Annotated in this window: 50 protein-coding genes and 2 pseudogenes (1 of these 52 running past the window's edge); 23 read left to right on the top strand and 29 right to left on the bottom strand. The window is 57.2% G+C overall.

The genetic code is table 11. The features are described 5' to 3' along the window. Positions 1 to 298 precede the first annotated feature (298 nt). Both ompC and RVY89_RS07050 read left to right on the top strand, forming a co-directional pair. Positions 299 to 1,381: a porin OmpC gene (gene ompC, locus RVY89_RS07055; RefSeq protein ID WP_484827314.1), complete on the top strand. Its 1,083-nt coding sequence runs from the start codon at positions 299 to 301 to the stop codon at positions 1,379 to 1,381. Between the two features lie 77 nt (positions 1,382 to 1,458). Further along, positions 1,459 to 1,899: a GFA family protein gene (locus RVY89_RS07050; protein WP_313148703.1), complete on the top strand. Its 441-nt coding sequence runs from the start codon at positions 1,459 to 1,461 to the stop codon at positions 1,897 to 1,899. Here RVY89_RS07050 and RVY89_RS07045 read toward each other — a convergent pair. Next, positions 1,889 to 2,833: a LysR substrate-binding domain-containing protein gene (locus RVY89_RS07045; protein WP_484827313.1), complete on the bottom strand. Its 945-nt coding sequence runs from the start codon at positions 2,831 to 2,833 to the stop codon at positions 1,889 to 1,891. The genes RVY89_RS07050 and RVY89_RS07045 overlap by 11 nt on opposite strands. A 170-nt stretch (positions 2,834 to 3,003) precedes the next feature. Between RVY89_RS07045 and RVY89_RS07040 the strand changes: the two genes are divergently transcribed. Genes RVY89_RS07040 through RVY89_RS07010 form a run of 7 tightly spaced genes read left to right on the top strand, consistent with a single transcriptional unit; the run spans position 3,004 to position 9,454 of the window. After that, the gene (locus RVY89_RS07040) at positions 3,004 to 3,954 is read left to right on the top strand and encodes a branched-chain amino acid ABC transporter permease (protein WP_484827312.1); all 951 of its coding nucleotides are present in this window, start codon (positions 3,004 to 3,006) and stop codon (positions 3,952 to 3,954) included. Between the two features lie 8 nt (positions 3,955 to 3,962). Continuing rightward, positions 3,963 to 5,069 carry a branched-chain amino acid ABC transporter permease gene (locus RVY89_RS07035; RefSeq protein ID WP_484827311.1) on the top strand — a complete coding sequence of 369 codons (1,107 nt, stop codon included), beginning with the start codon at positions 3,963 to 3,965 and terminating at the stop codon, positions 5,067 to 5,069. After that, positions 5,066 to 5,833, top strand: a complete 768-nt coding sequence (locus tag RVY89_RS07030; RefSeq protein ID WP_484827310.1) for an ABC transporter ATP-binding protein — start codon at positions 5,066 to 5,068, stop codon at positions 5,831 to 5,833. Before RVY89_RS07035 ends, RVY89_RS07030 begins: the two co-directional genes overlap by 4 nt. After that, on the top strand, positions 5,826 to 6,545 hold the full coding sequence (locus RVY89_RS07025) for an ABC transporter ATP-binding protein (RefSeq protein WP_484827309.1): 720 nt from the start codon (positions 5,826 to 5,828) through the stop codon (positions 6,543 to 6,545). The genes RVY89_RS07030 and RVY89_RS07025 overlap by 8 nt, the downstream gene beginning before the upstream one ends. 28 nt (positions 6,546 to 6,573) lie before the next feature. Next, on the top strand, positions 6,574 to 7,731 hold the full coding sequence (locus tag RVY89_RS07020; protein ID WP_484827308.1) for a branched-chain amino acid ABC transporter substrate-binding protein: 1,158 nt from the start codon (positions 6,574 to 6,576) through the stop codon (positions 7,729 to 7,731). A gap of 17 nt (positions 7,732 to 7,748) precedes the next feature. Further along, the gene (locus tag RVY89_RS07015; RefSeq protein ID WP_484827307.1) at positions 7,749 to 8,231 is read left to right on the top strand and encodes an L-2-amino-thiazoline-4-carboxylic acid hydrolase; all 483 of its coding nucleotides are present in this window, start codon (positions 7,749 to 7,751) and stop codon (positions 8,229 to 8,231) included. Then, a complete protein-coding gene (locus tag RVY89_RS07010) occupies positions 8,228 to 9,454 on the top strand; it encodes a Zn-dependent hydrolase (protein WP_484827306.1) in 1,227 nt (408 codons plus the stop codon). Before RVY89_RS07015 ends, RVY89_RS07010 begins: the two co-directional genes overlap by 4 nt. 35 nt (positions 9,455 to 9,489) lie before the next feature. Here RVY89_RS07010 and RVY89_RS07005 read toward each other — a convergent pair whose 3' ends face one another. Together RVY89_RS07005 and RVY89_RS07000 are read right to left on the bottom strand one after the other, a co-directional pair. Continuing rightward, on the bottom strand, positions 9,490 to 11,373 hold the full coding sequence (locus tag RVY89_RS07005) for a potassium transporter Kup (protein WP_484827305.1): 1,884 nt from the start codon (positions 11,371 to 11,373) through the stop codon (positions 9,490 to 9,492). 89 nt (positions 11,374 to 11,462) lie between these two features. After that, complete coding sequence (locus RVY89_RS07000) at positions 11,463 to 12,950, bottom strand: SmvA family efflux MFS transporter (protein WP_484827304.1); 1,488 nt, start codon at positions 12,948 to 12,950, stop codon at positions 11,463 to 11,465. A gap of 116 nt (positions 12,951 to 13,066) precedes the next feature. On the opposite strand from RVY89_RS07000, the gene RVY89_RS06995 reads away from it, so the two are divergent. Next, the gene (locus tag RVY89_RS06995) at positions 13,067 to 13,660 is read left to right on the top strand and encodes a TetR family transcriptional regulator (RefSeq protein ID WP_484827303.1); all 594 of its coding nucleotides are present in this window, start codon (positions 13,067 to 13,069) and stop codon (positions 13,658 to 13,660) included. A 54-nt stretch (positions 13,661 to 13,714) separates the two neighbouring features. Here the strand turns inward: RVY89_RS06995 and nhoA are convergent, their stop codons facing one another. Further along, a complete protein-coding gene (gene nhoA / locus RVY89_RS06990; RefSeq protein WP_484827302.1) occupies positions 13,715 to 14,560 on the bottom strand; it encodes an N-hydroxyarylamine O-acetyltransferase in 846 nt (281 codons plus the stop codon). A gap of 108 nt (positions 14,561 to 14,668) precedes the next feature. On the opposite strand from nhoA, the gene RVY89_RS06985 reads away from it, so the two are divergent. Next, complete coding sequence (locus tag RVY89_RS06985) at positions 14,669 to 15,241, top strand: flavin reductase family protein (protein WP_371898195.1); 573 nt, start codon at positions 14,669 to 14,671, stop codon at positions 15,239 to 15,241. Between the two features lie 35 nt (positions 15,242 to 15,276). Here the strand turns inward: RVY89_RS06985 and fusA are convergent, their stop codons facing one another. Further along, positions 15,277 to 17,379 (bottom strand): elongation factor G, encoded by a 2,103-nt coding sequence (fusA, locus tag RVY89_RS06980; RefSeq protein WP_484827301.1) that lies wholly within the window; start codon positions 17,377 to 17,379, stop codon positions 15,277 to 15,279. Between the two features lie 160 nt (positions 17,380 to 17,539). Here fusA and RVY89_RS06975 point away from each other — a divergent pair, with 160 nt between their 5' ends. Beyond that, the gene (locus RVY89_RS06975) at positions 17,540 to 17,839 is read left to right on the top strand and encodes an ArsR/SmtB family transcription factor (RefSeq protein WP_029741089.1); all 300 of its coding nucleotides are present in this window, start codon (positions 17,540 to 17,542) and stop codon (positions 17,837 to 17,839) included. On the opposite strand, the gene RVY89_RS06970 is transcribed toward RVY89_RS06975, so the two are convergent. After that, positions 17,832 to 18,473, bottom strand: a complete 642-nt coding sequence (locus RVY89_RS06970) for an ECs1377 family protein (RefSeq protein ID WP_484827300.1) — start codon at positions 18,471 to 18,473, stop codon at positions 17,832 to 17,834. The genes RVY89_RS06975 and RVY89_RS06970 overlap by 8 nt on opposite strands. Positions 18,474 to 18,594: 121 nt before the next feature. Further along, a complete protein-coding gene (locus RVY89_RS06965) occupies positions 18,595 to 19,926 on the bottom strand; it encodes a 2-hydroxycarboxylate transporter family protein (protein WP_484827299.1) in 1,332 nt (443 codons plus the stop codon). Positions 19,927 to 20,333: 407 nt separating this feature from the next. Here RVY89_RS06965 and RVY89_RS06960 point away from each other — a divergent pair, with 407 nt between their 5' ends. Next, complete coding sequence (locus RVY89_RS06960; RefSeq protein ID WP_484827298.1) at positions 20,334 to 21,281, top strand: AEC family transporter; 948 nt, start codon at positions 20,334 to 20,336, stop codon at positions 21,279 to 21,281. Between the two features lie 31 nt (positions 21,282 to 21,312). Beyond that, positions 21,313 to 22,998 (top strand): NAD-dependent malic enzyme, encoded by a 1,686-nt coding sequence (locus RVY89_RS06955; RefSeq protein WP_484827297.1) that lies wholly within the window; start codon positions 21,313 to 21,315, stop codon positions 22,996 to 22,998. 44 nt (positions 22,999 to 23,042) lie between these two features. Here the strand turns inward: RVY89_RS06955 and RVY89_RS06950 are convergent, their stop codons facing one another. The 11 genes and pseudogenes from RVY89_RS06950 to RVY89_RS06900 all read right to left on the bottom strand — a co-directional run bounded on the left by RVY89_RS06950 (position 23,043) and on the right by RVY89_RS06900 (position 33,438). Further along, a complete protein-coding gene (locus tag RVY89_RS06950) occupies positions 23,043 to 24,044 on the bottom strand; it encodes a Kdo(2)-lipid IV(A) acyltransferase (RefSeq protein ID WP_484827296.1) in 1,002 nt (333 codons plus the stop codon). A 183-nt stretch (positions 24,045 to 24,227) separates the two neighbouring features. Beyond that, a complete protein-coding gene (gene pptA / locus RVY89_RS06945) occupies positions 24,228 to 24,458 on the bottom strand; it encodes a tautomerase PptA (RefSeq protein WP_024909599.1) in 231 nt (76 codons plus the stop codon). A gap of 37 nt (positions 24,459 to 24,495) precedes the next feature. Continuing rightward, entirely contained in the window at positions 24,496 to 25,113 is a 618-nt protein-coding gene (locus RVY89_RS06940; protein ID WP_484827295.1) for a glutathione S-transferase family protein, read from the bottom strand. A gap of 166 nt (positions 25,114 to 25,279) precedes the next feature. Further along, the gene (locus RVY89_RS06935; protein ID WP_484827294.1) at positions 25,280 to 26,167 is read right to left on the bottom strand and encodes a transporter substrate-binding domain-containing protein; all 888 of its coding nucleotides are present in this window, start codon (positions 26,165 to 26,167) and stop codon (positions 25,280 to 25,282) included. A 9-nt stretch (positions 26,168 to 26,176) separates the two neighbouring features. Next, positions 26,177 to 26,950 (bottom strand): amino acid ABC transporter ATP-binding protein, encoded by a 774-nt coding sequence (locus RVY89_RS06930; protein ID WP_023311967.1) that lies wholly within the window; start codon positions 26,948 to 26,950, stop codon positions 26,177 to 26,179. Next, positions 26,934 to 27,860 carry an amino acid ABC transporter permease gene (locus RVY89_RS06925; RefSeq protein ID WP_484827293.1) on the bottom strand — a complete coding sequence of 309 codons (927 nt, stop codon included), beginning with the start codon at positions 27,858 to 27,860 and terminating at the stop codon, positions 26,934 to 26,936. Before RVY89_RS06925 ends, RVY89_RS06930 begins: the two co-directional genes overlap by 17 nt. A 9-nt stretch (positions 27,861 to 27,869) precedes the next feature. Next, positions 27,870 to 28,379 carry a GNAT family N-acetyltransferase gene (locus RVY89_RS06920; protein WP_484827292.1) on the bottom strand — a complete coding sequence of 170 codons (510 nt, stop codon included), beginning with the start codon at positions 28,377 to 28,379 and terminating at the stop codon, positions 27,870 to 27,872. Positions 28,380 to 28,388: 9 nt separating this feature from the next. Continuing rightward, positions 28,389 to 30,652: pseudogene (locus RVY89_RS06915) on the bottom strand (NtaA/DmoA family FMN-dependent monooxygenase). Positions 30,653 to 30,668: 16 nt separating this feature from the next. Continuing rightward, positions 30,669 to 31,790: a M20 peptidase aminoacylase family protein gene (locus tag RVY89_RS06910; RefSeq protein ID WP_484827291.1), complete on the bottom strand. Its 1,122-nt coding sequence runs from the start codon at positions 31,788 to 31,790 to the stop codon at positions 30,669 to 30,671. Further along, positions 31,787 to 32,788 carry an LLM class flavin-dependent oxidoreductase gene (locus RVY89_RS06905; RefSeq protein ID WP_484827290.1) on the bottom strand — a complete coding sequence of 334 codons (1,002 nt, stop codon included), beginning with the start codon at positions 32,786 to 32,788 and terminating at the stop codon, positions 31,787 to 31,789. The genes RVY89_RS06910 and RVY89_RS06905 overlap by 4 nt, the downstream gene beginning before the upstream one ends. Positions 32,789 to 32,898: 110 nt before the next feature. Next, positions 32,899 to 33,438, bottom strand: coding sequence for an AAA family ATPase (locus RVY89_RS06900; protein WP_484827289.1), 540 nt, complete (start codon positions 33,436 to 33,438; stop codon positions 32,899 to 32,901). Positions 33,439 to 33,779: 341 nt separating this feature from the next. Here RVY89_RS06900 and RVY89_RS06895 point away from each other — a divergent pair, with 341 nt between their 5' ends. Continuing rightward, entirely contained in the window at positions 33,780 to 35,315 is a 1,536-nt protein-coding gene (locus tag RVY89_RS06895; protein ID WP_484827288.1) for a methyl-accepting chemotaxis protein, read from the top strand. Here the strand turns inward: RVY89_RS06895 and RVY89_RS06890 are convergent. Beyond that, complete coding sequence (locus RVY89_RS06890; protein ID WP_484827287.1) at positions 35,312 to 35,710, bottom strand: (R)-mandelonitrile lyase; 399 nt, start codon at positions 35,708 to 35,710, stop codon at positions 35,312 to 35,314. The genes RVY89_RS06895 and RVY89_RS06890 overlap by 4 nt on opposite strands. A 108-nt stretch (positions 35,711 to 35,818) precedes the next feature. Between RVY89_RS06890 and RVY89_RS06885 the strand changes: the two genes are divergently transcribed. Both RVY89_RS06885 and ansP read left to right on the top strand, forming a co-directional pair. Then, positions 35,819 to 36,733, top strand: coding sequence for a LysR family transcriptional regulator (locus tag RVY89_RS06885; protein ID WP_484827286.1), 915 nt, complete (start codon positions 35,819 to 35,821; stop codon positions 36,731 to 36,733). Between the two features lie 304 nt (positions 36,734 to 37,037). Beyond that, a complete protein-coding gene (ansP, locus tag RVY89_RS06880; protein WP_023311978.1) occupies positions 37,038 to 38,534 on the top strand; it encodes an L-asparagine permease in 1,497 nt (498 codons plus the stop codon). Between the two features lie 91 nt (positions 38,535 to 38,625). On the opposite strand, the gene yncE is transcribed toward ansP, so the two are convergent. After that, on the bottom strand, positions 38,626 to 39,687 hold the full coding sequence (gene yncE, locus RVY89_RS06875; protein WP_484827285.1) for a 7-bladed beta-propeller protein YncE: 1,062 nt from the start codon (positions 39,685 to 39,687) through the stop codon (positions 38,626 to 38,628). Between the two features lie 242 nt (positions 39,688 to 39,929). On the opposite strand from yncE, the gene pqqU reads away from it, so the two are divergent. Next, positions 39,930 to 42,044, top strand: coding sequence for a TonB-dependent receptor PqqU (gene pqqU / locus RVY89_RS06870; protein ID WP_484827284.1), 2,115 nt, complete (start codon positions 39,930 to 39,932; stop codon positions 42,042 to 42,044). Positions 42,045 to 42,162: 118 nt separating this feature from the next. Here pqqU and RVY89_RS06865 read toward each other — a convergent pair whose 3' ends face one another. From RVY89_RS06865 to RVY89_RS06855, 3 genes and pseudogenes are all read right to left on the bottom strand, one after another. Further along, positions 42,163 to 42,831, bottom strand: a complete 669-nt coding sequence (locus RVY89_RS06865; RefSeq protein WP_484827283.1) for a GntR family transcriptional regulator — start codon at positions 42,829 to 42,831, stop codon at positions 42,163 to 42,165. A gap of 255 nt (positions 42,832 to 43,086) precedes the next feature. Next, positions 43,087 to 44,127, bottom strand: a pseudogene (locus RVY89_RS06860) (NADP-dependent oxidoreductase). Between the two features lie 65 nt (positions 44,128 to 44,192). Continuing rightward, a complete protein-coding gene (locus RVY89_RS06855) occupies positions 44,193 to 44,768 on the bottom strand; it encodes a helix-turn-helix domain-containing protein (RefSeq protein ID WP_008501301.1) in 576 nt (191 codons plus the stop codon). Positions 44,769 to 44,916: 148 nt separating this feature from the next. Here RVY89_RS06855 and RVY89_RS06850 point away from each other — a divergent pair, with 148 nt between their 5' ends. Further along, positions 44,917 to 45,435, top strand: a complete 519-nt coding sequence (locus RVY89_RS06850; protein WP_484827282.1) for a GNAT family N-acetyltransferase — start codon at positions 44,917 to 44,919, stop codon at positions 45,433 to 45,435. Next, positions 45,432 to 45,881 carry a DMT family transporter gene (locus RVY89_RS06845; protein WP_008501299.1) on the top strand — a complete coding sequence of 150 codons (450 nt, stop codon included), beginning with the start codon at positions 45,432 to 45,434 and terminating at the stop codon, positions 45,879 to 45,881. Before RVY89_RS06850 ends, RVY89_RS06845 begins: the two co-directional genes overlap by 4 nt. A gap of 3 nt (positions 45,882 to 45,884) precedes the next feature. Here RVY89_RS06845 and RVY89_RS06840 read toward each other — a convergent pair whose 3' ends face one another. Both RVY89_RS06840 and RVY89_RS06835 read right to left on the bottom strand, forming a co-directional pair. Then, positions 45,885 to 46,118, bottom strand: coding sequence for a YdcY family protein (locus tag RVY89_RS06840; protein ID WP_484827281.1), 234 nt, complete (start codon positions 46,116 to 46,118; stop codon positions 45,885 to 45,887). A gap of 96 nt (positions 46,119 to 46,214) precedes the next feature. Beyond that, positions 46,215 to 47,813, bottom strand: a complete 1,599-nt coding sequence (locus RVY89_RS06835; protein WP_024907249.1) for an ABC transporter substrate-binding protein — start codon at positions 47,811 to 47,813, stop codon at positions 46,215 to 46,217. Positions 47,814 to 48,096: 283 nt separating this feature from the next. Between RVY89_RS06835 and RVY89_RS06830 the strand changes: the two genes are divergently transcribed. From RVY89_RS06830 to RVY89_RS06820, 3 genes are read left to right on the top strand one after another with little or no spacing between them, the layout of a single operon-like run. After that, positions 48,097 to 49,437 (top strand): SrfA family protein, encoded by a 1,341-nt coding sequence (locus RVY89_RS06830; RefSeq protein WP_484827280.1) that lies wholly within the window; start codon positions 48,097 to 48,099, stop codon positions 49,435 to 49,437. A 4-nt stretch (positions 49,438 to 49,441) separates the two neighbouring features. Further along, on the top strand, positions 49,442 to 52,423 hold the full coding sequence (locus RVY89_RS06825; RefSeq protein ID WP_484827279.1) for a virulence factor SrfB: 2,982 nt from the start codon (positions 49,442 to 49,444) through the stop codon (positions 52,421 to 52,423). Beyond that, on the top strand, positions 52,420 to 54,597 hold the full coding sequence (locus RVY89_RS06820; RefSeq protein WP_484827278.1) for a virulence factor SrfC family protein: 2,178 nt from the start codon (positions 52,420 to 52,422) through the stop codon (positions 54,595 to 54,597). The genes RVY89_RS06825 and RVY89_RS06820 overlap by 4 nt, the downstream gene beginning before the upstream one ends. 121 nt (positions 54,598 to 54,718) lie before the next feature. Here RVY89_RS06820 and RVY89_RS06815 read toward each other — a convergent pair whose 3' ends face one another. The 4 genes from RVY89_RS06815 to RVY89_RS06800 form a co-directional block, all read right to left on the bottom strand. Further along, a complete protein-coding gene (locus RVY89_RS06815) occupies positions 54,719 to 55,474 on the bottom strand; it encodes an alpha/beta fold hydrolase (RefSeq protein WP_484827277.1) in 756 nt (251 codons plus the stop codon). A gap of 86 nt (positions 55,475 to 55,560) precedes the next feature. Further along, positions 55,561 to 55,734: a GhoT/OrtT family toxin gene (locus tag RVY89_RS06810; protein WP_013096478.1), complete on the bottom strand. Its 174-nt coding sequence runs from the start codon at positions 55,732 to 55,734 to the stop codon at positions 55,561 to 55,563. 182 nt (positions 55,735 to 55,916) lie between these two features. After that, a complete protein-coding gene (gene patD, locus RVY89_RS06805) occupies positions 55,917 to 57,341 on the bottom strand; it encodes an aminobutyraldehyde dehydrogenase (protein WP_484827276.1) in 1,425 nt (474 codons plus the stop codon). A gap of 24 nt (positions 57,342 to 57,365) precedes the next feature. Beyond that, a protein-coding gene (locus RVY89_RS06800) for an ABC transporter permease (protein ID WP_484827275.1) crosses the window boundary here: on the bottom strand, positions 57,366 to 57,671 show its end. The gene runs 501 nt beyond the window's last position; 306 of the gene's 807 nt are visible here — the last part of the coding sequence; the start codon falls outside the window, past its right edge; it ends in the stop codon at positions 57,366 to 57,368.

Here is a 57,671-nt window from a genome sequence, read left to right as displayed (position 1 = left end):
GCCTCAAAAGCACGGAAATACCGACAATTAACAGCTTTTATTAAACCGTAATGAAACTATATTCACGGCAATCAAATCCATTTAAAATTGATTAAATAACCACCATTTCACGCTATTCCCTCGCCATTTACCCGATCTCGATCACACTAACTGAAATTATTGCTAATATTTTGAAACTTATTATTGAAATAGGACTACAAGATTTTTAAAAATAGCATGCCATTGACGATTAGCCTCGTTTAGAAATTGTTCAAAGTGGCTCAGGAAATACCTAAGAAAATTATAAGGAATATTTAAGATGAAACTTAAATTAGTTGCAGTGGCAGTGACTTCCATGTTGGCAGCAGGCGTTGTAAACGCGGCTGAAATTTATAACAAAGACGGTAACAAGCTGGATCTGTACGGTAAAGTAACAGGTCTGCACTATTTCTCTGATGATACCAGCAACGACGGCGACAAAACTTACGTTCGTCTGGGCTTCAAAGGCGAAACTCAGATCAACGATCAGCTGACCGGTTACGGCCAGTGGGAATATGAGTTCAAAGGCAACCGTTCTGAATCCCAGGGCACTGACGGCAGCAAAACCCGTCTGGCATTCGCGGGTCTGAAATTCAACGAATTCGGTTCATTCGACTACGGTCGTAACTACGGTGTTGCTTACGACATCGGCGCGTGGACTGACGTTCTGCCAGAGTTCGGTGGTGATACCTGGACCCAGACTGATGGCTTTATGACTGGCCGTACGACTGGCGTTGCAACCTACCGTAACACCGACTTCTTCGGTCTGGTTGACGGTCTGAACGTTGCCGCTCAGTACCAGGGTAAAAATGATAACCGTGACATCACCGAAGCGAACGGTGACGGCTGGGGTCTGTCTTCTACCTATGAAATGAACGGTTTCGGCGTCGGTGCAACCTACGCGAAATCTGACCGTACTGACCGTCAGGTTGCTGCAGGTCGCGTTGCTAACACCGTTAACGCTGGCGGTGAGAACGCAGAAGTATGGGCTGCTGGCCTGAAATATGATGCGAACAACATCTATCTGGCAACTACCTACTCTGAAACCCGCAACATGACCAACTTCGGTAGCGGTTATATCGCGAACAAAGCTCAGAACTTCGAAGTTGTTGCTCAGTACCAGTTTGACTTCGGTCTGCGTCCATCCATCGCTTACCTGAAATCCAAAGGTAAAGACCTGGGTTCATACGGCGACCAGGATCTGGTTGAATACGTTGACGTTGGCGCGAGCTACTACTTCAACAAAAACATGTCTACCTATGTTGATTACAAAATCAACCTGGTTGACGACAACAGCTTCACCAAAGCAACTGGCGTTGCTACCGACAACATCGTAGCTGTAGGCCTGACCTACCAGTTCTAAGATTTGTCACGATAAAAGGCCAGCCCATGTGGCTGGCTTTTTTTATACGGATTTCTGGCGTCAAAAAGGAGTACGCCATGCACATATTCAAAGGACGCTGCCTGTGCGGAATGAGTCAGTTCAGCGTGAGCCTCAACAATTTTGACGTGTACGCATGTCATTGTACGCAATGCCAGAAGTGGTCAGGTGGCATTGCCATGTATCTTGAGCCGCAGGGCGAACCGCTTCTGGAGCAAGACTCTATTGCCCCTTCTCATTTCTGCTCGTCGACTCGAGGAGAACGCTGGTTTTGCCCCGGCTGCGGCTGCCCGTTGTGGTTCAAACTCACCTCCACGGCGCGCTATTTCATTCCCTGGACGCTGCTTGAGATGAGCGAAGATGAGCGACGTCGGCTGGTGCTCGCAGCAGAAATCTATACCGAAACCCAACCTGCGTTTTTTGGTCTGACCGGGCAATACGCACGCTACAGCGGTTCGGAAATTGAAGCGCTGGATAAACACTGCCTGCTTACGCCGTAGACGAATCAACGCCCGCCGCCCGGCGCAGCCAGTTTTGCAACAGCTTACCGTCCTCGCTCATCCCTGAGTCTGAACGCACGCAGAGGTGATAGTCGCGCCCGTCATCAATGGGTAAGTCAAATATCTTCACCAGCTCGCCGCTCTCAAGATACGGCGCAATCAGCGGCTCGCGCATTAGCGCACAGCCCAGCCCGGCCTGCACGCCCGCCAGCGTTAACAGCCCGTCTTCAAACAGAGGGCCGCTGCGCCGCAGAGGACGTTTTACCCCCTGCTGCAGAAACCACTGCGCCCACGTGGTGCGCTCCTCGTCATGCAGTAGCGGCATTTGCAGCAACTGTTCAGGCGTGTCGATATGGCCATGAATGCGTAAAAACGCGCGGCTGCACACCGGCACCATCTGACCGGAAATCAGCTTTTCGCTCTGATAGCCCGCCCACTGACCGTTACCAAAACGAATCGACATATCCGACGCATCGCTCAGATAGTTGCGATGGTTGGCATACACTACGTTGATCTCGGTCTGCGGATTGGCACGCATAAAATCAGGCAGACGCGGGATAAACCACCCCATACCAAAAAGCGGGATCAGGCTGATGGTGACCTGACGCGTTTGTGCCTGCTCTGCCAGGTGCTCCGTCGCCTGGCGCAACACGTTAAACGCCGCGCGGATCGAGCGGTAATATTCCCGCCCGTGCTGGCTCAGCACCAGCCTGCGCCCCTGACGTTCCGTGAGCGGCATTTGCAGATACCCTTCGAGCACCCTGAGCTGATGACTGACCGCCGACGGGGAGATATCCAGCTCCTGCGCGGCCAGCGTGACGCTGCCCAGCCGGGCTATAGCCTCAAAGGCACGGACAGCCCGCAGCGGCGGATCGTTTGCCAGGCGGCTTTCTGCATACGCAGCCAGACTCGCCAATTGTTCTGTTTTATTCATATATTGATTTCTTTAGGCTTTTTGGCCGGAATCGCGATCACATCATCTTCATATAAATCATTAAGATAAAGCAATACCGGTTTATCATAAGAAATAATATATGTGTATTTTACAATTTAATTCAATTATTGGATGGTAGCCGCAGAACGAGCACTTTGCGGGTACAAACGTTGGATACACTCATACAACAACTGATCAACGGTGTGATGCTGGGAAGCATCTACGCGCTGATCGCGCTGGGCTATACCATGGTGTATGGCATTTTGCGCATTATTAACTTTGCTCACGGCGATATTCTGATGGTCGGCGCGCTCACCACGCTCTCCGCGATTAACGCCCTGAATGCCACCTTTCCACACATGCCGCTGCTGTTGCAGCTTGGCGTTGCCCTGGTGATAGCCATGGCCGTCTGCGCCCTGCTGGCAATGGCCGTGGAGCGCTTTGCCTACCGTCGACTGCGCAACGCCCCGCGCCTGGCGCCGCTGATCTCGGGTATCGGCGTCTCCGTTCTGCTGCAAACCGTGGCGATGATTATCTGGACGCGCAACCCGCTGATGTTCCCGCAGATCCTCCCGATGGACCCTATCGCCGTCACGTCCGGCAGCGAAGCGCATCCTCCTGCCATTGTCACCGTCACGGGAATCGTCACCGTTGTCCTGGCGCTGGCGGTGATGACCGGGCTGTGGCTGCTGGTGGAATACACCCGTCTGGGGCGCGGCATGCGCGCCGTGGCGGAAAACCCGCGCGTGGCCACGCTGATGGGGGTTAACCCAAATGCCATTATTACCCTGACGTTTGCCATTGGCGGCGTATTTGCCGCGCTGGCAGGCGTGATGATGGCGAGCAATTACGGTAACGCCAGCTTCTCGATGGGCTTTTTGCCCGGGATCAAGGCCTTTACGGCCGCCGTTCTGGGGGGCATCGGTAACATTCGTGGCGCAATGATAGGCGGGATCCTGCTCGGCATTATCGAAGCGCTGGGCGCTGGCTATCTGGGTGAACTGACCCATGGCGTATTTGGCAGCAACTATCAGGACGTCTTTGCCTTTATGGTGCTGATCCTGGTGCTGGTCTTCCGCCCGGCTGGCCTGCTGGGCGAGCGCGTGGCGCACAGGGCGTAAGGAATACCATGACAACACTTCAACTCCAGACCCCGGCGACCACGCGCAAATTCTGGTCAGGCATGAGCCTGTTCTGCCTCGCGCTGCTGATTGCTCCCGTGGTGGCCACGCAGCTTGGCGGCAACTACTGGGTGCGCGTTATCGACTTCGCCCTGCTCTACATCATGCTGGCGCTCGGGCTTAATATTGTGGTGGGCTATACCGGCCTGCTGGACATGGGCTTTATCGCCTTTTACGCGGTCGGCGCCTATCTCGCTGCGCTGATGGCCTCCCCACACCTGCTGGAAGTGTTTCCAATCCTCAGCGTCTGGTTCCCGGACGGGCTGCACACCCCGTATCTGCTCATTATTCCGCTGGCCGCCCTCGTCGCGGCAGTTTGCGGAATTTTACTCGGTGCTCCTACGCTCAAGCTGCGCGGGGACTACCTGGCGATAGTGACCCTCGGCTTTGGCGAAATCATCCGCATCCTGATGCGCAACCTCGACCGTCCGGTGAACATCACCAACGGCGCAAAGGGCATTACCGGGGTGGATACGCTAAACCTGTTCGGCCTGAAGTTTAGCGGCGTATACCACTGGTTTGGTTTCAAAGTGCCCGCGCTGTGGCTGTGGTACTACCTGCTGATGCTGGTGATTGTGGCGATTATTTTTGCCTGCCTGCGCCTGCAGCATTCCCGTATTGGTCGCGCCTGGCACGCCATCCGTGAAGATGAGGATGTGGCACGCGCGATGGGCATCAACGTGCGTAACTATAAGCTGCTGGCCTTTGCGATGGGCGCCTCCTTTGGCGGCGTGGCGGGTGCGCTTTTCGGCGCGTTTCAGGGCTTTGTATCCCCGGAATCCTTCACGTTACAGGAATCCATTGCCGTGCTGGCGATGGTGGTGCTGGGCGGTATGGGACATCTTCCGGGCGTGATCCTGGGCGCGGTACTGCTGACCGCCCTGCCGGAACTGCTGCGCAGCCAGGCAGCGCCGGTTCAGCAGGCGCTGTTCGGTACGGTGCTGATTGACCCTGAAGTGCTGCGTCAGCTGTTTTACGGCCTGGCGCTGGTGCTGGTCATGCTGGTGCGCCCTGCCGGGATCTGGCCGGTACGCCACAAGGAGGCGAAGGTATGAGCCTGTTAACCGTTCGCAACATGACAAAACGCTTTGGCGGGCTTACCGCCGTGGATGACGTTTCGATCGCCGTGAACAAGGGTGAGATCTACGGCCTGATTGGCCCTAACGGCGCGGGAAAAACCACCTGTTTTAACCTGATCACCGGGCTTTATCCGGCGGACAGCGGCGAATTTTCCATTGCCGACAGGCCCTATTTTCCAAAGCACATTGAGAAAGTTACCGCCGCCGGGATCGCCCGCACGTTTCAGAACGTCAGGCTGTTTAACGAGATGTCGGTGCTGGAAAACGTGATGGTGGGCCGCCACGTGCGCACCCGTAACGGCCTGTGGGCCGCGCTGAGCCGTCACAAACGCGCTCGCGAAGAAGAAAAGCAAACCCGCGCACTGGCCTGGCACTGGCTGGAGTACACCGGCATTGCGCAGTTCGCCCACTATCGCGCCTGCGATCTGGCCTATGGTCATCAGCGTCGCCTTGAAATCGCCCGCGCGCTAGCAACGGATCCGCTGCTGCTGGCGCTGGACGAGCCCGCCGCCGGGATGAACGCGGCGGAAAAAGTGGCGCTCGGCGAGCTGCTCATCCGCATCCGTGATGACGGCAAAACCCTGCTGATGATTGAGCATGACGTCAAGCTGGTGATGGGCATCTGCGACCGCCTGACGGTCCTTGATTACGGCAAAACGCTTGCCAGCGGCACGCCGGAGAGCGTGCGGCGCGACCCGGCAGTGATCGCCGCCTGGCTTGGAGGCAACGCCCATGTCTGAATTACTGAAGGTGGAACGTCTTGACGTGCATTACGGCGGCATTCAGGCCGTACGCGATGTCTCCTTTACCCTCCGCGAGGGCGAACAGGCGACGCTGATCGGCGCTAACGGCGCGGGGAAGAGCTCCACCGTACGCGCCATTACCGGGCTGGAAAGCTTTAGCGGCAGTATTGAGTTCAGCGGTAAATCGGTGCGTAAACAGAGCCCGGAGACCCTGCTTCGCGACGGGCTGGTGATGGTCCCGGAAGGCCGTGGGATTTTCTCCCGCATGACGGTACTGGAAAACCTGCAGATGGGCGCCTGGCTCAGGCGTGACACTGTCACCGTTAAGCGCGAGATGAACGAGATGTTTGAGCGTTTTCCGCGTCTGGGAGAACGCCAGCATCAGCTTGCCGGGCTGCTGTCCGGCGGCGAGCAACAGCTGCTGGCCCTTAACCGCGCCCTGCTCAGCCGCCCGCGCCTGCTGATCCTCGACGAACCGTCGATGGGCCTCGCCCCGAAGATGGTCGAAAACATTTTTGCCGTCATTGCCGGCCTGCGCGAGCGCGGCGTTGCCCTGCTGCTCATCGAACAAAACGCCCGTCTCGCGCTGGAAGTGACCGACAGCGCGTGGGTGATGGACAGCGGCAGCGTTGTTCATCATGGCGAATCGAAAGCGCTGCTCAATGACGACCAGATTGCACAGATTTATTTGGGCGAAATGCCCGTTTAACAACACCAGCCAACATCAGGGAAATACAATGAAAACAGTAAAAATCAGTGCGCTCAGCGCCGCTATTCTGCTCAGTAGTGTTGTCTCTACCGGAGCCTGGGCTGCCGACGGTGAAACCGTGGTTATCGGTCTTGCGGGGCCGCTGACCGGCCCGTCCGCCCGTATCGGGAAAGACCTGGAGAACGGTGCGCAGCTGGCAATTGACGACATTAACAAGCAGCACCCGACCATCGGCGGCAAAGCGGTGACCTTCAAACTGCAGTCCGAAGACGATCAGTCCGACCCGCGCACCGCCGTGGCCGTGGCGCAGCGTCTGGTGGACAGCGGCGTGGCGGGCGTGGTCGGCCACTGGAACACCGGTACCAGCATTCCTGCGGCGCGCATTTATCACGATGCGGGCATCGCCCAGGTTGCACCGGTCGCGACCGGTCATGCCTATACGCAACAAGGTTTTGATACCAGCTTCCGCGTGATGGGCCATGACGATGACGGCGGTCAGTTTGCCGGTCAGTACGCGGTGAATACCCTGAAAGCCAAACGCATTGCGGTGATCGACGACCGTACCGCATTTGGTCAGGGGCTTGCAGACCAGTTTATTAAATCGCTTGAAGCGCAGGGCGTGAAAATTGTCGATCGTCAGTACGTGGATGACAAAACGGTCGATTTCAGCGCCGTACTGACCGCTATCCGCAGTAAAAACGCCGATCTGATCTTCTTCGGCGGCGTCGACAGCCAGGCCGCACCGCTGGCGCGTCGCATCAAACAGCTGGGCATGAACGCCACGCTGATGGGCGCAGGCGGATTCGTCAGTCAGACGTTCCTGAAGCTGGCGCAGAAAGAAGGCGAAGGCGTGGTCGCGCTGGAGCCGGGTCTGCCTGTTGACCAGATGCCGGGCGGCAAAGCGTTTGAGCAGGCCTATCAGGCCCGCTACCACACCCATATCGAACTGCACGCCCCGTTCGCCTATGACGCCACTCGCGTGCTGGTTGCGGCGATGGAAAAAGCAGACTCCGTTGAGCCGTCCGACTATCTGCCCGCCCTGCGCGCCATCAGCTATTCCGGCGTCACCGGACAGATCGCGTTTGATAAAGAGGGCAACCTGAAATCGCCGTCGTTCACGGTCTACAAGGTTGTCGACGGCAAATGGCAGCCGCAGACCGTGCTGGGCGGCGCAAAAGCGAAGTAACGCAGCGAGGCAATGTGATGAGTGATAATAACGAGCTGGGCATTCTCGCCCGCCGCAAAATTGAAGCCGAAATTATTAAGCCAATTTATGAAATCCTGGTGCGCGAGATAGGGAAAGCCCGCGCCCAGGCGGTGATTGGCGAGGCCATTGAGCAGGCCGCGATTGACGCTGGCAAAGTTTTTGCCAGCAAAGAACCCAACGGCGCGGATGTGAAGAGCTTTATCGCCCTGCAGTATCTGTGGGAGAAAGATAACGCCCTGGAGGTGAAGGTGATCGACGCCGACGACCAGCAGTACAACTACAACGTGACCCGCTGTCGCTACGCGGAGATGTATCACGAGATGGGGCTGGGCGAGATTGGTCACCTGCTCTCCTGCGCGCGCGATGAAAAATTCATCGTTGGCTATGCGCCGGACGTGAAGCTGACCCGCACCACCACCATCATGCAGGGCGGTTCGTGCTGTGATTTCCGCTACCGCAGCAGCAAGGACAAGCCATGATCCGCGTCAACGCCGAACGGCTGTGGTCAACGCTTGAGATGATGGCGCAGATCGGCGGCACGCCCGCCGGTGGCGTCACCCGTCTGGCGCTGAGCGAGGAAGATCGTATTGCGCGTAACCTGCTGCGTGACTGGGCGCTGGAAGCCGGTTTTACCTGTGACGTCGACAGCATGGGCAATATGTTTATCCGCCGCGCGGGGAAAAACCCGCAGCTTGCCCCGGTCCTGACCGGTTCACATGTGGATACCCAGCCGCTGGGCGGGAATTACGACGGGGTTTACGGCGTGCTGGCCGGGCTGGAGCTGCTGCGTACCCTCAATGACCATCACGTTGAGACGGAGCGTGACATCGTGCTGGTGAACTGGACTAACGAAGAAGGCGCGCGCTTTGCGCCAGCCATGCTCGCTTCAGGGGTCTGGACGGGGCAGTTTAGCGAAGCATACGCTCATGCCCGCGCGGATAGCGATGGCATCACCGTGGGTGAAGCGCTGGATCGCATTGGCTACCGGGGTGAAGCCCCTGCCCGCGCGTTTCCGGTTCACGCCTGCTACGAACTGCACATCGAACAGGGCCCGATTCTGGAAGACGAAGCCCTGGATATCGGGTTAGTTCGCGCGGCAATGGGCCAGCGCTGGTTTACCCTGACGCTGGACGGATTTGCCGCCCACGCGGGCACCACGCCGATGCACAGCCGCCGCGACGCGTTGACCGCCTTCGCAGAGCTGGCGCTGAAGGTGGAAGAAATTGGCTATCGGCATGCGCCGGACGGACGCGCGACGATCGGTATGGCGCAGGTTACGCCAAACTCGCGCAACGTCGTGCCGTCTCGCGTGGTATGCAGCGTGGAGTTTCGCCATCCGGCGCAGGCGGCACTGGAAGCCATGGAGGCGGCGCTGCATAAGGTGGCTGAGAGCCTGAGCCTGCGCGGCGTGTCGGCTCTCGTTGAGCGCATTTTTGACTACGCGCCCATCGCGTTTGATGCCGAATGTCTGGCCCGCACGGAGAAGGCGGTGGCAGCACTGGGATATTCGTCGAAACCGATGGTCTCGGGTGCGGGACATGACGCCTGCTATGTCAGCAAAATTGCCCCTGCCAGCATGATCTTTATCCCCTGCGTGAAAGGCATCAGCCATAACGAAGCGGAAAGGATCCTGCCGGAGTGGTCGGAGAAAGGGGCGAACGTGCTGTTGCACAGCGTCCTGTACGCGGCCCAGGAGAGCTAGAACGGCGCGAAAGCAGCCCCTGCTTTCGCGCGACGCTAGACGGCAACGCGCCGGCTGATTTCAACCACCCGATCGCTGGGAAGGTGGTAGTGGTTGATGACGTGGGTGCAGTTGCGCTTCATGAAGGCAAAAATGTGTCGCTGCCAGGCCGCCATGCCTGTTCCGCTTTCACCTGCCACAATGGTTTCGTGCCCGACATACCAGGTGGCGTCGTCCGTGGCAAAAATTGCGTTAATCTCGCTGACGCCCTGCAACAAACGCGGGATGTCCGGGTGTTCCATAAAGCCATATTGCGCCACGCCGTGCCAGTAGCCCGGCGCGCGCTGCTCCACGCTGATACGCTGCTCTTCACCGACGTAGGGCACGTTGAGAATATCAATGGTCAGCGACAACACGTCCTGCTGCAGCGCCCGGTTTCGCGCGACGTGCCAGCGCATTACCGGCGGGATATTGTTCTGCGTGCGGGTCAAAAAGACGGCAGAACCCGTCACTCTGGGCACCGTCTTTTGCTGAAGCTGGGCAAAGAACGCATCCACGCTGACGCCCTTCTCGCCCACCGATGCGGATACCGCCTTAACGCCGCGATGCCAGATCAGCATCACCGTACAAATGGCGGCGGCCATTAGCAGCGGAATATAGCCGCCCTCAAGAACCTTAATCAGATTGGCAAATAAGAAGGTGGCATCGATCGTCAGGAAACAGAGGGCGATAATCCCGCTGCTGAACAGGCTCCAGCGCCATACTTCCCGCATGGCAACAAACAGCAGTCCTGTCGTCATCAGCATGGTTAACGACACGGCAATGCCGTACGCCGCGGCAAGCTTATCGGAGGATTTAAAGAACACCACCAGCCCTATCGTCACCACCATCAGCAGCCAGTTTATGATCCCGATATAAATCTGACCGTAGCTTTCTGCCGCCGTCTGTTTGATGCGTAACCGGGGTAACCAGCCGAGCTGAATGGCCTGGCGGGTCATGGAAAAAGCGCCGGTAATAATCGCCTGACTGGCGATGATCGTCGCCAGCGCGGCAAGAATGATGAGCGGCACCTGCAGCGCCGGCGGACAGAGCGTATAGAAAAGGTTTTGTTTGCTGTCGGCACCGGCCAGAATCAACGCTGACTGACCAGCATAGTTGAGCAGCAGCGAAGGAAAAACGACGCCGTACCAGGCAAGCCAGATGGGCTTTTTACCAAAATGCCCCATGTCGGCGTACAGCGCCTCGGCCCCCGTCACGCAGAGAAATACGCCTCCCAGGACCAGGAAACTGGTGTACCCGTTCGAAAACAAAAACGCGATGCCGTACGCAGGATTGAGGGCCAACAGTACCGAGGGGTGCTGAACGATCCCCCGCACGCCCAGGGCCGCAATCGCCAGAAACCACACCGCCATCACCGGGCCAAATATTTTCCCTATGCGGGCGGTGCCAAAAGGCTGGATGAGGAACAGCGCCAGCAAAATCGCCACCGTCAGGGGTAATATGTACGGCTGAGATTCCGGAATGACCATCTCCAGCCCTTCCAGGGCGGAAAGCACGGAGATGGCCGGGGTTATCGCGCCGTCACCGTAAATCAGCGCGGCGCCGATGAGGGCGGCAAAAATGACCCAGCGCCCGCCTTTACCTTTCTCCACCAGAAGCGACATCAGGGCCATAATGCCCCCCTCGCCATGATTATCAATTCGCATGGCGAAGGCGGCATACTTGATGGAGGTTACCAGGATGAGCGTCCAGGTAATCAGGGAGAGCAGGCCCAGGATGACGTCGGGCGTCGGGGCATGCTCAGAGAGCGAAAGCACGGTCCGGAAGGTATAAAGCGGGCTGGTGCCGATATCGCCAAAAACGACGCCCAGCGCGCCCCCTGCAAGCAGGGTTAACCGGGAGAGAGGTTGGGACGGTTCACTGCTGTGGCGCGGGCTCATATTTTCCAGCAAGAGTCAGATAATCCTTTAAAAAACATAGCCCATCTGCACCACACGCGCCAACCTCTGCCCCTGTTTTACCGCGTTTTTTACTGCGGATTAACCTTCGCCAGGCTGAACCAGATCCCCACTGCCAACAGCAGCAGCATGCCGCCCGCACTCCCCAGCGCCACGCTGTGGGAGGTAATAAACGCACTTTTCGCCGCCTCAATCACCGGCTCCGCCAGCGTCGGGGTCAGATCCTGCGCCACCTTCATCGCCTCACCAATGGATGACGAGGCTTTATCGACGAGCGAGGCATTCAGCCCCTTCGGCAGGTCAATTGAGGCCGAGAAGCTGCGGGTCAACAGCAGACCAAAAATGGCGATCCCCAGCCCGGCGCCCAGCTCATAGGACATGGTTTCAATCGCCCCTGCGGCGGCGGCTTTCTCCTTCGGCGCGGCAGCCATAATGGCGGAAGTCGAGGCCAGCAGCGCGCTGGCGGCACTGAAGCCGAGCAGCACCATCAGCCCCCACGCCTGCCACTGCTGCGTGCTGAAGTCGAGCGTCGACAGGCCGATAAAACTGACGGCGCTGAGCCCCATGCCGCCGGCCGCGACGATGCGTAGCCCTAATCGCCCAACCAGCACGCCCGCGATCGGCCCGCTGAACCCGCTGGCGACCATCACCGGCAGCATAAACATGCCCGCTTCAAACGGCGTAAAGCCGTGAACAAACTGCAGCTCCTGGGCCATCAGCAGCTCAAACCCGACCAGGGCAATCATGGCGGTCATCGCCATCACCACGCCGCTCAAAATGATGCGATGGCAGAAGAGACGCATATCGATCATCGGTACGCGGGCGCGAAGCTGAATACGCACGAAGATAAACAACAGCACCGAGCCGGTAACCAGCGCGGAGGCCACCAGCCACGGAGACAGCGCGCCCTTTAGCGCGGTTTTGGCGCTGTAGACCAGCAGCAAAATCGCCACAATCAGCATGATGGCATGGCTGATATTCAGCGGCTGCTCCGGACGACCCTGCTGGCGGGGCACAAAACGCGCCGCCAGCGACACCACCACCAGCACGATCGGCACGTTGATCAAAAACACCGATCCCCAGTAAAAATGCTCCAGCAGCATACCGCCAATCAGCGGGCCAAACGCCGCCCCGCCGGAACCGACCGCCGCCCAGACGCCGAGAGCGATGTTACGATCTCGCGCATCGATAAACAGCGTACGGATCCCTGCAAGCGTGGCCGGAATGATCATCGCCGCACCAATTGCCAGCGAGGCGCGCGCCGCAATCAGCCAACCTGCTGACGGGGCAAACGCTGCCGCCAGCGACGACAGGCCAAACAGCGTGCTGCCAATCATGAGCAGTCGTTTAAAACCAATCCGATCACCCAGGGCGCCCATCGGCAGCACCATACCCGCCATCACCAGCGAGTAGATATCGATGATCCACAATAATTCGTTACCGCTGGCGCCCAGCGTCATGCTCAATGTTGGCGCCGCCACGTGCAGCACCGTCGCGTCAATCGCCACCGGGATATACACCAGCACGATAATCACTAACGCTAACCACTGACGAAACATAAATTTCCTTTTCATTTTAAACCTGGACACATGTCCAGATTGCGATCCTACGTAAAGTTGAACGCGTGTCCAGCTTTTTGTTACACTCGTTTCGTTCCCATTGAGAGTGAGTAAAGATGCGATATCTGAGCAAGGATGAACGGCGAGAGGCCATCTTACAGGCCGCCATGCGCGTGGCGCTGGCAGAAGGACTGGCGGCAATGACGGTACGCCGCGTTGCGGCTGAAGCCGGAGTCGCGACCGGACAGGTTCACCATCACTTCACGTCCGGCGGGGAGCTAAAATCGCTGGCCTTCGTACGGCTAATCCGCGAGCTGCTGGATGCGGATGTCGCGGGCAAACGGGCCGGCTGGCGGGAGCAGCTTCATGCCATGCTCGGCAGCGATGACGGCAGGTTCGAGCCATATATTCGACTGTGGCGTGAAGCCCAGATCCTTGCCAGCCGCGATGCCGACATCAAGGGCGCGTATGTGATGACCATGGAGATGTGGCACCAGGAAACGGTGGCGCTGATCAACGCGGGAACGGAAGCCGGGGTATTTCGTCCCGGCGATCGGGCGGAAAATATCGCCTGGCGCTTGATTGGCCTGGTGTGCGGTCTTGACGGGATGTATATCTTAAACATGCCCGAAATGGATGAGGCCGCGTTTAACAATCATCTGGATAAGTTAATCACGCTCGAATTGTTTACTATCCCGTCTCAGCCTTGATGTTGCCGGGTGGCGGCGACGCCTTACCCGGCCTACAGCCCACTTCTTTGCGCACTATTTCCCGGCCTGAGGATGTGTATCAAAGCCCGCCATTACCGCCGTTAGCTCCGCCAGCGAAAATCCGTGTTTTGCATCGTCAACGCCCAGCCCAAAGCGTTCCTGCATCAGCTGGTAAAGCGCCTTTGCATCCGGCAGGTGAATCTGCTCCTCCACATGACCGTTCTGCCAGTGGGTAAAGTTGAAGTTGGTCAACGTCAGCTTGCCGCCGTCCGGAAGATGGCGGCACATCAGCAGATGATGGCGGAAATGGGACTGCGGCCAGTGCGCTGACCAGAAATTCCCCATCACGTAATCACTGAAATACTGTGTCGTCAGGTCAAAGTGGTACATCGACTGCCAGTGCTCGTGGTGACGGAACTGCAGCACCCAGTCGTTGCCTTCGCTCAGCAAACGATACAGGCCGTGCGGCGTTTCCTGTTCTTCACTGGCGAGCAGACGAATTGGCGCCGTCAGCGTCTGGCCGCCAAACCCCACGTCCGCAATCCAGCGCTCGCCGTTAAGCTCAACCAGCAGCAGGCGGTGCGTGCGCGGCGGCATTTGCGGCGGGCTCGCTAATACCACGCGTCCCAGCACGCTGCGTACCGTGAAACCGACTTCACGCAATACCCGCTCAAACAGGCCGTTTTGCTCAAAGCAATATCCTCCGCGACGTGCGGTGACCAGCTTGTCGACCAGACACCGATCGTCAAGCTGGATTTCGCGCGGCAGAACGACATCAATATTCTCAAAGGGGATTGCACAGTTGTGATGTAAATGCAGCGCGCGCAGGGTATCGATATCCACTCGAGTTGGTTGCGTCCAGCCGATGCGGGCGAAATAGGCGGTCAGGAATGGGGACATGAATCAGTTTCCTTTGATTGTGATGTTCTGTTTATAAACTAATTTTACGCGCTCACTTTGATTTCCGTGCTTTTTCGTCATACTCATCGGTGTAGATGAGGAGATCCTATGAGCCACTTTCGCCCTGTTGAATTACGTCATGCCAGCCGTCTGCTGAACCACGGCCCTACCGTGCTTATCACCAGTCGGGATGAAAGCCTCGACAGACGTAACGTGATGGCCGCCGCATGGTCAATGCCGGTTGAGTTTGAACCGCCGCGCATCGCAATCGTGGTGGACAAAAGTACCTGGTCGCGCGAGCTGATTGAACGCAGCGGGAAATTTGGCATCGTCATCCCCGGCGTGGCGGCAACCAACTGGACTTACGCGGTCGGTAGCGTCAGCGGGCGCGATGAGGACAAATTCAACTGCTACGGGATCCCGGTGGTGAACGGTCCTGAACTTGGCCTGCCGGTAATTGAAGAAAAATGTCTGGCATGGATGGAGTGCCGGTTATTACCCGCCACATCCGCAGCAGAGAAATACGACACCCTGTTTGGGGAAGTGGTTTCAGCGGCAGCCGATGAACGCGCGTTTATCGCCGGACGCTGGCAGTTTGACGAGGATAAGCTCAATACCCTGCATCATCTTGGGGCCGGGACGTTTGTGGCGAGCGGGAAGATGGTGAAGGCGCTGGATTGAGGAAACCCTCCCCCTATTGGGAGAGGGTGACCGTACTACTTCTTCGCACGCCGTGAAATAATCTCATCCGCAACATTCCGCGGGGCTTCCGCAAAATGATGGAACTCCATCGTATACGTCGCGCGTCCCTGGGACATCGAGCGTAACGTGGTGGCATAACCAAACATCTCGGCCAGCGGCACGTCAGCGCGAATAATCTGGCTGCCGTACTGCTCCGCCATCCCCTGCACCATGCCGCGGCGGGAAGAGAGATCGCCCATAATGTTACCGGCGTACTCTTCCGGCGTTTCCACTTCCACGTGCATGATCGGCTCAAGAATCACCGGATCCGCCCTGCGGGCGCCCTCTTTAAAGCCGAGGATCGCCGCCATGCGGAACGCCATCTCCGATGAGTCGACGTCGTGATACGAGCCAAACGTCAGCGTCGCTTTGACATCGACTACCGGATAGCCCGCCAGCACCCCGCTGTTCATCGCTTCCCGCAGCCCTTTCTCAACGGACGGGATATACTCACGCGGCACCACGCCGCCCTTGGTGGCATCTTCAAATTTAAAACCACTTCCAGGCTCAAGCGGCTCCAGGCTCAGTACCACATGGCCGTACTGGCCTTTACCGCCGGACTGTCGGACAAATTTGCCTTCGATATCCTTCACCGTTTTACGCAGGGTTTCACGGTAGGTCACCTGTGGACGACCGATAATTGCCTCGACGCCAAACTCACGCTTCATGCGGTCAACGATAATCTCAAGGTGTAGCTCCCCCATCCCGGAGATAATGGTCTGGCCGGACTCTTCGTCAGTATGCAGTCGGAAAGACGGATCTTCCGCCGCCAGACGCTGCAGCGCGATCCCCATTTTCTCCTGATCGCCTTTGGTTTTTGGCTCGATCGCCAGCGAGATAACCGGGTCCGGGAACTCCATGCGCTCAAGCGTAATGACGGCGTTCGGATCGGTAAGCGTATCACCGGTGGTCACATCTTTCAGCCCAACGCAGGCCGCGATATCCCCGGCGCGCAGTTCGTCCACCTCGTGGCGATCGTTGGCATGCATCAGCACGATACGCCCGATGCGCTCTTTCTTCCCTTTCACCGGGTTATACACCGCGTCGCCTTTGCGCAGCACGCCAGAGTACACGCGGATAAAGGTCAGTTGCCCGACGTACGGGTCGCTCATCAGCTTGAACGCCAGGGCCGAGAACGGCTCATCATCGCTTGGATGACGCTCCGCGTGCTGCCCTTTTTCATCCACGCCATCAATGGCGGGCACGTCCAGCGGCGACGGCATCAGCTCAATAACCGCATCAAGCATGCGCTGTACGCCTTTATTCTTGAACGCGCTGCCGCACAGCATCGGCTGGATTTCGCCCGAAATGGTGCGAATACGCAGCCCTTTGATGATTTCCGCTTCCGTCAGGTCGCCGGTTTCCAGGTATTTGTCCATCAGTTCATCGCTGGCTTCCGCCGCCGCAGAGACCATTTTTTCCCGCCATTCCTGGGCAGTACTGACCAAATCGTCCGGCACGGGCGCATAGGTGAAAACCATGCCCTGAGACGCATCGTCCCACAGAATGGTGCGCATCTTGATTAAATCCACCACGCCGGTGAAGCGATCTTCTGCCCCCACCGGGATGACAATCGGCACCGGATTGGCCTTCAGGCGTTCCTGCATCATCCGCACGACGCGGAAGAAATCGGCCCCCGGACGGTCCATTTTATTGACGAAGGCCAGTCGCGGAACGTGATATTTATTGGCCTGACGCCAGACGGTTTCCGACTGCGGCTGCACGCCGCCCACGGAGTCGTACACCATCACGGCGCCGTCGAGCACGCGCATGGAACGTTCCACCTCAATGGTGAAATCCACGTGCCCCGGGGTGTCGATGATGTTGATCCTGTGCGGCTCATATCCTCTGTCCATACCAGGCCAGAAGCAGCTGACCGCCGCAGAGGTAATCGTGATCCCGCGCTCTTGCTCCTGCGCCATCCAGTCAGTGGTTGCCGCGCCATCGTGTACTTCACCCAGCTTGTGGCTCATCCCGGTATAAAACAGGATGCGCTCGGTGGTGGTAGTTTTACCGGCATCGATATGCGCGGAGATACCGATGTTGCGATAACGTTCGAGAGGGATGGGTCGGGGCATGATATTTCCTTAGTCACTATGACGTGTTTGTGACGACCAGGATGGTCGTGTATTCGTTCGTTTGCTATAATAGTCCTATTGTACGAGTATTATCGAACTATTTTTTAATGGTTGACCTATTGTTGATATAGCTCAATCTGACGCCACACGCAGGAAAACGATGATCCCTAACCACCCTGAAACTGAACAAATATTGCTGGAAAATGTGCTCTTTGCCCTCGGCAACCCGCTCCGGCTATCGATTATTCGCCGGCTGGCCGATGGCAGCGAACTCAGCTGTAACGCGTTGCGCCCGGAAGATGTGGTGAAGTCCACGATGACCCACCACTGGCGCGTACTGCGGGACAGCGGCGTCATCTGGCAGCGCCCGCAGGGGCGGGAGAACATGATTTCGTTACGAAGAGACGATCTGGATGCCCGTTTTCCAGGGCTGATGGAGATACTTCTGCAGGTTAAATAATTTCAGTCCCATCCAGGCGATAGACCGGGATCCGCCGGGTTGTTTTGGTAAGCGTATCAAACACCTCGGCGTCGGACGTCACGATCCTCATCCCTGTCTTGCGTAACCGTTGCACATCGGCCGCGATGCGCTGAATGCCGAACCAGAAAAGCCCGTCGAGTGCCGTCACCGACAGCCCATTTTCCAGCGCCAGCTTGAGGCGTTCCTTCGGGGCTTTAACCTGCTGGGCAATTTGCCGGTAAGGCGCTTCATTACATCCTGTCGCGTCACTGCGCTGGATACGCGTTTTCAGCTGATAGGTAAATTCGTCAGGTATTCCGCCGAGATCCGTTTTAAGGCTATAGACGCAGCCAAAGCGCTTGCCGTTGAACAGAACATTTTTCTGACTGAGCTGAAGCTCTTTTCTGACAACGTCTATCAGCTGGGGCGCGCGGGTGAGAAGCAGCCTGAAGGGCAGCTCGAAGCTGGTGACGTAGTCCACATTAAGCAACGCGAGACGCAGACGATCCTCCGCACCGGACTGTTGCTCACGACACTCTTCCATCACCTCCGCCCACTGGCGCGTCAGGCGCTCCGGCTCGGCGGCTTCGGTCAGGAGATATTTTTCAATCTGGTAATCAACTCTTCCGGTCATCGTGTGGTATCCCGTCGCTGTGGATGCGGTAATTCTATACAGTACGGTGATATTTATAAAGGACTGAACCGCAGCGGCATCCTGAAAATGTCGTTGCGATTCAGTATCCTGACGTTTCGGATCAGTGCGCCATAATCCAGCCCATCAGCAGCGTGGCGAAAATGACCGTCGACGCGCCGCCGATGCGCGTCGCAATCTGCGCGAACGGCATGAGCGACATGCGGTTAGACGCGGACAGAATGGCCACGTCCCCCGTCCCGCCCAGCCCACTGTGGCAGCAGGTTACAATGGCCGCTTCCACGGGATACATATTCAGACGCGACGCGATAAAGTAGCCGCTCAGCGCCATCGCAATCACCACCGATCCGCATACCACTACATAGCCCACCGAGAAGACCGACACCACGCTCTCAAGCGGTACGTATAACATCCCGAGGCCGATCATCAGCGGCCAGACCAGCGCAGCCGAGACGAATTTATAGCAGCTGTGCGCGCCCTGCTCCATTGAGGCCGGGATCACCCTGAAGTATTTACACAGGACGGCAATCAGGATCATCAGCACCGGGCCGGGAATATGTACCAGTTTTTCAAACAATCCGCCGACGATGAAAAACGCGCACACCATCAGCAATCCGCCGCCCATCAGATGAAAATCCGTCTGCTGCGTATTTTGCGCCCCGGCAAACAGGCTGGCGTCATCTTTACTCCGGGTGAGCATGCCATTTCCCGAAAGTGCAGGACGTTTCGCGCCGAGACGCGCCAGCGAGCCCGCACAAATAATGGCGAAGATATTCCCGACGACCGCAGCGGGTGCCAGCTGCGCAACGTAGACGTCCGGCGTCTGCCCCAGTATGGCCGAATAGGCCAGGGACAGCGGCAAAATGCCCTCGCCAATTCCGCCGCCAATGATGGGCACAATGATGAAGAAGAAGGTGTGGTAAGGCGTATAACCAAACAGTGAGCCCACAATGAGGCCGCTCAGCACGGCCATGCATGTTCCCGCCACCAGCGGAACAAACATCCGCATCATCCCCTGGATCAGCAGCACCCGGTTCATCCCCAGAATGCTGCCGACCACCAGACAGGCGATGACGAAATAGAGCAGATTCGCCTCTTTCATCAGCAGATGCACGGTATCAAGGGTATGTTTCCCGAATACGCCAAAATAGACCAGCACGGAGGGCACCATCAGGCACAGGATCGCCGGGCCGCCGATATCCTTCAGCACCGGGATTTGACGCCCCACTTTGGCAAACGCGAAACCGAGGGTCATGATGACCGCGAGGCCACCGATCATATTTTTCGGCAGCAGCCCTGCCCAGGCGGACGTCGCCACAATCGCGGCAATCCCGACGAACAGCATCAACGGGACCGTGCCCACCTCGGTATTGTTGAGCCCAAAGGCAAAACGCGAGGTCGACAGCTCAGAAGTCGGTACAGGATTATCTTTCATATAATCACCTGAAAATTGTGTTCGGATATACAGAGAAAGGAATAAACTGGAACTATTCCTGATACGAATAAATGTTCTTAAATATAAATTAATGACTTAGATGGCCTTTTCTAAAAACAGGCTCTATATGAAATTATCATGGGCCTGCGGGAAGAAATGTGAACAATTCGGCTCTTTGCTTTTAAATAACTTAATTCACCATTAAGTAACTAAAGTTAGTTGTGGCAGCTAATGTTGCTTTCTTGCGTATTATCAATATTTGACGAAAGCATTACTTATCCAACTAATGCAATCTTTTTGAAATTAATAAAAGCAGAGAGAGTGTGACCCTTGTCACTCCTGCCCTGCTATCTAAGCGCTAGATTAGCGCTGCAATAAAACACATAAAATACCCTACAGGAAATATTATGCCTTCATTACTATTACAGTCACTGTTTCCGCTCGTCTTTATAATGTTACTTGGATGGCTAAGTGGAAAGCTGGGATATTCCCGGCGTGAAGATGCAAACGTCATGGCTACCGTGGTGATTCGTTTCGCCCTACCTTTCCATCTTTTTATTGGTGCATTACATACTGACCCCAATAAAATTAAGAACCTGACTTTTATGGCCGTACTGGTTGTCGGTTTAATGGGGTCGTATTTACTGACGCTATTTATTTCGCGCTACGTTTTTCGTCACGATATCAAAACCAGCGCCATTCAGTCTCTGGTTTGCGCCTTTCCTGATATGGCCTACTTTGGCGCACCGGTCCTGGCGGTATTGATTGGGCCGGAAGGATTTATCGGCGTGCTGATTGGCAATATTATTACCAGCGTTATCATGATCCCTCTGACTATCGTCCTGATTCGTATGGGTGATAAAAACGGTCATGATGGCCTGGAGGCGCTGCACCCGGGGGCGATGATCGTGCAAAACCTCATAAAGGCGGCACGCAATCCTATCGTCTGGATCCCGGTCTCCGGCGTATTGCTCAGTCTGGCCGGCGTGCAGATACCGTCCATTCTCAGCATGCCTGTCGAAATGGTTGGCAAGGTTTCAGGCGGACTTTCCCTGTTTGCCCTCGGCCTGCTGTTTTACGGTGAACGTCCCAAACTGAATGTGCAGACATTTACTAATATCAGTATTAAAAACCTGATTCAGCCGGCAATGATGGCCGCCGCAGGGATTGCCTTTGGCCTCAGCCATACTTTACTGCAGCAGGTTGTGATTATTGGCGCAACGCCCTCCGCGATTGCCGCAGGGATGTTTGCTTTACGCAGCGATACCTATATTGATACCGCCTCCTCTTCCATATTAATTGGCACTGCCGTCGGGGTCGTGACCGAAGGCATTATGATCTATTTAATCTCTTAATCTGTTTTATTTAAAAATTCAGGAGTTAACCATGTCCCGGAAAGAAGTTTTGTACACCCCCTATAACGGGGCCGTATTGCTGGAAAACCCGCTACTAAATAAAGGACTCGCATTTATTAAAGAAGAGCGTGACAATTTTAACCTGCATGGATTATTGCCGCACAACGTTGAAACCATTGAAGAACAAACCGAGCGCGCCTGGGTGCAGTTCTGCCATTTTAAAAGCGATATTTCACGTCATGTTTATTTGCGCAATATTCAGGACACCAACGAAACTCTCTTTTACAACCTTTTGCGTTCGCATCTGAAAGAGACGTTACCGATTATCTATACCCCAACGGTCGGTGAAGCCTGCGAGCATTTCTCTACGATTTATCGCCGCGCGCGCGGCCTGTTTATTTCATGGCCTAACCGCCACCGTATTGATGAGATGCTGCAAAGTTTTTCGCGCAACGACGTTCGCGTGATTGTGGTGACGGACGGAGAACGTATTTTAGGGCTTGGCGATCAGGGTATCGGCGGAATGGGCATCCCAATTGGCAAGCTGTCGCTCTATACCGCCTGCGGCGGGATCCATCCGGCCTCCACCCTCCCGATTATGCTGGATGTCGGCACCAATAATCAGCAACACCTCGACGATCCGATGTACATGGGCTGGCGTCATCCGCGCATCAGCGACGATCAATACGCTGAATTTATGGATATGTTTGTCAGCACCGTTAAAGCGCGCTGGCCCAACGTTCTCCTGCAGTTTGAAGACTTTGCGCAGAAAAACGCCACCCGACTTCTCCAGCGTTACCGCGACCAGCTGTGCTGCTTCAATGATGATATCCAGGGCACGGCAGCCGTCACCGCAGGGACGCTGATCGCAGCGGCCCACGCGGCGGGAACGCGTATTCGCGATCAGCGCGTGGTCTTCCTGGGCAGCGGCTCGGCCGGATGCGGGATCGCTGAAAAAATTGTGGCGCTGATGGTCGATGACGGCCTGACCGAGTCCGAAGCCCGCAGCCGGATCTTTATGGTCGATCGCTTCGGCCTGCTGACCGACGACATGACCAACCTGCTCGATTTCCAGAAAAACCTGCTTACCGCGCGCGACGCCGTTTGCAGCTGGCAGGTAGACGCGAAGAATATTTCCCTGCTGGACGTGGTGAAGAACGCACATCCCACGGTGATGATCGGCGTTTCAGGTCAGCCGGGACTCTTCAGCGAAGAGATCGTCAAAGAGATGCATCGCCACTGTCCGCGCCCAATCATCATGCCGCTCTCGAACCCGACGTCGCGGGCGGAGGGCCAGCCGCAGGATCTCATCGCCTGGACCCAGGGAGCCGCGCTAGTGGCCACCGGCAGCCCGTTCGCCCCGGTATTCTGGGAAAATGCGCACTACGAGATTGCCCAGTGTAACAACGCCTATATCTTCCCGGGCCTGGGGCTGGGCGTGCTGGCCTGTAACGCGCGCCGGGTGACGGAAGAGATGCTGATGGCAGCAAGCCGCAGCCTGGCCGCACAGTCTCCACTGGTGACAACAGAAAGAGGAGGATTGCTGCCGCCGGTAGATCAGATTGAAACGGTCTCACGCCAGATTGCCGTCGCCGTCGCCCGGGCTGCGATTGAACAGGGCGTGGCACCGGCGATAGATGATGAGACGTTGATGGCGCGTATCGAGAAGACCTGGTGGCAGGCGGACTATGCGCCGTACCGCCGATCCGCGCTGTAGCGACGGTCATGCCCTCACCGCAGGGTGAGGGCATCGCTGAGGCTTTAGTGCTGTATGCCTGATCGGTCAGTAAAATCGCTGGCGGAGAGAATATCACCCCGTGGTGCCACGCTCTTGCGGCGGGCATACCGGTCAGGTACCCCTTCAGGACGCGTTTTGAAGCGACGGTGCAGCCACATATACTGCTCTGGGGCCATGCGTACGGCCTGCTCAATTGCCCTGTTCATCTGCGTCGCCACGGCTTCTTTATCTCCCCCCTGCAACGCCTCGCTGATATCCTCCAGAATAATCAGCTCGTAGCCGGTGCCATCCGCCCTGCGGCGCGGCACAAAGGGAATGACCGCAGGCTTAGCGCTTTTGACCAGCATATAGCTTCCAGCGGTCGTCGCGGCATCCGACACCGCAAAGAACGGCACAAAAACGCTATTGGTTTTGCCATAGTCATGGTCCGGGGCGTACCACAGAATTTCATTCTGCTTCAGCGAGCGGATCATGCCCTTTAAATCATGACGATCGAGCATGGTTTTATTGGAACGCATACGCCCGCGCGTCTGAAGCCAGTCCAGCAGCGCATTATTATTGGGACGATACACTCCGATACCGGGGTTAAGCATGCCAAATATCCTCGCGCCCAGCTCAAGCGTCAGAAAATGCATCCCCACCAGCACCACGCCCTTTCCTTGCGCTCTGGCCTTCTCCATGTGCTCATATCCCGTCACGGTAAAGCATTTCCGCACTCGCCACGCAGGCCAGAACCATGCCATCCCGGTTTCAATCACCCCCATTCCTACCGATTCAAAATTACGCTGCAGCAGTGACTCGCGTTCATCCTTTTTCATCTCCGGGAAACAAAGCTCAAGGTTGCGGCGGGCAATCTCGACGCGGCGAGGAAGCAGGCGCATCGCCAGTCGACCAAGTCCATGACCGATTCTGAACAGAAGCGGATAAGGGAGCAGCATGATTAGCCACAGAGCCGCAATGCCGGCCCAGCTTAGCCAGTAACGGGGATGAAGAAAGGCGAATGAAAAACGGGGTAATTTTGTCATGAGAAAATTATCCTTTAACGTGTCTGTCCTTAATTGATTCTGTTGAAGATCTTTCCTAAGGATTAATAATATGTCAGCCAGAAACGTTAATTGTAGCGGATAAGACAAAACGCATTTTTATCGATTTTTGCGAAAAACGGGAAGACGAGCCGGGAAGGACTTATTCGCTCCCCGGCAAAGATCTTACATCGAATACCCGGGCTTCTTAATGAGCTCCTCCAGCTTCGGTCCAATTTCGGTATCCCAGACCTGAGCCTTCCAGTCTTCAGGCGCGATCTGGTTCAACGCCACCGACACGGAACTGTCTTTGCTGTTGAAATGGCGAATAATCACGTCGGCAATATCCGCCGCCAGGGCCGTTTTTTGTTCGTCGTTCAAATCACGGGGAAAACATTTGATATCTACGTGTGGCATGTGCAGGCTTCCGGTTGTGAATGAGGGTTCCACGTTATCAGATAATATTGTTTGCCTTTAACACCTTGTGCAGTTCCGGTAGCTGACATACGGTGTCCGCAATCGCCGTGAATTTAGGGGTGTTCTCGGCAAACCAGTCTTGACGCGGCCCCCAGATGCGCGCCACCGCAATATACACATCCAGCAGCGTCAGCCGTTCCCCCAGCGCAAACGGGGCGGCCTTGAGCTGAGTTTCGAACCACAAATAAAGGGATTTCCGGTATTCGATGCAGTTTTTCTGCAGCTGTTCCGGCGCATCCGGCACCCAGCGTTCGGGATAGTCCGCATAGGTAAACGTGGGATAGACGTTGGCCACGAACCAGATCAGCAGACGCTGAAACTGCTGACGTTCGGCCTGTCCCACGGGCGGAGCGAGATCGGGACATCTGTCGAGCACCATCAGGGCAATCGCCGCCGTTTCGGTCATGATGGCGCCGTTTTCGAGCTCCAGAGTGGGTACCTGACACAGCGGGTTGAGCTTTTGCAGCAATTCACGCTGCGGGCCGGGCTGGTCAAACCCGTCCACGTTGATAAATTGATAAGGGATATCAGCCAGGGTTAGCATCACTTCACCGATCGCCGAGCCCCAGCCGGGTACGCCATAGAGTTTAATCATGTTGCCCCCTCAGGGATGAAAACCCTAAGTGTATACCCGTCATACTTCAAGTTGCAGGTGCGTTGGCTGCACTCACTCACCCCAGTCACGTACTTATGTACGCTCCCGGGGATTCGTTCCCTTGCCGCCTTCCTGCAACTCGAATTATTTAGGGTATAGAGCACCATTAATAGGTTATCCCAGGCGGGTTGACCTCCGACTTTGCCACCGCTTCCCCCTGCTCGCCCCAGCGCGCCAGCACCTTCTGGTAATCTCCCCGCTTAATCGCGCCGTCCAGCGCGGCCTGCAGCGCGTACACCAGCTCATTGCCTTTTTTGGTGGTGGTCGCGACATAGGCTTTTTTCGGCCCTAAACCGACCACGCGGGTTTTACCGGTGAGCGCCGCTTTCCAGGATGAAACGGACTGGGGTCCGAAGAACACATCCGCCCTGCCTGACTGGATATAGAGATTGCCCGAAGCATCATCGTGGAGATAAACCGGCAGCGCGGGCGCCCGCCCCGCCTTTTTGTTCTCTTCGTTCCACCCCAGCAGGATGCGCTCCTGATTGGTGCCAGAGCCGACAATCACCCTTTTCCCGGCCAGGTCTTCCGCGCTTTTGATTGATTGAATTTCGCTGGTGGATTTCACCGAAAACGCCAGCGAGTCGACGCGGTAGGTCGCAAAATCGAATTTCTCTTTACGCTGTTCGGTCACCGCAATGTTCACCAGCGCCACGTCGTAGCGCCCGGAGGCGATCCCCAGCGGCCAGTCTTCCCACGCCGTCGGCACCAGCTTCAGCTTCAGCCCCAGGCTGCCCGCCAGCAGGCGGGCGATATCCGGGTCGCTGCCGATCCGCGTGCGGTTATCGCTGGCCAGCAGCGCCAGCGGCGGGGAGTTCAGCATCGAAACGGCGACCGTCAGCGTTCCCGGCTCAACGAATTTGTAACTGGCGGGGATCTTCGCCACGGCCTGCCGATCCACCGTCACCGGCAGCGGCTGCTCGTTGGCTTTCAAATCAATGCTGGCGTGGCTCGCCGTCGTGAAGACCAGCCCCGCCAGAAGTCCATATTTCATTGGCACTCCTTACAAGACTTTGGAGAGAAACTGGCGCGTTCGCGCATGTGACGGACGGTTTAATACCTCGTCACTGCTTCCCTGCTCGACAATTTTTCCGTCGACCATAAATACCACCTGATCCGCCACTTCCCGGGCAAAGCCGATCTCGTGGGTCACCACCACCAGCGTGGTGCCGGACCGGGCCAGTTTTTTGATCACATCCAGCACTTCCCCCACCAGCTCCGGATCCAGCGCCGACGTGGGTTCATCAAACAGCATCACGCGGGGACGTAACGCCAGCGCGCGAGCAATCGCGATGCGCTGCTGTTGCCCGCCTGAGAGATGGCGGGACCAGGCATCGGCTTTGTCCCGCAGCCCGACCACGTCCAGCAGGCTGTACGCCCTTTCCACCGCCTCTTTTTTGCTGAGCTTTTTATGCGCGATGGGCGCCTCAATCAGGTTTTCCAGCACCGTGAGATGGGGAAAGAGATTGAAGTTCTGGAACACATAGCCGACGTTGACGCGCTGTTTGAGGATCTCTTTCTCCTTCAGCTCGTAGAGCTTATCGCCCTGACGGCGATAGCCGATGTAATCCCCGTCGATCTGGATAAAGCCTTCATCGACGCGCTCCAGGTGATTAATGGTACGCAGCAGCGTCGATTTGCCCGACCCGGACGGCCCGAGAATGACAGTCACGGACCCGGGCGGGATCTCAAGCGAAACGTTGTCGAGCGCCTTATGGCGACCGAAATACTTGCTGACGCCGGTAATCGAAATATGTCCTTCAGGAGAGGCTTGCATGGATAGGCTCCTGCGCTGGCGTGGTGGTGACAGAACGGGTGCGACGGGTGGCACGGTTCTGATTAACGGCAGAGCGGCGTTCGCTGCGGGCAAGCGCGCGTTCAACACCGTACTGGATAGCGGACAGGACGGTGGTGATCGCCAGGTACCAGGCGGCACCGACCATCAGCAGCGGGATCACCTCCTGCGTGCGGTTGTAGATCATCTGAATGGTATAGAACAGCTCCGGCATCGCCAGGACGTACACCATCGCCGTGCCCTTGGCGAGGCTGATGATTTCATTGAATCCCGACGGCAGAATGGTGCGCAGCGCCTGAGGCAAAATGATGCGCACCGTGCGGCGCCAGGCCGGCAGGCCGAGCGCGGCGGCGGCCTCATACTGCCCGTGATCGACCCCGAGGAACCCGCCGCGAATGATCTCGGCGGTATAGGCGCTCTGCACCAGGGTTAGCCCCACCACGGCGGTAGAAAACTGCCCCAGCACGTTGATGGTTTCAAAGCTGCCCCAGGTGATGCCGGTGAACGGCACGCCGAGCGAGAGCGTGTCGTAGAGATAGGAAAAGTTGTACAGGATGATCAGCACCACAATCAGCGGCAGCGATCGAAACAGCCAGATGTAGCCCCATGCCAGGCTGCTCAGAAGCCATGACGAGGACAGTCTCGCCAGCGCCAGCATGCCGCCCAACACCACGCTCAACGCGGTGCCGATCAAGGTAAGCAGCAGCGTCTGACCGACACCTTCAAGTATCACCGGGTCAAAAAACCAGCGGGCGAACACCGCCCACTCCCAGCGCGGGTTAAAGGCCACGGACTGAATCACGACCGCCAGGACAAACAGCGCCACCGCGGCGCCGACGGTCCGGAGCGGATAACGCGCCGGGACCACCTTAATGGTTTCAACGTTGCTCATCGTCGTTCCTCATGCGGTTTTACTGAACGCTTCACGTACCAGCGTTTTGGTGAATCGCAGCCGACCGTCAAACGGCGGCTGGCTATACTCTTCCGGATCGCGGTTCAGATCGAACTGCGGCTGATAGCCCTGGCTAAGATAGAGCCTGACCGCCTCCGGCTGACGAAAGCCGGTTGTCAGGTAGATCTGACTGTACCCTGCCAGCACCGCCCTGCGCTCCAGCTCCTGCACCACGCGCCCGGCAAGCCCCTGCTTACGCAGGGTTTTGTCGGTCCAGATGCGTTTGATTTCCGCGGTGCGTTCGTCGAACGGTTTGTACGCGCCGGTGGCGATAATCTTCCCGTCGCGCTCCAGGACGATAAACAGCCCCTGCGGCGCTAAATACCACTCGGTGAGCTCCACTTCCGCGTCTTTAGAGAAGTAGTCCCCGTAGCGGGCCGCGTATTCCCCGAACAGCCCCTCGATAACGGGCTGAAGCTCGGCGTCTTCCGGTGATACATCACGAAATCGTTCGCTCATTACGCCTCCTTAATCGCCCAGGCCCGCCGGGTTCACTTCGGACTGAGGAATGCGCTCAACCCCTTCCCCCCAGCGGTTCAGCACTTTGTCGTAGTCACCGTTTTTGATCGCGCCGTTCAATGCGGTTTGTACCGGCTCAACCAGACCGCTGCCTTTTTTCAGCGTCACCGCGATGTGCGCCGCCTTCGGCCAGCCGCCGTCGACGCTTCCGACCAGTTTGGTTTTGCCGTTCAGCGCCGCTTTCCATGCGCCAATCACGTTCGGACCAAAGTAGGCATCCGCGCGCCCGGACTGCAGCGCCAGCGTTTGTGCCGCATCGTCTTTGGTGTAGATCGGGGTAAAGGGCTTCAGCCCCTTCTTCAGGTTTTCGGCATTCCACGCCAGCAGGATGGCCTCCTGGTTGGTGCCGGAGCCGACGATAATCCGCAGCCCGGCGATGTCCTCAGCCTTCTCAAGCGACTTGATCGGGCTGGTTGATTTCACGTAGAACCCGAGGGAATCTTTTCGGTAGGTGGCAAAGTCAAACTTCTCTTTACGCTCTTTGGTGACGGTGATGTTGCTGATGGCGGCATCATATTTCCCGGAGGCCACGCCCAGAGGCCAGTCTTCCCAGGAGGTCGGTACCACGTTCAGCTCCAGCCCCAGGCTGTCGGCCACCAGACGGGCGACATCCACTTCACTTCCCAGCAGCGTTTTGTTGTCGTCGGAGAAGACCGTTAGCGGCGGTTGATTGAGGCCCGCCACCGCAACGGTAAATTTCCCCGGCACGGCAAAGCGATAGTCTTTCGGCAGCTGCGCCACCGCATCATTGTTTTTGGCAGTGTTAATCGGCGTTTTATTGGCCTCGATGCTCACGCCGGTGCCGTTAATATTCACATTCTCTGCCCAGACGGCAGGGGTAAAGGCCAGCGCGAGGGCCAGAATAAGCGATGTTTTCTGCATAGCGGTGTTCTCTTTTATTGTTGTATGAACTGGTTTTTGGGTTGGTCTAAACCAAGGCTTTCGCGCAGCGTGGTGCCCGGGTAGTCGGTGCGGAACAGGCCGCGGGCCTGCAGAACAGGAACCACCAGGTCAACGAAGCGCGGGAAGGTGTCCGGCGTACCGCCCTGAATGATGAAGCCGTCTGCGGCATAGCCTTCAAACCAGGCCTGCAGGCCGTCAGCCACCTCTTCCGGCGTACCGGAAAAGCGCGGACGCGGTGATGCGGCTTCAAGGGCCACCTGACGCAGGGTTAAGCTGCGCTCGCGGGCGTTACGCTTGATTTCATCGGTGGTGCTGCGGAAGCTGTTTTTGCCTAAATCGCCGATATCCGGGAATGGCTCGTCGAGCGGATACTGGCTGAAATCATGGTGTTCGAAATAGCGCCCGAGGTAGTTAAGGGCATCGTTAATCGACACCAGCGCCGCCGTGGTTTGATACTGGTTTTCCACGTCATCGGCGTCTTTTCCCACAATCACGCTGACGCCCTGGAATATATGCAAGTCAGAGGCGCGGCGGCCGTTTGTTTCCAGCTGCTGCTTCACGTCGCGGTAAAAGGCTTTTGCCTCGTCGAGAGTCTCGTGATGGGTAAAAATGGCGTCGGCATGTTTCGCCGCCAGCTTTTTCCCGTCGTCCGACGCCCCGGCCTGAAAGACAATCGGTCGTCCCTGCGGCGTGCGGCCAATATTCAGCGGACCGGCGACCTGGAAGAAGTCACCGTGGTGATCGAGCGTATGCAGTTTGGTCGGGTCAAAAAATTGACCGCTCTCTTTGTTGCGGATAAACGCGTCCCCTTCCCAGGAATCCCACAGCCCTTTCACCACGTCGAGATACTCATCGGCAATGCGATAGCGCAGCGCATGCTCGGGGTGTTTTTCGCGAGAGAAGTTCTTTGCCGAACCTTCCAGCGGGGAAGTGACCACGTTCCAGCCCGCGCGTCCGTTGCTCAGGTGGTCGAGGCTCGCGAACTGGCGCGCCGTGGTGAAGGGCTCGCTGTAGGAGGTGGATAAGGTTCCCACCAGCCCCAGGCGCGAGGTGATGCTTGCCAAAGCGGAAAGCACGGTTAGCGGTTCAAAACGATTCAGAAAATGCGGGATCGATTTCTCGTTAATATAGAGACCGTCGGCAACGAATAGAAAATCGAGTTTGCCCTCTTCCGCCTTTAACGCCGTCGCTTTGACGAAATCAAAATTGATACTGGCATCGGCGGTGGCCTCAGGGTGACGCCAGGCGGACATATTTCCGGATGCACCATGCAAAATGGTCCCCAGCCGCAGTTGACGATGTGCAGTCATATTCACCTCTTAAGAATTAAACGTGTTGCAGGGCTTTTTCCGCAAGCTGTGCAAAATAGCGGGCAGCGGGCTCAATTAAGGATTCATCCGGATTAAACGACGGATGATGTAACCCATACGGGCTGTTGCTGCCGATGCTGACAAACGCCCCCGGGATCTGCTGCAGATAGACCGCGAAATCTTCCCCGCCCATATGCAGCTCGGCGTGCCGGGTTTCGTATCCGGCCTCACGCGCGACCGAGGTGGCAAAATCGGCCCAGCGCTCGTCATTCACCAGCGCGGTGGGCCCGGCATACCAGGTGATATCAATCTGCGCGCTAAAGGCGCTGGCAAACCCGGCGGCGATTTCGCCCACGCGGGCTTTCACATTCTGCTGCACTTCCGTGCGATGGGTTCGCAGCGTCCCTTCCAGCTCGACGCTCTCCGGCAGCACGTTCCAGGTGTTGCCGCCTGCAATGCGGGTGACGCTCAGCACCACCGAATCCAGCGTGTTGACGTTGCGGCTGGCGACGCTTTGCAGCGCCGTCACCAGCTGGCTCGCCAGCACAATGGCGTCGTTGCCTTCGTGCGGACGTGCGGCGTGCGCGCCCTTACCGGTAATGCGGATCACGAAGCGGTCGACGTTGGCATAGAACGGCCCGCCGCGGGTAGCGAACTCACCGACCGGCAGGCCGGGCTCGTTGTGCATACCAAAAATCGCGCTGACATCGCGTAAGGCACCGGCGCGCACCATGCTCTTCGCACCGCCAAAGTTCTCTTCGGCAGGCTGAAACAGGATCCGCACCCGGCCGTTAAGCGAGGCTTCCCGCTCTTTCAGCTTCAACGCGGCGCCGAGGATCACGCTGGTGTGGATATCGTGCCCGCAGGCGTGCATGACGCCTGCACGCCGGGAGCTAAACGGCACGCCGCTGCGCTCTTCAATCGGCAGGGCATCAATATCCGCCCGCAGCGCAATCAGTTTGCTGCCCGAGCCGATTTCCGCCACCAGTCCGGTAGACAGGTCGTAAGGCTGCGGGGTAATCCCGGCATTCGTCAGCCACTGGCGCAGGCGCGTTGTGGTCTCCACTTCCTGGCCGGACAGCTCCGGGTTCTGGTGCAGTTCGCGACGCCAGGCAATCAGCTGTTCGCCAAAGCTCATACGGTGACCTCCTTGTTAAGACGCGCCTCGGCCAGCAGACGCAGCGACGCGACGCGCGTAGCTCCCTCCGCCACCGGCGTGTCGATGATAAATTCGTCAATGCCCCACTGCTGATGCAGCGCGTTGAGCTGTTCCACAACCGACTCAGCGGTACCCGCCAGCAGCGACTGCGCCCGGCGTGCAATGCGCACCGGCTCGCTGCCCGCCTGGCGTGCAAAGGCGTAGGCCTGCTCTTCGCTGGCCACGGTGACGCGCTGGCCATTTGCCAGCTCAACGCCCCACACTTCGACCTTCTGCGCCAGGGCGTCTGCCTCGGCCTGCGTCGGCGCGACAATCGCCTGTACCGCCACTATCACGTCCCGCGCGCTGTTCTCGCGCCAGGTCGATACCACCTCGCGCAGCAGGTCCGGGTCACCGTTCAGGTGTGCGGCAAACACGAAGTGCCAGTCAAGCCTGGCGGCCAGCAGCGCGCTTTCGGTACTCGCGCCCAGCAGGAAACCCTCAGCAGGCAACGGCGGCAGCGGCGTGGCGCGGACGGCCTCTTCAATAGCGTGATGCTCAGGACGGATCCAGCGGTCGAGCTGTGCCAGCTGTTCGGCAAAGCTGCCCTTTTCCTGTTGATTCAGGCCCTGCTGCAGCGCGCGGGTTGAGAGCGGTAATCCGCCGGGGGCTTTCCCGACGCCGAGATCGACGCGGCCAGGCGCCAGCGCGGCCAGTACGTTGAAGTTCTCGGCGACTTTATAGGGGCTGTAGTGCTGAAGCATTACGCCGCCGGACCCGACGCGAATGCGCGCGGTTTGCCCGAGGATCCAGGCAATCAGCAGCTCCGGCGAAGGGCTGGCAAGCTGTGGGGTGTTGTGGTGTTCGGCAATCCAGAAGCGGTGATAGCCCAGATTTTCTGCCTGCTGCGCCAGCGCCAGGGTACGCGCCAGTGCATCGGCAGCCGTTTCGTTTTCAGCGATGGGGCTTTTATCCAGAATGCTGATTCGCCATGACATGTTGCGTTCTCGTTTGACTTAACATGTCGACATTATTAAAGGCGCATTTCACCACTGAGAAACAATTAATTTACATTTAGTTTGCCGGAAATCAGATATATAAAACCATGCTAAGAATAAGACTTTAAGGAGGCAATCAGCGTTTCCACCTGCTCCCGACGGGTAATGCGGACGAAGCGAATATGGCTGTATTGCGGGTTTTGCAGATCGGCTTCATAGCGCGTGCGGTTATTTCGCCAGGTTTTGATCGTCCAGATGATAATGGATTCTCTGCTGAAGAACGCGCGCCGGAAACTCTCTTTATTCCCCGTTCCCGTCCAGAGCTCGTGCTTATGCCAGGCCCGCTTCATTGCTCGCGTGACGGCCTGCCAGAGGGTACGGGTAAACCCGTAATCCACCCACACCACCACATCGACATCGCGCCATTTCACAGGCCGCGTGCGGTTGTAGTTACCGTCCAGCACCCAGTCTGGCGAAGCCTGTAGCGCCTGCTCCAGCTTTGCCAGAAACTCATCGTCCGGCGTGCCCTGCCAGTCAGGTCGCCAGTAGAGTCTGTCCATCTCGATACAGGGGATCGCCAGTTCGTCTGCAATTTGCTTCGCCAGCGTGCTTTTTCCACTTCCGCTGGTTCCTATGACGTTAATTTTCACCTCAGCCTCCCTGTATTTACGAAAATGGGACCAAATCATAGCGTTTTCATCCTGTTAACGAAACGCTATTTCAGCATGACAATTTTTCCAGGGAGACGATCTCCCTCTTGCAGTTTGGCTTATGTCATTTATTTAAATCGATTCAAAATAACACCCACTAAAATATTTTCAATTTTATTACATTCGAAGAGATTAACACATTAAAAATAATGAATGCCGGGTATTTCGGAGAATCTCAATTTCAGCGAGAATATGCGCAGACCGTAATTAAAATAATCACTTTTATCTTGCCGGAGCGCTTTCCGGATTTTTTATTCTTGCACAACATCATGGAGTTACTCATGAGGCGTAACACCCCCGTTACACAAAACGAGTATTTACTTAACGCTGGTTCGACGTTAATGTCCACCACCGATACAAAAAGTCATATGACCTATGCTAACTCCGCTTTTATAGAAGCCAGCGGATATAAAGAAGAACATCTTCTGGGCGAGCCGCATAACCTCATCCGCCATCCCGACATGCCTGCCGAAGCGTTTGGCGACATGTGGTTTACCCTCCAGCAGGGCGAGACCTGGACAGGACTGGTGAAGAATCGTCGTCATAATGGCGATCACTACTGGGTGCGTGCCAACGTGACGCCGGTCTGGCAGGGTGGATCCCTGACCGGCTATATTTCGGTGCGCAATATCCCCGCACGGGAGGAGATTGCAGCCAGTGAAAAACTGTATGCAAAAGTGCGTAATAACGAATTAAAACATTATCGTTTTTATAAAGGACTGTTAATTCGACGCGGTTTATTTTCATTTTTGTCGCTATTTAAATGTCTCAGTACCGGAAAACGAATTCAGCTTGGTATTTCTGCGACAGCGTTACTCTCCTGCCTGGCGATCTATTTATTCCGCGATCGTTTCGTTCAGGCCGCCACGCTGGTGCTGCTTTTTTCTGCGCTATCCTGTTATCTTCATGCGCAGATCGCCCGGCCGGTAAAATCCATTGTTCAACAGATGCAGCGCGTGGTTTCAGGACGTAAAACGGACTATTATCATTTTGACAGGATCGATGATATCGGGCTGATGATGCGCCTGGTGAATCAGTCTGGTTTAAACCTGAACTCGCTGGTTGACGATGTCGGGGCGCAAATCAGCGGGATTGGCACCATCAGCCAGCAGGTCGCGAAAGAAGGTGCAGCGCTGCAGGCGCGTTCAGAAGAGACCGCAGACTTTCTGCAGCAAACCGCGTCGGCGGTAGAAGAGATCGCCAGCGCGGTGAAGCAGACGGCCGAAACAGCGAACGAGGCGATTCAGATGGCGGATCGCACCCGCGACAGCGCCCACTGCGGTGAAGCGATGATGAAAGAGACCATCGGTATGATGCAGTCCGTTTCGCAGGATAACGGCCAGATCGTCGATATTATCAGCGTTATCGATCGTATTGCCTTCCAGACCAACATTCTTGCGCTGAATGCCGCCGTGGAAGCGGCGCGCGCGGGTGAAGCCGGACGCGGTTTTGCCGTGGTGGCGGCTGAGGTGCGCAATCTTGCGCAGCACTCCGCGACGGCGGCGAAGGAGATCAAAGCGCTGATCGAGAAAAACGTCGCCAGCGTCAACGCTGGCGTGGAGAAGGTGGTACAAACCGAATCACAGCTGACGGTCATGATTGACCATGTTCTGCAGGTTTCCACCTTGATTAAGGAGATCGGCCACGCGACTCAGGAGCAAACCCAGGCGCTGACGCTCATCAACGCCTCCCTCTCCCGTATCGGCGCAATGACCCAGAGCAATACGGGGATGGTGGATAACGTCACTCACGCCGCGAATCACCTGACGCAGCGGACGACGCGCCTGCAGCAGGCGATTGCCGTTTTTGGCGGTTAGCCGTTCGGGTACTGCTCGTCGGTCACTTTTTCCAGCCAGGTTACCGGGCTGCCGTTTACCGCTTCGGCGATGGCGAGATGCGTCATCGCCGTTTGCGCACTTGCGCCGTGCCAGTGCTTCACGCCGGGTGGGATCCAGGCGATATCGCCCTGATTCAGGACTTGCGCCTCTTTGCCCCACTCCTGTAACCAGCCGCGACCCTGCGTCACAATCAGCGTTTGTCCCTGGGGATGCGTATGCCAGGCCGTGCGCGCGCCCGGCTCAAAGGTTACGGTTGCCCCGCCGACGCTGGCAGGTTCGGTCGCCTGAAAAGGCGCATCAATGCGAACAGTGCCGGTAAACCAGGCTTCCGGTCCTCGTGCTGAAGGTAATGAACCGCTGCGGATAATTTTCATCTTTTGCTCCTCGTTGACTGTTGCGTTAACAGTAGCGCAAAGCACTCCGGAGCATTAGGGTGCATAATCAGATAGAACACATGACTGAAACTCATAAATAGAACCGCGATGCTAAAAGATAATTTCAACGATCTGCTCTCCTTTATGGTGGTGGCGCGCGAGCGCAGCTTTACGCGCGCAGCGGCGCAGCTGGGCGTCTCGCAATCGGCACTGAGTCATGCGATGCGCAAGCTTGAAGCGCGATTAGACGTTCGCCTGTTAACCCGCACAACCCGCAGCGTGGTTCCGACACCCGCGGGTGAGCAGCTCTTTTCGCGCCTCAGCCCGCATCTGCAGGAGATCGAAAAGGAACTCACGGCGCTTCGTAGCACCCGCGACAAACCCGCAGGCTCTATCCGTATCGCCGCCGGGGAGCACGCGATGGACGCCGTGCTCTGGCCGGTTCTGAAGGATTTTATGGTGCAGTATCCTGAAATTAACGTCGAAGTGACGGTCGACAATGGCCTGACAGATATCGTCGATGGTCGCTTCGACGCGGGGGTACGCCTGGGCGAACAGGTGGCAAAAGATATGATTGCGGTGAGGATTGCGCCGGACATGCGCATGGCGGTCGTCGGCTCCCCGGATTACCTGGCACGCTTTGGCGAGCCGCTCGTGCCGGAGCAGCTGGGTGAACACCGCTGTATCAATCTCCGCCTGCCCACCCGAGGGGGATTGTATGACTGGGAATTTGAGCGCGACGGGCGCGAGCTTCGCGCGCGGGTTGAAGGACAGCTTACGCTGAATAACCTGTCGCAGCGCATCGACGCCGCGGAGAATGGCCTCGGATTAGCCTACGTGCCCGAGTCCTCGGTTCTGGACGCGCTTAATCACGGACGGCTGGTCAGGGTCCTTGAGTCGTGGTGCCCCACGTTTGAAGGATATCACCTCTATTATCCGAGCCGACGGCAGCACACAACCGCGTTCAGGTTACTTCTCGAAGCCCTGCAGCAGCAAAAATTTATACCATCTGGTAATAATTAAGAGATTCTGATGATTAAATAATCACCCCCTCCATTGTTTTGACTAAAAACTCATCACGTTTCAGCGTGTTGTGATCCCCGTCTGCTCTGACCACACGATTTCCTTCGACGTGCATCACTTTCGGCACGGTTATATTTTGCGTCGCTTATGAATTGCAGGTAGGATGCCTCGCCATGTTTCGCCTTATCCATACGCAGAATGACTGGGAAGGCGACATGTGTTTGCGCAGAAGCAATCGTTTGTATTGCGCTCTGCCAGGCAGGACTATCACGATAATGGTTCAGACAGGCAAACAGGTAACTCAATGAAAACAAGCAATAAAAGCGCAGCCGATCATCACGCTGCTAAACGTCGCTGGTTGAACTCCCACGAAGAGGGCTACCACAAAGCGATGGGCAACCGTCAGGTTCAAATGATCGCCATCGGCGGCGCTATCGGAACGGGTCTGTTTTTAGGTGCTGGTGCACGCCTGCAAATGGCTGGCCCGGCTCTCGCCCTGGTCTATCTGGTGTGCGGGATCTTCTCTTTCTTCATTCTACGCGCGCTGGGCGAACTGGTACTGCATCGCCCTTCCAGCGGCAGCTTCGTCTCTTACGCCCGTGAATTCCTCGGTGAAAAAGCCGCTTACGTCGCGGGCTGGATGTACTTCGTCAACTGGGCGATGACCGGTATCGTCGATATCACCGCCGTTGCGCTGTATATGCACTACTGGGGCGCGTTTGGCGATGTGCCACAGTGGGTCTTTGCGCTTGGCGCGCTGGCGATTGTCGGCACCATGAACATGATCGGCGTGAAGTGGTTTGCGGAGATGGAGTTCTGGTTTGCGCTGGTAAAAGTGCTGGCCATCGTGGTGTTCCTGGTCGTGGGTACCGTCTTCCTCGGCAGCGGCAAGCCGCTGGACGGCAATGCCACCGGCTTCCACCTGATAACCGATAACGGCGGATTCTTCCCGCACGGTCTGCTGCCTGCGCTGGTCCTGGTTCAGGGCGTCGTGTTCGCCTTCGCCTCTATCGAGCTGGTGGGCACCGCAGCAGGTGAATGTAAAGATCCGCAGACGATGGTGCCAAAGGCCATCAACAGCGTGATCTGGCGTATCGGTCTGTTCTACGTCGGTTCCGTGGTGCTGCTGGTTCTGCTGCTGCCGTGGACTGCCTATCAGGCAGGTCAGAGTCCGTTCGTAACCTTCTTCTCTAAGCTGGGCGTACCTTACGTTGGCAGCATCATGAACATCGTGGTCCTGACGGCAGCGCTCTCCAGCCTGAACTCCGGCCTTTACTCTACCGGTCGTATCCTGCGCTCTATGTCGATGGGCGGTTCCGCGCCGAAGTTCATGTCGAAGATGAGCAAGCAGCAGGTTCCCTATGCGGGGATTCTGGCAACGCTGGTGGTTTACGTCTTTGGCGTGTTCCTGAACTATCTGGTGCCGTCCCGCGTATTTGAGATCGTTCTGAACGTGGCTGCACTGGGGATTATCGCCTCCTGGGCCTTTATTGTGGTCTGCCAGATGCGTCTGCGCAAAGCTATTAAAGAAGGCAAAGCGGCTGATGTGAGCTTCAAGATGCCGGGCGCACCGGTGACCTCCTGGCTCACCCTGCTGTTCCTGTTCAGCGTGCTGGTGCTGATGGCGTTTGACTACCCGAACGGTACCTACACCATCGCGACGATTCCGCTGCTGGCGGTACTGCTGATTGCTGGCTGGTTCGGCGTGCGTAAGCGCGTTCACGAGATCCACAGCACCGCGCCGGTTCATCACGACGATGAAAAACACGACGCGCCGCTGGTAGAAGAAACCTCGCGTTAATAAAAAAGCCGGGTGGCGGCTTCGCCTTACCCGGCCTACATCTCATGCTTTTTTCGCCCGGTAAGCGCAGCGCCACCGGGCAATTCCCATCTTACAGCGCAATACGAATCACGTCGTCAGGCTGGGTAGCTTCCTGCTGGCGAGTCGATTTTTGTTTCACCGTCACGTACAGGGTTTTGCCATCCGCAGAGAGCGCCAGGCTGTTCGGGTAGACCGGCGTGTCGAACGTTTTAGTCACCTTATACGTTTTCGCGTCAATCACGCTCACCTTACCGGCTTCACGGTGCGTCACATAGGCTTCATTGCGGGCCGGGTTAAAAAGCACCGCCAGGGACGCCGGCGCGGCGATTTTCTCGATCACGCTGCCGTCTTTCAGGCTCACCACCAGCACTTCAGGCTGTTTTGAATCGGTGAGGAACGCGCGCTGACCGGCAGCGTCGAGGCTCAGGTTCAGATAGAAGTGCTCTTTCCCGTCGTCCTGCACTTTTTTACGGCTGATAATCTTGTTGCTGGCCGTATCAATCGTCACCAGTTCGCCGTCCGCATTCGTGGTATAGAGACGTTTCGCCTGCGCATCCAGCGCCAGGCCGGTGCTGTAGGTGCCTGTATTGGCAATGGTTTCTTTCAGCTTCAGCGTGGCGCCATCCACAACCCAAATCACGCTCTCTTTGCCGACGCCGGTGATGTAAATCGTGTTGCTCGCGTCATCCGCCACCAGCTGGCGCGGCTGCAGCGGTTTAACGGTTTCGCTGCGTTGACGCCCGTCCAGCACCAGTCGCCCTTTTACGTCGCCCGTTTTTGCATCAATAGCGGTTACCGCGCCGTTGATCGTATTACCGAACCACAGCGTTTGCGTCGCGCTGTCGAGAGTGGCACCAAAGGGTTTGAGATCGCTATGAATTGCCTGCGTCACGTCCAGCGTGACCGGATCAAGACGATAGACAACCCCGCCCTTGTCGGTTTTACGGCTTTGCGAGGTCGCCACCCACAGCGCATTCTCCTGCTGGCTTACGGCCATTTCATACGCACCTTTGCCCACCGCTTTACGCAGCACCTCTTCGGCGGCATGCACCTGGAACGTCCCGGCAAGCAGTAAGGTGGCAGACAGCAGTGACAGGCTCAGACGCGGCGAGCACAGATGACGTAAAGACATAACAATTCCTTTTCTGAAAAGTGGGGTTTGGGCTGACATCACTTCCGGCAGACAACGTCATGGCATTGCCTTTTGATAATGAGAATAGTAATCATTAATCAGTTGAATGTGGAGTTTTTCTTTCCCCTCTTGCCTTTCATTAACGCAATGTGCGGTTATAGTTTTCAAAACATTTACAAAACCTTTAACATGTATGGACATGTTCCATTTGGTTCGTTTACATACCACAACCGGTTTTATTCATGAAAATCATTTCTGCCCGTAAGGCTTCTCTCCCGCTGCTGCTGGTTCCTGTTATTTTTGCGCCGCTCACCGCCATGAGCGCAGAGGAACAGACCATGATCGTCAGCGCCGCGCCGCAAACCGTGTCGGAACTCGATACCCCGGCCGCGGTCAGCGTCGTGAATGGCGACGACATGCGCCACGCCGCGCCGCGCATCAACCTGTCTGAATCCCTCGGCAGCGTCCCGGGACTGCAAATTCAGAACCGCCAGAACTATGCCCAGGATCTCCAGCTTTCGATGCGCGGATTCGGCGCCCGCTCAACGTTTGGCGTGCGCGGTATCCGTATGTACGTCGACGGTATCCCTGCCACCATGCCGGACGGACAGGGCCAGACCTCCAACATCGATCTCTCCAGCGTGGAGAGCGTTGAAGTGCTGCGCGGCCCCTTCTCTGCCCTTTACGGCAACGCCTCTGGCGGCGTAATCAACATCAACACCCAGACCGGGCAGCAGCCGCCAACTATTGAAGCCAGCAGCTATTACGGCAGCTACGGTACCTGGCGCTACGGCATGAAAGCTACCGGTGCGATGGGTGATGGCACCCACGCGGGGGATGTGGATTACACCGTTTCCACCACCCGTTTCACCACCAAAGGCTACCGCGACCACAGCGGCGCGCGAAAAAACCTCGCTAACGCCAAGCTGGGCGTGCGCATTGACGACGTCAGCAAGCTGACGCTGATCTTCAACAGCGTGGACATGAAGGCCAACGATCCGGGCGGACTGAGCTATCAGGAGTGGCAGAATAATCCGCGTCAGTCTCCGCGCGGCGATCAGTACAACACCCGCAAGACCATCAAACAGACCCAGGCCGGACTGCGCTACGATCGCCAGCTCAGCACGCAGGACGACCTCAGCGTGATGATGTACGCCGGCGAGCGTGAAATGACGCAGTACCAGTCGATTCCGTATCAGCCGCAGCTAAAAGCCACTCACTCCGGCGGGGTGATTGATATGCAGCGCCACTATCAGGGCGTGGATACCCGCTGGACGCACCGCGGCGAGCTGCTGGTGCCGGTGACCTTTACCACCGGTCTGAACTACGAAAACCTGAGTGAAGATCGTCGCGGCTACGAGAACTTCGTCATGAGCAACGGCGTGCCGGACTATGGCGTCAAAGGCGATAAACGTCGCGACGAACGCAACCTGATGTGGAACGTCGATCCTTACCTGCAGAGCAGCTGGCAGCTGACGCAGAAACTCTCTGTCGATGCGGGTGTCCGCTACAGTTCGGTCTGGTTTGATTCCAACGACCATTACGTTACGCCGGGCAACGGCGATGACAGCGGTGACGCGAGCTATCACAAGTGGCTCCCGGCGGGCTCCGTGAAGTATGCGGTGACGGACGCATGGAACCTCTACGCTGCCGCAGGGCGTGGATTTGAAACGCCAACTATCAACGAACTCTCCTACCGTGCCGATAATCAGGGCGGTCTGAATATTGGCCTGAAGCCATCCACGAACAACACCTATGAAGTGGGCAGCAAAACCCGCATCGGCAACGGCCTGCTGACGGCGGCGTTGTTCCGCACCGATACGGATGACGAGATCGTGGTGGACTCCAGTTCAGGCGGCCGCACAACCTATAAAAATGCCGGAAAAACACGCCGTCAGGGTGTTGAAGTTTCCCTCGATCAGCAGTTCGCTGAGAACTGGAAGCTGAAGATGGCGTGGACGTACCTGGATGCCACCTACCGGACTAACGTCTGCAGCGACGCAGACTGTAACGGTAACAGGATGCCGGGTATTGCCCGCAACATGGGCTTCGCCTCGTTTGGCTGGCAGCCGGATGAAGGCTGGTACGCGGGCACGGACGTGCGTTACATGAGCGACATCATGGCCGACGACGAAAATACCGCGAAAGCGCCGTCGTACACGGTAGTCGGGCTGAATACCGGGTATAAGTTTAACTACGGCAACTGGGGAATGGACGTCTTTGGCCGCGTCGATAACCTGTTCGATAAAGAGTACGCGGGCTCGGTTATTGTCAACGAGTCTAACGGTCGTTATTACGAGCCTGCACCAGGTCGTAACTACGGCGTCGGGCTGTCGGTCTCTTATCGCTTCGAGTAAGCAAAAGAAAAGTTTATTTGATAAATGAAATAACGCTCCTGATGGCAATAAACCATCAGGAGTTATTCACCGGATAAATAATTAGGTGCGATATATAGTCGCCCTGCTAAATAATCTCTCAGTTAAAATATTGTCGCTGTAAAAGCAAATTCGCTTCATCAATCACCTGATCAATCGCCTTCTGGCAGGCAACAACATCTCTTCGCTCAAGGGCGGAAAGGAGTTCGTCATAGTGGTATGTCGAGGCTTTGATATCGTTAAGCTCCTGATGCAGATAGTTCATACAGGGCCCGATGCGCACCCAGAGCTGTTCAATTAAGGCATTAAGCGTCGGCATTTCCGCATACTGATAAAGCGTAAAGCGGAAAACGCGATTCGCATGAAGAGCCTGCTGAACGTTTCCGTTGCGCATGGCCTCATGAAAGGCATCCGACAATTTGCGCAACGCCTCCAGCTTGCTATCAGACATATTCTGACAGGCTGCGGCGACCGCCATTGGCTCAAGCTGTTTTCTTATGGCGTTAATCTCGTTATAGCGCTCCAGCGTGACCTCCGGAACCAGAAATGCCTGCGCGGGCGTGGCGTGTAATGCCCCTGATGACACCAGGCGCAAAAGCGCCTCGCGAACGGGGGTAATACTCGTTCCTAATTTATCGGCGATCTCTTTCGTAATCAGTCTTGCCCCAGGTTTGAGTGAGCCTGTAATTAACGCTCCTTTCAAACTGAGTTCAACTTGCATAGTAAGACTGACCCTTTGGGCTTTTTCTAAGTGATCCAAATCAAGCATGTGGAATTCCTGTAGCTAAAACTTAATGCTATTTTTAAACGCCAGTTTTAATAAAACAGCGCCGGTACGATATATCCTGTATCGTCATGCCTGGTGGTGGGAAGTACGTAAAACAGCAAAAAAAGCAAACATCATTTTTTTTATCGTTTTCGGGCTCATCCGGGATGATGGCGCGAAAAACCCTGTCCAGTAATTAAAGACAATATATCGTATCTTCACAAATAAATATGGCGGGAAACCCCGCCATCGTGCTCTTTATTTATTGTCACTCGCGACGCGAATCACGACTTTGCCGAAGTTTCGTCCTTCCAGCAGGCCAATCAGCGCCTCGGGGGCGTTTTCCAGCCCGTCCGTTACCTGTTCGCGATAGTGGATTTTCCCCTCCTGCACCCAGCGCCCCATCTCCTCCTAGAACTCATGAATGCGGTGCCCGTAATCCTGGCCGATGATAAAGCCCTGCATCCGAATGCGTTTCTTAAGAAGGGTCGCCATCAGGAGCGGCAGACGATCCGGCCCCTCCGGCAAGCCCGTCGCATTGTAGCCGCTCACCAGACCGCACACCGGCACGCGCGCGGAGGTGTTCAGCAGGGGCAGCACGGCGTCAAACACTTTCCCGCCGACGTTTTCATAATAGACATCAATCCCGTTCGGACAGGCGCGTTTCAACTGGTCGGCAAAATCGGCGGCGTGGTGATCCAGGCACAGGTCAAAGCCGAGAACCTCAACGGCATGGCGGCATTTCTCTGCGCCACCGGCCACGCCGACTACCCGGCAGCCTTTGATTTTTCCGATCTGCCCAACCGTCGCGCCAACCGGGCCGGTCGCCGCAGCCACCACCAGCGTTTCACCCGCTTTCGGTTGCCCGATATCCAGCAGCCCCATATAGGCGGTAAAGCCCGGCATACCCAGTACGCCCAGCGACCAGGAAGGATGAGACGGATTTTCGCCCAGCTTCACCAGGCCGCTGCCGTCCGAAAGTTCATACTCCTGCCAGCCGCTGTAGCCCAGCACCCATTCACCGGCTTTGAAGTCGGGATGGTTTGACTGTTCGACGCGGCTGACCGTTCCCCCTACCATCACCGCACCGAGCTCAACCGGCGGTGAATAGGATGGCGCGTCGCTCATGCGACCCCGCATATAAGGGTCCAGCGATAGCCAGACGGTACGAAGCAAAAGCTGCCCCGCACCCGGTTCCGGAACAGGCTGCGTTTCCAGACGAAAATTTTCCGCGACCGGTGCGCCCTGTGGACGAGAGGCCAGCACCCAGCGGCGATTTTGCGAAACAGGTTGATTCATCGGGATCTCCTTCTGGTACAAATGTCATTACAGCCTGGCTCACGATCCGCGTTATCGCATTAGCATTACGAGCCGGACTGGTTAAGCCGTACAACCAGATAGATGCAGGTTTCATTCGTTTCGTTGATGAACCGGCAGTCATTTGGCGGCCCCAGCTCCAGACAGTCGCCGGCGTGCATTTCGTGGCGCGTATCGCCCTCCTGAAACACCAGCTCGCCGGACTGGAGCCAGATAAGCTGACGTGCCAGCGCGTAAGAGGATGCAGGCATCGGAACATCGCTGCCCGCAGGCAGTTCAACCTGAACAAGGTCGATGGGCAGATCGGTGCGGGGAGAAACATGGCGGCGGAGGTAGTGCGTCTGTGGATCTCGCCAGACGGGCTGGTTTGCAAGTCGCAGCAGCTTGCCCTCCTGCATTTCGGCCCGGGCAATCAGCGTGGACATGCTGATGCCAAACGCGCCCGACAGGCGGGCAAGCAAGGTGGCCGTAGGGCTGCTATCTCCGCGCTCTATCTTGTGGATCATCGCGCGTGAAACCCCTGCCCGGTCAGCAAGCTCGCTCAGGGACCATCCGCGAGACTCGCGCTCAAGGCGAATTCTTGCGCTAATCCGTTGATTCATTGTGTCTGTTATGGTGTTCATGACGTCATACTATAGTGTATGAACGGCAATTCAATGGGCTTTTGATAACAAAAAAATATGCCTTATGCCGTAGCGATCTGGCGATACGATTGTGTAATATCGTAGGAATAACGTAACACTATAGTGAACAACACACAGAGGTTTCATCATGATCGTTCGTCATGCCTGCAAAGAAGACTGCGCTGCGATAGGAGAGATTTACAACCACGCGGTGCTGCATACTGCCGCGATCTGGAACGATAAAACCGTCGATACCGATAACCGAATCGCATGGTTTGAGGCGCGCTCGCTTGCGGGCTACCCGGTTCTGGTGAGCGAAGAGGACGGCGTAATCACCGGCTACGCCTCTTTCGGCGACTGGCGCGCCTTTGACGGCTTCCGTCATACGGTTGAACATTCGGTCTACGTCCACCCGGCCCATCAGGGCAAAGGGATTGGCCGCACGCTGATGAAGGCGCTGATTCACGAGGCCCGCGCCATTGGTAAACACGTGATGGTGGCCGGCATTGAAGCGCAAAACCATGCCTCGATTCATCTCCATGAAACGCTCGGCTTTGTAACCACCGGACAAATGCCGCAGGTGGGGACCAAGTTTGGCCGCTGGCTGGACTTAACCTTTATGCAGCTGCAGCTGGACGAGCGCAGCGATCCGGACGCTATCCCATGAATCAGTCCCTCACCCTGGCGTTTCTGGTAGCGGCGGGCATCGGTCTGGTGGTGCAAAACACCCTGATGGTGCGTATCACCCAGTCCTCCTCCACCATTCTCATCGCGATGCTGCTGAATTCGCTGGTCGGCATTGTGCTGTTTGTCAGTATTCTGCTGCTGAAACAGGGCGTGGCCGGATTCAGCGAGCTGGCCGCGACGGTGCGCTGGTGGACGCTTATCCCGGGGCTGCTGGGGTCGTTTTTCGTGTTTGCCAGCATCAGCGGATATCAGAACGTTGGCGCGGCGACGACCATCGCCGTGCTGGTCGCAAGCCAGCTGATTGGCGGGCTGGTGCTGGACGTGCTTAGGAGCCATGGCATCCCGCTGCGCGCCCTGATTGGCCCGGTGTGTGGCGCGGTGATGCTGGTCGTGGGGGCCTGGCTGGTGGCGCGACGCCAGTTTTGATGGTTACAGTATGGTGCCGCCTTTGGTCAGCAGTTCCTCACGCGCGTCCATCTCCTCTTTATGCTGCTTACCGTGGTGCGAAATCGCGGTGCGCAGACGCTGCTGCTGAGTGTAGCGATCTTCACGGCTCAGCTCTGCATCATCGCTTAATTCAATCAGCAGTTCGTTCATGTGGGTAATCACGCTCTCTTCGATGGCGGCATCGACGCGGGCGATAACAGCGTTTAAATGTGACATTGTCACTCCTTGTTATGTGCCGGGTGGTGGCTACGCCTTACCCGGCCTACAGGGGGAACCGTAGGCCCGGTAAGCGCAGCGCCACCGGGCACACGATCAGTTCAGCTTCGCTTTCGAGAAATCGCTGCCCATCAGGCTTACGCTGTACCCGGTCACGTTGCTGCGGGTCGCGTAGAACGTTTTCCCGTTTGCCAGTGCGATCCACGGTGCCTGCTGGTAGAAGATCTCCTGCGCCTGGCTATAGAGCTTCGCGCGCTCAGCCGGGCTGCTGGTCAGTTTCGCTTTTTGTACCAGGGCATCATACCCCTTATCGCACCAGCGCGCGGCGTTTGAGCCAGTTTTAATGCTGTTGCAGCCGAGCAGCACGTCGGCAAAGTTGTCCGGGTCGCCGTTGTCGGACATCCAGCCAAACAGCGCGGAGTCATGTTCGCCTTTACGCATTCCGGAGAGATATTCGCCCCACTCGTAAGAGACAATTTTGGCCTTCACGCCGACTTTTGCCCAGTCGCTCTGGATCATCTCCGCGATACGACGCGAGTTCGGGTTATACGGACGCTGAACCGGCATGGACCACAGCGTGACCTCCGCGCCCTTCTCCAGACCCGCCTGCTTCAGCAGGGCTTTCGCTTTTTCAGGATCGTAGCTGTAGTCCTTCAGGTCTTTATTGAAGCCCAGCATATTTGGCGGGATCGGCGATTTTGCCACCGTGCCCGATCCCATAAAGACCGCATTAACGATAGCCTTCTTGTCGGTCGCGTAGTTGAGCGCCTGACGCACCAGCACGTTATCGAACGGTTTTTTCTCGGTGTTAAACGCCAGATAACCGACGTTCAGCGCATCGACCGAGTGCAGCGTCAGGTCTTTATTGTTTTTGATGGCGTCAAACTGAACCGGGGACGGCGCAGGAATAATCTGGCACTCGTTGGTCTGCAGCTTCGCCAGGCGGGTTTCCACGTTTGGCGTAATCGAGAAGATGAGATGCTTCGTCGGCACTTCGCCTTCCCAGTAGTTCGGGTTCGCTACGTAGCGGATTAGCGAATCCACTTTGTACTGTTGCAGCACGTAAGGCCCGGTACCAATCGGCCAGGTGTCCACGTTCTCAGGCGTGCCTTTTTTCAGCATTGCGTCGGCGTATTCAGCGGAGAGAATCGAGGCGAAATCCATTCCCCAGTCGGCCAGAAACGCGGCGTTGGGTTCGCTGAGGGTGAACTGGACGTGGTAATCATCGACTTTTTTAACGTCCTGGATCAGCTTATCGAGACCTACATCGTTAAAGTATTCGTAGTTGCCCTGCGACACGTTGTGGTACGGGTGTTTAGGGTCTTTCTGGCGCATGACCGAAAAAATAACGTCATCGGCATTAAAGTCGCGCGTTGGTTTAAAGTATTTATTGCTGTTGAACTTCACCCCTTTACGCAGGGTAAAGGTATAGGTCTTGCCGTCCGGCGAGATCGTCCAGGACTCCGCCAGCGACGGCACCGGGGTGTTTTTCACCGGGTCGAAATTGATCAGGCGGTTGTACAGTACCTGAGAGCTGGCCACAAAAGACGGGCCAGAGCTGGCGATTTGCGGGTTGAAAGACTCGGGGGACGCTTCTGAGCAGTAAATAAGCGTGTCGTTGTTTGCCGCCCATGCGGCACCGGCTGGTAGAAGAGCGCTCAGCGCAAGGGCGAGCAGTGTTTTCCCTGTAGACATGGTTATAACCCTGACAGTTTTATTATATAGGACTGTAATAACAGCACAGGCGTTTTGACCTGGCAAATAACGAAACACTATCAGGTTATTCTAAAGCCGCAATTTTTGCTGTTTTAACCGCCAGCGCCCAAAAAGGTGATTTGCCTTAAGGGCCATTATTCGTCAAGCACAACCGTCACTTTCTATGCCGCAAGAAATCGGCCCTTTTAGCGTCTCTTCCCCCGTTTGGTTGCTTCCTCGTTTCGTTAAAGTAACGGTGTGAAGAAGTATATGGGATCAAATCGTGGCAAAAACTCTTTTACGCAGCGGTAATCTGGATGATTTTCAGGCCGTTGGCGGCGGCGGACAAGCCGTTTTCGAATCAGCGTTACAAATCCGGGAAGCGCTCCGGTTGCGCAAACAACAGGCCATCGTCGACTGTCTGGCTATTCCTCAGGTCAACGACAGCGGCGACCGCGTGGACTGGTATTCCCCTGTCGAAGGGAGCGTAACCAGCTGGAAAGCGGCCGATGAAGATGATCGCTATCGCGCCCTGCGCTATCTGGAAAACACGCTCGCCAGCGTCGAGTCGTTAAGCAAGAAATGCCTCCAGTCGCCCAAAACCGCGCAGCAGCTTTTTGGTTCTCTACTGTCGAAGGCGTTTCAGTTCCCTGGCGAAAACTTCCTCTTCATGGTGGACGGAAAGCCGGTCATCAGCTTCTGGGGCTTTGTAAACCTGAACGAAAATGCGCGCGACGATGTCCTCGACTGCCTGCGTGAATCGCTTGTCCCTGAGCCCGCCCCCGTTGTGATTGAAGATCCTGAACCCGAGCCTGAGCCAGAGCCGGTTGTAGCCTTTGAACATGCCGACGAGCCGCTGATCGCCCCTTCCACGGTGGTGCGCATCACGCCGGAAGATCTCTATGAGCCAGAGCCGGCCCCGGCGGTTGCGCAACCCGTTCAGGAGCCGGCCGTGCCGATCGTCGCGAAAAAGCGCCGCGTTCCCCTGTGGACGCTGCCGGTTGCCGTCGCGATCGTTGCCGCCATTGCCGCACCGCTGCTATGGCCAAAACAGTCGCCTTCCGCTGAGCCTGCTTCGGCGCCTGCACCTGAGCCCGTGGAGATTGCGCCAAAGCCGATCAAAGCGGTTGAGCCGCTGGCGATGAAATTACCGCTGCATCAGGCAGAGGTCGTGGCCAGCAAAGAAAAAGAGCCTGCTCCTGCGCCACAGCCCGCCCCGGTGGTGATTGTCGCCATCCCGAAAGATGCCATGGTGATGGAAGCGAATCAGGTGAAAGCGGGATCGACGCGTTTCCTGAACGGCACCTGGCGTGCGGTTCTCGACGTGAAAGATCCGGTCACCGGCAAACCGCCGTCAATGCGCTATCAGATTCAGAACAATAAAGGTTTCGCCCGGGTTGTCCACGGCGACAACGTTGTCTGCCGCGCGGAGGTATTCTCCGGGCTGCACAGCAATGGCGAGCTGATGATTAAGAGTCGCGGTACTGCCCGCTGCACCGACGGCTCTCGCTACCCGATGCCGGAGATTGCCTGTAAAGCAGGCGCCAGCGATATCGCAGAATGTCGCGCCCGTTATGATGCCAACACCGTCGTTCCACTGACGTTCAAGAAAGCAGGTGCCTGATCCTATGCTGGTAAATCTTTGCGACTATAAACAAAGCGTCACGCTTATTGCCAACAGCGGCGTGCAGTTCCTTGATTTCGGTCTGACGCCGCAGGACACCGCCAGCAACGGGCGCTTCGTACGTAAAACCGCGAACGGCCCGCTTTTGCGTCTCGATTTCGACCTGGTCAACGGGCGCTATACCCTGCCCGGCATGAACGGCGGGCAGCCTGAAGTGGTCAAACCGGAAACCACCATCCCGCTGCATCAGTCTCTGACGGTGCTGGACGGCGTCTGGCTTCCGGTTCCGTTCCTGCGCTTCAACCCGCCGCGGACCTTTGTTGAAGGGCCTGATAACTGGGCGCGCGTTCAGGTGCGCAGGCTTGATACCCCGGACACGGCAGGCAATACGCACCGCGTCACGCTCGCGCTTGACAGCCAGATTGCCGAACACGCCACGTCTGCCCTATCCCCGGTTGAAAACGATATTCTGAACGGGACCCGCTTCGCGCTGGCCTGGCGAGACAATGAGGTTGAAAGTTTCCTCGACCAGACGTGGATTGACGGCTGGCTGCGCGAGGCCTTTACCCAGTATGCGGACGGCGTTGAAAACCGCTCCGAACGAGACCTGCAGCAGGCGATGCGCGGCTTTGAGTATCAGGCCCACTGGCTCAACCTGATGACCATGCTCGGTGAACAGCTCACCGTGCCGGAAGTGAAATTTGTTACCCATACGCTCAGCACGCCTGCCATTCCGGTTGACCTGATCCTCGACGTGGGCAATACCCACACCTGCGGCGTCATTATTGAAGACCACGGTGACGCCAACGATGGGCTGCGCCAGACCGCTGAGCTACAGGTACGCTCGTTAAGCGAGCCGCAGTTCCTGAACGAGCCGCTGTTCACCAGCCGCCTCGAGTTTTCGGAAGCGCGTTTTGGCAAGCAGCACTTCTCTGTTGAAAGCGGTCGCGAAGATGCCTTTGTCTGGCCGTCGATTGTTCGCGTGGGTGATGAAGCCCGCAAGCTGGCGATGCAGCGTCTGGGGACCGAAGGCAACAGCGGCATCTCCAGCCCGCGTCGCTACCTGTGGGATGAAACGCCGGTCGTGCAGGACTGGCGCTTTAGCCAGATGAACAGCAAGACCCAGCGTGAACCGCTTGCCACCGCGTTTCCGCTGATGAACCTGATGAACGATGACGGCGAGCCGCTCTTCACGCTGCCGCAGGACGAGCGCCTGCCGGTCTTCTCGCCGCAGTACAGCCGCAGCACCCTGATGACCCATATGCTGTGCGAGCTGCTGGCGCAGGCGCTGGGGCAGATCAACAGTGTCGCCACGCGCCTGCGTCTGGGATTCCCTGCCTCGCCGCGCCAGCTGCGCACCCTGATCCTGACGCTGCCCTCGGCCATGCCAAAGCAGGAGCGCGAGATCTTCCGTCGCCGCATGTTTGAAGCCATCGCCATCGTCTGGAAAGCGATGGGATGGCATCCGCAGGATGAGGATTTTGTCACCCGCAAACAGCAGGATAAAAGCGTGGTGCCGGTACCTGAAATCCAGATGGAGTGGGATGAAGCCAGCTGCGGTCAGCTGGTCTGGCTGTATAACGAGGCCATCTCCCGTTTTGGCGGTCAGACCGAAGCCTTCTTCGCCTCCCTTGCCCGTCCTGACCGTGAGCCTGAGCCGGGTAGCCAGCCGGGGCGCGCGCTGCGCGTCGCGTCCATCGACATCGGCGGCGGCACAACGGATATGGCGATCACCCATTACCAGCTGGACGACGGTTCCGGCAATAACGTCAAAATCACCCCGCAGCTGCTGTTCCGCGAAGGGTTTAAGGTCGCGGGTGACGATACGCTTCTGGACGTGATTCAGCGCTACGTGCTGCCCGCTCTGCAAACGCAGCTGCAGAAATCCGGTATCGCGGACGCCTCGCTGCTGATGGCCTCGCTGTTCGGCGACTCCGGGCGCATTGATACCCAGGCCGTACTGCGCCAGCAAACGGCGCTGCAGCTCTTTATGCCGATTGGCCATGCCATTCTTGCCGGATGGGAATCCAGCGACGTTGACGATCCGCTGGCCGGTCTGCATGCCACCTTTGGCGATCTCCTGCCGCAGAAGCCAACCCGCAACGTGATGAACTATCTGCAGCAGGCGATCGATCATGCCCTGCCTGCGGGTTCAGACGCTTTCGATCTGTTTGCGGTGCCGCTGCATGTGAATTTCCGCGAAATGCAGGATGCGATGCTGGCCGGGCAGTTTACGCTGGCCTCCCCGCTCCACGCGGTGTGTGAGGCGATCTCCCATTACAGCTGCGATATTCTGCTGATAACCGGACGCCCCGGCTGCCTGCCTGGGGTTCAGGCGCTCATTCGTCACCTGCAGCCGGTGCCGGTCAACCGCATCGTCTGGCTGGATAAATACCAGGTGCACGAGTGGTATCCGTTCAGCCAGCAGGGGCGCATTGGCAACCCGAAATCGACCGCCGCGGTGGGTGCCATGCTCTGCAGCCTGGCGCTCGACCTGCGTCTGCCGCGCTTCAACTTTAAAGCCGCGGACATTGGCGCGTATTCCACCGTGCGGTATCTCGGCGTGCTGGATAACACCGTCAATACCCTACGCGAAGAAAACGTCTGGTATCAGGATATCGATCTCGATAAGCCCGGCGCGAAGCTTGACGCACGCCTGCACTTCCCGCTTCGCGGTAACGTCACCCTCGGCTTCCGCCAGCTGGCGAACGCGCGGTGGCCCGCCACGCCGCTCTACACGCTCAGCATTAACTCGGCTGAACTGGCCAAAGCCATTGCCGGCGACGGCGTGCTGAACGTGCGCCTGAAACTCTGCGGCGGCAGCAAGCAGGAAGGCCCGGAAGCCTTCGAGCTGAGCGATGCCTGGCTGCAGGACGGCACGCCGGTGGCGCCTGACGCACTAACCTTCAAACTGAATACTTTGGCCGACCGCCGACACAGCGGCAGCCACTACTGGATCGACAGCGGGAGCGTATACCTGAAATGACAGCGACGACGACCACCACTCAGGCCTTAATCGGGTGGATTAATGAGACGCGCCTGAACGCCCCTGTGCTGGATAACGATGCTGACGCCCTGCTTGCTCGCATCAACGCGGCGCAGGCGCGGGAGCAGGCGATTGAACGCGCCATGCCCCGCCAGAGCAGCATTGGGCTTTACGGCCATTCGCAGAGCGCGAAAGCGCACCTGCTGTTGTCTCTTTGCGGCAGCGGTAATGGACGCCTGAACGTGACGCCTGGACAGCGCACCTTTGACTATTTTTCGCATATCAATCCGGGACATGCCCTGACCAACATGGCCGTCCGCTTTACCCGGGAAAACACGGAGGTGGCAGATGAGGCGTTCCCGCTGCGCCTGCGTCTGGTCACCGAGGCCGAGCTGGTGCAGCTGTTCATTGCCCGCACAACGCTTCATCCGCAGATGCGCGCAGTGGATAAGGCGGTCATTGAGACACGCCTGGAGAAATGGCGCGGGCTGCGCCAGCCGCAGGGCGTGCCCGGCATCACGGCTCAGGAAGTGGGAGCGATAGCCCGCTTCTGGCAAAGCACCGTACCCGCCGCTAAGCAGCAAATTGATGATGCCCTCTGGTATGAGTTTGCCCGGCTGGTGCCTTCACTCGATCTCAGCACGCGGGCCAGCGTCTGGTCCCTGCTGTGGGGCGAGCAGCAGGAGTTGACCCAGCAGTGGCTAAAACTGGCCCATGTGCTGCACCAGACCAGCCATGCCGAAGAGCTTGCTGCCCCGCTTAGCCTGCTTGTGGACAGTTTTGGGCTGCCGGGTGAAGGGTTCCTGACGCACGACGGCACGTTAGACCTTCAGGACGCGCAGGAGACGCTGCTTCATCCGCTGAATAGCGGTGAAATGCTCAACGCCATCAGCATCCCCGTCGATGTGCTGGCCTTCCTGACCCGCGAGCTGGTGTTGCCGGTTGAGAACGGCGCGCTGGATAACGTCGATATTATTGATATTCCGGTTTTTGAAGATAACCGTGCCGACCCGCTACGCCAGGCGAAGTCCCAGTGGCTGCTCGAGCATTATCGTCAGCAGCTTCAGCCAGACGTGCTGATAATTTGTAATGCGACGGCGCAGCACGAACAGACGGCAAAAAAAGCAAAAGTGTTGATGAACTGGGTGAAGGAGACGCAGCCTGCTGAAGAATCTGCCCTTCCGGGTCTGGTTTGGGCGATTACCCCCCATGACGCCCGCTTTACCACCCGGCAGAATCTCGATGAAGCCGTACAGCACTTGCTCGGAAAACCGGGTTTACGCTGGGGCACGCTGCAGGCGCTGGACAGTCACAGCATGCAGCGCGTCATCGAGTGGCTGTCTCAGGCCACGCTGCCCGCGCAGCGACAGAAGCGTCTCAGCACGCTGAAAGGCCTGCTGCGACAGGAGCTCTCATCGCTGATGCAAAGCTATCTGGCACCGCTGGTGGAGGAGCCGGGGACAAGACGCACTCAGGCCGAAAAGATGGTGCGCACGCTGCAAAACAGCGCCGCACGCCACGGCGAACTGCTTGAAGGTCTGCTGCCGCCGCTGAAAGCCTTTGAAACGCTGCTCGCCGTTCAGCAGCCTCGCGAGGAGCAGGTGAACGGGCTATTTACGGACACCATTGACCTGTTTGCCGAGAATGCGCAGGAAAGCAACTGCCTGTTCCAGACAAAAGACAAAGCGCGTCTGGCGCACAGAGTCTGGATAAATCATCTGCGCCAGTGGAGCCGCAACGAGGCCACCGCTGCCCGCCTTGGGCTGGAGCCTTCGGTATTACAGCAAATCGCGGATGTGCTGGTCGTAACCAGCTACCGGCTTAATCTGCCTCAACAGCTTCAGCGCATTGTCGAAGCAGATAAAAGTAGCGCTGCGCAACTGCATGCCGTGATGGGCAATTTCGTTGGCTGGCTGGGTTACGACCAGACGCCCGTGGCGACGCGTCCGGCAAGCCGCATCCGCAAGGGCCAGGCCATCTTCGTCACGCCAGTGGTCAGCAGCGCCGAGCCTCGCCTGACGCGCCTGGGGGAACAGCCGGTCCATGCGGCTACCGCGTACGTTTACGACTGGCTGGTCGCACTCTATAGCCGCGCGACAGAGAACATTGATTACCAGCACCCGCATGATGTTCAGCCCGGTGCACGTCAGGCCTTACACGCGTTATTACGCTGAACGCTGATTAACAATGTAGCCGCATTTCTTGCCGGGTGGCGCTGCCGCTTACCCGGCCTACATTCTTCATCGTTGTAGGCCCGTGCAAACGTAGCGCCGCCGGGCGAAACTTTTGCGCTCATCACACCTCCATACACCCGGCTAACGTCTCTGCCAGCGCTGACGGGTTTTCCCACGACATTGAATGACCCGCCGCAGGGATGATTTTTACCTCAACGCCCTTTTGCTTCAGATCGTCCACATCGTCATCCGGCAGAGAGAGCTCGCCGAAAATCAACGTTACCGGGCAAGGGAGTGACAGGAACTGCACTTCCCATTCCGGTTCAACGCCCGCCACCAGGCTGGATGCACCGCGCCAGACGGCATAAGCGGCATTGCTCTGCAGGCACCCGGCCCACGCCGTTTTTTCCGCGCCGAGCATGGCGTCATAGCCCTGCTCCAGAAACTGTTGCTCGGTTTGCGCCGCTATAGACCGGCTGAACATGCCCCCACCCGCGTGAAAATTGGGTTCTGACACCATCAGTCCCTTCACGCGCGTTGCCAGCAGCCCCGCCGTTTCGATAGCAATGCTGCCACCCATGCTGTGGCCGTATAGCCAGAAGGTCTCCAGCTTAAGATGGTCAATCAGTTCCGCGACAACGTGCGCCTGGTCAGTGGTTTTATAGCTGTAGTGTTCAGGCTTGTCGCTGTAGCCGCTGCCGGGCAAGTCGATGAGAATCGCTCTGCGCGCGCCAAACAGCGGGTCACGAACAACGCGGGGATATTCATAGGAAGAGGCGCAGCCCAGCCCGTGAATGAACACCACGGGATCGCCGGAACCAGGCAAGTCGTGCCAGCGCACGATGCAACCGGCCTGCTGCGAGTAAAAACTGTTCATAAGCACTCCTTTTATGATGTACTGTTTATTTATACAGTTATCACGTCAGGAATGCTATGTTCATCTTTTAAAACTGGAAGCGTGCTTCAGAAAAGCGAGACCAGCAGCGCAACGGGAAAGCTCATTGGCCAGGTTGACCCGACCAGGAAAGCGCTGAGCAGGCGGATACGTTTGCGGTCTTTAGAGAGGAACCAGGTGATTAATGCGCAGATGGAAGCCATGATTGCGTAAAAAACCAACATCTTTTGATACAACGTCATTCTGTATACCAGAGCCGAAAAAATAACCGCACGCAATATGCGTCATATGTTGACACAGATCAAGTTTTTTCGTTACAGAATAACCACTTAAAAACTACGGCTAATAACAATTGGGTATCTTTCGTAACACGTGTGGCGGGCAAGGAGAACGCCTGACCGCGCAAGCGGCCAGGCTGAGCGGATTAGTGTTTGATCATCACATGCCGCACGACCGTGTAATCCTCAAGCCCGTAGACCGACATATCTTTACCGTAGCCGGATAATTTCATGCCGCCGTGCGGCATTTCGCTCACCAGCATAAAATGGGTATTCACCCAGGTGCAGCCGTACTGCAGACGCGCGCTCAGGCGATGGGCGCGGCCCACGTCTTTGGTCCAGACCGATGACGCCAGGCCATACTGCGAATCGTTCGCCCAGGCCAGCACCTGCGCCTCGTCGTCAAACTCGGTGACGCTTACCACCGGGCCAAACACCTCGCGCTGAACGATGGCATCGTCCTGTTTTGCCCCCGCCAGCAGGGTTGGCTGGTAGTAGTAGCCTGCCCCCTCTTTTTTGCTCCCGCCGGTGACAACCCGGATATGGCCTAGCGCTTTCGCCTCATCGACGGCCTGGCAGACGCGTGAAAGATGAGCGGCCGAGCTGAGCGGACCGAGTTCGGTAGCCTCGTCCTCCGGCGCCCCCATTTTAAGGCTGGCGACCGCTGCGCCGAGCTTTTCTACCAGCGCTGCATAGATGCCCTTCTGGGCATAAATGCGGCAGGCCGCCGTACAGTCCTGTCCGGCATTGTAGAAACCAAACGTCCGCACCCCTTCAACCACCGCATCCAGGTCGGCATCATCAAACACGATCACCGGCGCTTTGCCACCCAACTCCATATGGGTGCGTTTAATCGAGGACGCGGTATGTCCGATGATATGTTCCCCGGTCGCAATCGAACCGGTCAGCGAGACCATACGGACCTTCTCGTGTCCGGTAAGCGGATCGCCGACCGTTTTCCCCCGGCCAAACAGGACGTTCAGAACGCCCGCCGGGAAGATATCTTTTGCCAGCTCCGCAAGCTTAAGCGCGGTCAGGGGCGTGATCTCAGAGGGCTTAATCACCACGCAGTTCCCTGCCGCCAGCGCGGGGGCCAGCTTCCAGGCCGCCATCATTAGCGGATAGTTCCAGGGGGCAATAGAGGCCACCACGCCCACCGGGTCACGGCGAATCATTGACGTGTGGCCGTCAAGGTACTCCCCGGCGGCGAGGCCGTTCAGGCAGCGGGCGGCTCCGGCAAAGAAACGGAAAACGTCGACCACCGCCGGAATTTCATCACCCAGAGCACAGTGCAGCGGCTTGCCGCAGTTGAGAGACTCGAGCCGGGCAAACTCCTCGCCGTGCGCTTCAATCGCATCCGCCAGCTTCAGCAGGCACTCGGCGCGGGTTTTCGGCGTCGTTTGTCCCCACGCCTCAAAAGCACGATCGGCCGCCAGAACCGCCGCGTCGACCTGGGCCGCTGACGCCTCAGCAATCTCCAGCAGTATCTCTCCGGTGGCCGGGTTATAAACCGGCTGTTTTTCACCTTCACCGGCAACCAGCTCACCGTTTATCAGCAGATGTTTTTGCATAGCATTTTCCCGTTGAATTCACTGTTATTTCCCGCTGCCAGCGATATTCTCGCCGTCGCGGGTTAGCCACCAGGCTCCCAGAATGGGGATAGTTGTCACCAGCATCACCAGCAGTGCTACGACGTTGGTGACGGGCACGTCGCGCGGACGCCCGAGCTGGTTGAGCAACCACAGCGGTAACGTGCGCTCGTGTCCCGCCGTAAATGTTGTGACGATTATCTCGTCAAACGACAGGGCAAACGCCAGCATTCCCCCGGCCAGCAGCGCGGAACCCAGATTGGGCAGCACCACATAGCGAAAGGTTTGCCACCCGTCAGCCCCGAGATCCAT

It is taken from the genome of Enterobacter sp. 3U4 (assembly GCF_057224565.1).
This window is presented reverse-complemented; position numbering and strand designations above follow the sequence as displayed.

Bases quoted from the DNA above. Each gene is read 5' to 3' on its own strand.
- ompC (WP_484827314.1), top strand. From the start codon at position 299: ATGAAACTTAAATTAGTTGCAGTGGCAGTGACTTCCATGTTGGCAGCA.
- RVY89_RS07050 (WP_313148703.1), top strand. From the start codon at position 1,459: ATGCACATATTCAAAGGACGCTGCCTGTGCGGAATGAGTCAGTTCAGC.
- RVY89_RS07045 (WP_484827313.1), bottom strand. From the start codon at position 2,833: ATGAATAAAACAGAACAATTGGCGAGTCTGGCTGCGTATGCAGAAAGC.
- RVY89_RS07035 (WP_484827311.1), top strand. From the start codon at position 3,963: ATGACAACACTTCAACTCCAGACCCCGGCGACCACGCGCAAATTCTGG.
- RVY89_RS07030 (WP_484827310.1), top strand. From the start codon at position 5,066: ATGAGCCTGTTAACCGTTCGCAACATGACAAAACGCTTTGGCGGGCTT.
- RVY89_RS07025 (WP_484827309.1), top strand. From the start codon at position 5,826: ATGTCTGAATTACTGAAGGTGGAACGTCTTGACGTGCATTACGGCGGC.
- RVY89_RS07020 (WP_484827308.1), top strand. From the start codon at position 6,574: ATGAAAACAGTAAAAATCAGTGCGCTCAGCGCCGCTATTCTGCTCAGT.
- RVY89_RS07015 (WP_484827307.1), top strand. From the start codon at position 7,749: ATGAGTGATAATAACGAGCTGGGCATTCTCGCCCGCCGCAAAATTGAA.
- RVY89_RS07010 (WP_484827306.1), top strand. From the start codon at position 8,228: ATGATCCGCGTCAACGCCGAACGGCTGTGGTCAACGCTTGAGATGATG.
- RVY89_RS07005 (WP_484827305.1), bottom strand. From the start codon at position 11,373: ATGAGCCCGCGCCACAGCAGTGAACCGTCCCAACCTCTCTCCCGGTTA.
- RVY89_RS07000 (WP_484827304.1), bottom strand. From the start codon at position 12,950: ATGTTTCGTCAGTGGTTAGCGTTAGTGATTATCGTGCTGGTGTATATC.
- RVY89_RS06995 (WP_484827303.1), top strand. From the start codon at position 13,067: ATGCGATATCTGAGCAAGGATGAACGGCGAGAGGCCATCTTACAGGCC.
- nhoA (WP_484827302.1), bottom strand. From the start codon at position 14,560: ATGTCCCCATTCCTGACCGCCTATTTCGCCCGCATCGGCTGGACGCAA.
- RVY89_RS06985 (WP_371898195.1), top strand. From the start codon at position 14,669: ATGAGCCACTTTCGCCCTGTTGAATTACGTCATGCCAGCCGTCTGCTG.
- fusA (WP_484827301.1), bottom strand. From the start codon at position 17,379: ATGCCCCGACCCATCCCTCTCGAACGTTATCGCAACATCGGTATCTCC.
- RVY89_RS06975 (WP_029741089.1), top strand. From the start codon at position 17,540: ATGATCCCTAACCACCCTGAAACTGAACAAATATTGCTGGAAAATGTG.
- RVY89_RS06970 (WP_484827300.1), bottom strand. From the start codon at position 18,473: ATGACCGGAAGAGTTGATTACCAGATTGAAAAATATCTCCTGACCGAA.
- RVY89_RS06965 (WP_484827299.1), bottom strand. From the start codon at position 19,926: ATGAAAGATAATCCTGTACCGACTTCTGAGCTGTCGACCTCGCGTTTT.
- RVY89_RS06960 (WP_484827298.1), top strand. From the start codon at position 20,334: ATGCCTTCATTACTATTACAGTCACTGTTTCCGCTCGTCTTTATAATG.
- RVY89_RS06955 (WP_484827297.1), top strand. From the start codon at position 21,313: ATGTCCCGGAAAGAAGTTTTGTACACCCCCTATAACGGGGCCGTATTG.
- RVY89_RS06950 (WP_484827296.1), bottom strand. From the start codon at position 24,044: ATGACAAAATTACCCCGTTTTTCATTCGCCTTTCTTCATCCCCGTTAC.
- pptA (WP_024909599.1), bottom strand. From the start codon at position 24,458: ATGCCACACGTAGATATCAAATGTTTTCCCCGTGATTTGAACGACGAA.
- RVY89_RS06940 (WP_484827295.1), bottom strand. From the start codon at position 25,113: ATGATTAAACTCTATGGCGTACCCGGCTGGGGCTCGGCGATCGGTGAA.
- RVY89_RS06935 (WP_484827294.1), bottom strand. From the start codon at position 26,167: ATGAAATATGGACTTCTGGCGGGGCTGGTCTTCACGACGGCGAGCCAC.
- RVY89_RS06930 (WP_023311967.1), bottom strand. From the start codon at position 26,950: ATGCAAGCCTCTCCTGAAGGACATATTTCGATTACCGGCGTCAGCAAG.
- RVY89_RS06925 (WP_484827293.1), bottom strand. From the start codon at position 27,860: ATGAGCAACGTTGAAACCATTAAGGTGGTCCCGGCGCGTTATCCGCTC.
- RVY89_RS06920 (WP_484827292.1), bottom strand. From the start codon at position 28,379: ATGAGCGAACGATTTCGTGATGTATCACCGGAAGACGCCGAGCTTCAG.
- RVY89_RS06910 (WP_484827291.1), bottom strand. From the start codon at position 31,790: ATGAGCTTTGGCGAACAGCTGATTGCCTGGCGTCGCGAACTGCACCAG.
- RVY89_RS06905 (WP_484827290.1), bottom strand. From the start codon at position 32,788: ATGTCATGGCGAATCAGCATTCTGGATAAAAGCCCCATCGCTGAAAAC.
- RVY89_RS06895 (WP_484827288.1), top strand. From the start codon at position 33,780: ATGAGGCGTAACACCCCCGTTACACAAAACGAGTATTTACTTAACGCT.
- RVY89_RS06890 (WP_484827287.1), bottom strand. From the start codon at position 35,710: ATGAAAATTATCCGCAGCGGTTCATTACCTTCAGCACGAGGACCGGAA.
- RVY89_RS06885 (WP_484827286.1), top strand. From the start codon at position 35,819: ATGCTAAAAGATAATTTCAACGATCTGCTCTCCTTTATGGTGGTGGCG.
- ansP (WP_023311978.1), top strand. From the start codon at position 37,038: ATGAAAACAAGCAATAAAAGCGCAGCCGATCATCACGCTGCTAAACGT.
- yncE (WP_484827285.1), bottom strand. From the start codon at position 39,687: ATGTCTTTACGTCATCTGTGCTCGCCGCGTCTGAGCCTGTCACTGCTG.
- pqqU (WP_484827284.1), top strand. From the start codon at position 39,930: ATGAAAATCATTTCTGCCCGTAAGGCTTCTCTCCCGCTGCTGCTGGTT.
- RVY89_RS06865 (WP_484827283.1), bottom strand. From the start codon at position 42,831: ATGCTTGATTTGGATCACTTAGAAAAAGCCCAAAGGGTCAGTCTTACT.
- RVY89_RS06855 (WP_008501301.1), bottom strand. From the start codon at position 44,768: ATGAACACCATAACAGACACAATGAATCAACGGATTAGCGCAAGAATT.
- RVY89_RS06850 (WP_484827282.1), top strand. From the start codon at position 44,917: ATGATCGTTCGTCATGCCTGCAAAGAAGACTGCGCTGCGATAGGAGAG.
- RVY89_RS06845 (WP_008501299.1), top strand. From the start codon at position 45,432: ATGAATCAGTCCCTCACCCTGGCGTTTCTGGTAGCGGCGGGCATCGGT.
- RVY89_RS06840 (WP_484827281.1), bottom strand. From the start codon at position 46,118: ATGTCACATTTAAACGCTGTTATCGCCCGCGTCGATGCCGCCATCGAA.
- RVY89_RS06835 (WP_024907249.1), bottom strand. From the start codon at position 47,813: ATGTCTACAGGGAAAACACTGCTCGCCCTTGCGCTGAGCGCTCTTCTA.
- RVY89_RS06825 (WP_484827279.1), top strand. From the start codon at position 49,442: ATGCTGGTAAATCTTTGCGACTATAAACAAAGCGTCACGCTTATTGCC.
- RVY89_RS06820 (WP_484827278.1), top strand. From the start codon at position 52,420: ATGACAGCGACGACGACCACCACTCAGGCCTTAATCGGGTGGATTAAT.
- RVY89_RS06815 (WP_484827277.1), bottom strand. From the start codon at position 55,474: ATGAACAGTTTTTACTCGCAGCAGGCCGGTTGCATCGTGCGCTGGCAC.
- RVY89_RS06810 (WP_013096478.1), bottom strand. From the start codon at position 55,734: ATGACGTTGTATCAAAAGATGTTGGTTTTTTACGCAATCATGGCTTCC.
- patD (WP_484827276.1), bottom strand. From the start codon at position 57,341: ATGCAAAAACATCTGCTGATAAACGGTGAGCTGGTTGCCGGTGAAGGT.